Genomic DNA, 44,609 nt, shown 5'->3' on the forward strand with positions numbered 1-44,609 from the left:
AAAAGCAAGGAGAAAACTCTTGAAAGAAGAATTAAAAAGCTTCAAGCAAAGATTCTTCGCCTACAGAATGAGCAAGCTCAATCTGGGCTCAAGGTAACGGATGGCACTGATTAGTTATATAGAAGTATAATCAAAGAGTAGTATGTTCAGCAATAAGAAAAGCGAGGCCTTGTTGGCCAAGATACGTGAGGGAGCCCCGTTGATGGGCCGTGAGAAGCTGCGGCTCATCGTGGAGTTGAGTATACCTTCCATCCTGGCTCAGATCACCAGCGTGCTGATGTTCTATATCGATGCCTCCATGGTGGGCTCGTTGGGTACCGAGGCCAGTGCCGCCATCGGCTTGGTGGAGCCAGCCTCATGGCTCTTCGGCTCGCTGACGGGTGCCGCGTCGATGGGTTTTGCCGTACAAGTGGCTCACTTCATAGGGGCGAACGATTTTCGGCAGGCCCGTCGGGTGATGAAGCACGGCTATCTGTTTTGCTTTGTTTTCTCTTTGGTGCTCATGGCCGTAGCCTGTGGTGTCTCCGGTCCGCTGCCCCGGTGGTTGGGTGGCGGCAGTGACATCCAGCACGATGCTTCCGCCTATTTCTTCATCTTCTCATTGGCCGCTCCGTTCTTCATGATGGAGAATCTGTCGTCGGCCATGCTCAAGTCGAGCGGCGACATGCGTCGGCCGAGCACCATTGCCGTGTTGGCGTGTGTACTTGACGTGGTTTTCAACTTCCTGCTGATCTTCCCTTCGCGCACCGTCAGCGTGCTGGGCATGGATGTCCCGCTGTGGGGAGCCGGACTACGTGTGGAGGGTGCAGCCCTGGGCACGTCGCTGGCCTATGTGGTCACCTCGCTGATCTTGGTATGGTTTAATGTGCGTCGCAGTCCTATCTTGGCTTGGCATCTCGACCGCGAGCGTTTTGTCTGGCAGCCGGCCTATGTGATGAAAGCTCTGAAGATCAGTGCGCCGATGGCTTTGCAGTATGTGCTGATGAATGGCGCGCAGATTGTTTCTACGATGATCGTTGCCCCGTTGGGCAATGTCGCCATTGCCGCCAACTCGTTTGCCGTGACCGCCGAGAGCCTGTGCTATATGCCCGGCTATGGTATCGGCGACGCCGCCTCTACGCTTGTCGGCCAGACGTTTGGAGCCGGACGGCAAGACCTTTGTCGCAGCTTTGCCTGGCTGACCATCGGCTTGGGCATGGGTGTGATGGCCGTGATGGGTGTGGTGATGTATGTCTTCGCCCCCGAGATGATCGGCTTCCTTACCCCCGTGGCAGCCATCCGCGAGTTGGGAACGCGCGTACTGCGCATCGAGGCTTTTGCCGAGCCTTTCTTTGCGGCGAGCATCGTAGCCTTCCGCGTCTGCCTCGGTGCCGGCGATACGCTCAAACCGGCAGTGATGAACCTCGCCTCGATGTGGTGCGTGCGTCTGACGCTTGCCTATGCCTTAAGTCAGCACTATGGTCTCGTCGGAGTATGGGTGGCGATGGCACTGGAGCTCACCTTCCGCGGCTGCATCTTCCTCTTCCGCATCGCTCGCGGACGCTGGTACATGAAACCGCAGACAGAAAAGGCAGAATCATAAGAATAGAATTTTCGTTTTAAATACACACACATGAAAAAACAAATCGTATTGTTGAGTCTGGCTCTCGCCTGCACAGGCGCTTTTGCCCAGACTCCCACGTCGGGTATCGACCGCAGCAACCTCGATACCTCGGTGCGTCCCGGTGACGACTTCTATCACTACGCCGCCGGTGGTTGGCTCAAGAGCCATCCCCTGGACGCAGAGCATCCCGAGAACGGTGCTTTCGTCGACCTCGAGGAACTCAATCAGAAGCGTATCCAGGAACTCATCCTGCAGTATGCCAATCAGCCGCAAAAGCAGGGCACGCTCGGGCAGAAGATCGGATCGCTCTACAATCTGATGATGGACAGCGTGCGCCTCAACCGCGAGGGATGGGCTCCGCTGAAGCCGACACTCGACCGTATCGCCGCCATCAAGAACACACGCGAGTATCAGATCGTCACGGCTGCGCTCGACCGCAACGGCGAGGGCACGATGATGTATGGCATCGGCGTGGACGCTGACCAGCGCAATGCCGCATGGAACCTCGTTGCCATCGGGCAGGGCGGACTCGGACTCGGCACGCGCGACTACTACACATCCGACGACCCTGACAAGAAAAAGGTGCTTGAGGCCTACAAGACCTATCTGACCCATCTCTTCCAACTCGTGGGCAACGATGAGGCTACGGCCAAGAGCAAGATGCAGAAAGTGCTCGACATCGAGACCGAGATCGCCAAGGCCAGCTACGACGAGGTGAAGCTTCGTGATGTCGACGGCAACTATCATAAGATGAGTTATACCGAGCTCGTCGACCAGTTCCCCGGCATCGACTGGGGCAACGTGATGCTGGCCAGCGGCATGCCCGCCATCGACAGCATCAACGTGGCTCAGCCCGAACCGATCCATGAGGTCGAGAAGATTCTGGCCAACACGCCGCTGGAGAATCTGAAGACCTATGCCGAGGCCAAGGTCATCAGTGGTGCTGCCAGTCAGCTCAGCGATGCTTTCCGCAAGGAGGCCTTCCAGTTCGGCTCTGCGCTGAGTGGTGTCAAGCAGGACCGTCCGCGCTGGAAGCGTGCCGTAAGTCTGGTCAGCGGTACACTCGGTGAGGCCATCGGCAAGCTCTATGTCGAGAAGTACTTCCCCGAAAGCTCCAAGAAGAAGATGCTCGACCTTGTCCACAACCTGCAGACAGCTCTCGCACAGCGCATCGACGCCGCTACCTGGATGGGACCCGCCACAAAGGCACAGGCCAAGGACAAGCTTCAGAACTTCATCATCAAGATCGGATACCCCGACAAGTGGAAAGACTATAGCGGACTGCAGGTTGTCGACTCGCTGAGCCTCTACGAGAATCTCCAGCGCATCTCACGTTGGGCTACCGACAAATATATCGCTGAGAAGGTCAACAAGAAGGTGGACAAGAGCGAGTGGGGCATGACACCGCAGACCATCAACGCCTACTACAACCCGACGACCAACGAGATCTGCTTCCCCGCTGCCATCCTGCAGCCGCCATTCTTCGATCCCAACGCTGACGACGCAGTGAACTATGGTGCCATCGGCGGCGTCATCGGACACGAGATGAGCCACGGCTTCGACGACCAGGGATCGCAGTTCGACAAGAACGGCAACCAGCACGACTGGTGGACAGCACAGGACAAGAAGAACTTCAACGCACGCACAAAGGTGCTCGCCGACTATTTCTCTGGCTTTGAGGTGCTTCCCGGCGTGAAGATCAACGGCAAGCAGACCCTTGGAGAGAACATCGGCGACAACGGCGGACTCAATATTGCCTTCACTGCCCTGCAAAACAGCATGAAGCAGCATCCGCTGACCACCATCGACGGCTTCACGCCTGAGCAACGCTTCTTCCTGGCCTGGGGTCGCGTGTGGGCTTCGAATATGACACCGGAGGTGATTCGCTATCTCATCACCGTCGACGTGCACTCTCCCAATATGGCACGTGTCAATGCCGCTCTGCCACAGATCGACGCCTGGTACAAGGCCTTCGGCGTGAAGAAGGGCGACAAGCTGTTCTTGCCCAAGAACAAGCGTGCACATATCTGGTAAACAATCGCTGAAATCCTGTTTTGTTGGATAAACTGACAAGAAACGGCCTCTGAGAATCGATTCTTTGCGACGAAGTGTCCTCTCGGCCGCAATTTCGCGATTCTCGTGAGGTTTTTAGAAAGTTGCTGATTATCAGATAATTGTAAACGTCTGGCTGATTTCTACCGAAGAAATCGTTGAGATGCTTCGGTCAGAAAGGTACTTTGACCGAAAATTCTCTAGAGAATTTCTGATGAAACAACCGAGATGATCCGGTCATCACGGTAATTTCATAGCGAGAAAAGGGTGATTTGACCAAGTCAAATCACCCTTTTCTGTGTCTGACTGGGCAAAAAACATGGAAAAACGCTTGTTTTTGCCTTGCATCACTCTTTTTTGCTGATACTTCCATCTCTAGATTGAATGTTCAAGTTGACAGACTTTTGTAAAAATGCTTTCCGCCTCTTCCCCGCGATCCTTAGGCTTTGACAAAACGGCTCATGGGCTGTCGCACTTTCTATATAGCGTGTGACATTATGTCATACCTCTCCCTGTGCCACCAGCCGTTGGCACACGCTTTGTTATTTAAGGGGCGGACAATCAAGTCCAACAGTTAACATCGAATAATAAATAAAATATATACAATTATGGGAAAGATTATTGGAATCGACTTAGGTACTACCAACAGCTGTGTGGCTGTGTTTGAAGGCAATGAGCCTGTAGTAATCGCAAACTCTGAAGGCAAGCGTACGACACCGTCTGTCGTGGGCTTCGTCAAGGACGGTGAGCGCAAGATTGGTGACCCGGCAAAGCGTCAGGCTATCACCAACCCGAAGAACACTGTCTACTCCATCAAGCGTTTCATGGGTGAGACCTACGAGCAGAGCCGCAAAGAGGCTGAGCGTGTGCCTTACACAGTGATCAACGACAACGGTTATCCTAAGGTGCAGATCGAGGGTGCAGCACATCCTTACACACCGCAGGAGATCTCGGCTATGATTCTGCAGAAGATGAAGAAGACCGCTGAGGACTATCTCGGTCAGGAGGTCAACGAGGCAGTCATCACCGTACCTGCTTACTTCTCTGACTCTCAGCGTCAGGCTACCAAGGAGGCTGGTGAGATCGCTGGTCTGAAGGTGCGCCGTATCGTCAACGAGCCTACGGCTGCCGCTCTGGCTTACGGTGTCGACAAGGCCAACAAGGACATGAAGATCGCTGTCTTCGACCTTGGTGGTGGTACGTTCGATATCTCTATCCTTGAGTTCGGTGGCGGCGTGTTTGAGGTGCTCGCTACCAATGGTGATACCCATCTGGGTGGTGATGACTTCGACCAGGTGATCATCGACTGGCTCGTCAACGGCTTCAAGGCCGACGAGGGCATCGACCTGACCAAGGATCCTATGGCTATGCAGCGCTTGAAGGAGGCTGCTGAGAAGGCAAAGATCGAGTTGAGCTCTACTACTTCCACGGAGATCAACCTGCCTTATATCTCTGCTGAGGGCGGTGTGCCTAAGCACTTGGTGAAGACACTGACACGTGCTCAGTTTGAGCAACTCGCTCACGACCTGATCCAGAAGTGTCTGGTACCTTGCCAAAACGCTATCCGCGACGCTAAGCTCTCTACCAGCGACATCGACGAGGTGATCCTCGTGGGTGGTTCCAGCCGTATTCCTGCTGTACAGACGCTGGTGAAGAACTACTTCGGCAAGGAGCCCAGCAAGGGCGTTAACCCTGATGAGGTCGTCGCTGTGGGCGCTGCTATCCAGGGCGCTATCCTCAACAACGAGAAAGGTGCCGGCGATATCGTGCTGCTCGACGTCACTCCGCTGACCCTCGGTATCGAAACCATGGGTGGCGTGATGACAAAGCTGATCGACGCCAACACGACCATTCCTTGCAAGAAGAGTCAGATCTTCTCTACCGCTGTCGATAACCAGACGGCCGTGACCATCCACGTGCTGCAGGGTGAGCGCCCGATGGCTGCTCAGAACAAGAGCATCGGACAGTTCAACCTTGAGGGCATTGCACCCGCTCGCCGTGGTGTTCCACAGATCGAGGTGACCTTTGATATCGACGCCAACGGTATTCTGAACGTCAGCGCTAAGGATAAGGCTACCGGCAAGGAGCAGAAGATTCGCATCGAGGCTTCCAGCGGCTTGAGCCAGGACGAGATCGAGCGCATGAGAGCTGAGGCTAAGGCCAACGAGGATGCTGATAAGAAGGAGCGTGAGAAAGTGGACAAGCTCAATCAGGCAGACTCCATGATCTTCACCACCGAGAACTTCCTCAAGGACAATGCCGACAAGATCCCGGCTGACAAGAAGCCGGCCATCGAGGATGCTCTCAACAAGTTGAAGGATGCCCACAAGGCTGCCGACGTGGCCGCCATCGACACAGCTATGGCTGCTCTGAACACCGCTGTTCAGGCTGCTTCGGCTCAGATGTATGGTCAGGGCGGTGCTCAGGCTGGTGCCCAGGGCTTCCAGGGCGGTGCCAACGCCGGTGCCGGTTCGCAGCAGAACACGAACAACGGTTCTGACAACAAGTCGGACGACAATATTCAGGATGCCGACTTCGAGGAGGTGAAGTAATATTGACAACTATCAATAACGATAAATAATGAAATGGGTGTAGCTCAATGAGTTACACCCATTTTTATTTTGGTTAATCTTTGTATAATTACCGATTTCTTCCGATTTTTATCTTATATTTGTACCATATTTGGAACGCGACCTAATTTCTGACAAGGTGCGACTTATCCATACTTATACATACATAATCCCACTTAAAACGGTACAACATGCCATCTGCTAAGTTTGAGATTAAACGGAAGTGCCAGTATTGCGGTAATACATTCATCGCAAAGACACTTGATTCGAAGTACTGCTCTCGACGATGCTCTCAAAGGGCCTATGACCAAAGAGAGGCCGCCAAGAAGAGGATGAGCCAGCTGAATGACATCGTGGAGAATATACCCGAGGCCAGAGATTATATCTCTGTCCACGAAGCGGTAGCCATGTTTGGCATCAGTAGAGATACCATTTATCGGTTGATAAGGAAGGGAAACGTTCCTGCCATCAATATTGGGCAGCGACTTACAAGAATCAGCAAAAGTAAGTTGAGCGAAATGTTTCCGCTTCGCGCAGAACCTATTGACAGAAGTAGAGCATTGCCTAAGTCCTATCACCTTGAGCCAGAAGACTGCTACACCATTGGCGAAATCTCCAAGACTTATGGTATAGACGACAGTACGGTCTATGCCCATATTCGAAAATATTCCATACCAACAAGGCAAATAGGCAACTTCGTCTATGCGCCCAAAGAAGATATTGATCACCTTTATAAAGATGTTGTGAAGTCATGAAGAAACCACTCCCCAACACCAAGTGTACTGTAAAGCTCCGAAAGTCGGAGTATCGCGAAGAATGGTATCTCATCATTGAGAGCTACCCAGTATTTGCCTATCCTGGCGCTAAGCCGTCACGACACAAAGAGGCATTGAACCGTACCATCACGACCCCTATATGGGATAAGAGTCGACCATCACGGCCTAAAGCCGACGGCACTGTGTCGTACAAGCCCAAGCGGGACATCAACGGAGTCATTGTATGCCGATCGGATATGGATAATGAAGCGTGCCGCTATGCCGACAAGGTGAGAGCCTTGAGGCAACGTGAATACGACAATGCCGCACTCTATACGGACAACGAGGCTGAGCAGGCAGCACAAAACGAGCGGTCGATGCAAAACTTTATCCCTTACTTTAAGCAGGTATCGGAGAAGAGGCATAGAAACAGTTCCGATTCGATAATCATCAACTGGGGACGTGTCTATGAGTTGCTGAAGGTTTATGCCAATGGCGATACGATACTCTTCAGAGATATTGACCTGAGCATGATAGAGAACTTCAAGTTCTTCGTACTGTATGCTCCCAAGGGAGGCAATAAGTCGGGGACTATATCACAAAACACGGCTTCTACCTATTTTGCCATCTTCAAGGCAGGACTGAAGCAGGCTTTTGTGGACGGATACCTCACCGTGGACCTTTCCGCTAAGGTGAAGGGTATTCCCGAAGAGGAAAGTCGGCGCGAGCATCTTACCATTGGGGAGCTCAACATCCTTGCGCACACACCCTGCGCCATCCCTGTCGTCAAACGGGCTGCACTTTTTTCGGCTCTAACCGGTCTTCGCCATGTCGATATAAAACTGATGACGTGGCAGGAAGTGATAGAGGACGGCGATCACTACAGACTCGATTTCACGCAACGTAAGACGCATGGCGTGGAATACATGCCAATATCCTCTCAGGCTTATCAGCTATGTGGAGAACGGTTGGATGGCAAACGACTGGTGTTTGAGGGGTTGCCGGACCCTTCATGGATTTCTAAGCCACTGCAACGGTGGATTCAATCGGCCGGTATTACAAAGCATATAACTTTCCATTGTTTTCGCCACACCTATGCTACGCTACAGTTGGCCAGTGGTACCGACATCTATACTGTGAGCAAGATGCTTGGACATACTAACGTGAGAACGACGCAAGTTTATACCAGTGCGCCCAGATTGGTCGCTTGATAAATGCTTCAATAGCAAGAAGTTAGGATTGGGCTCGATAAATCCTATCGTCAATCAGCTTATCCAAAGAGGAAACTCAGAGGGGAGTGTAGCATGCTGATTAAAGTCCCGAGTTCACAAATAGCCATGTGACGACTGAGGGGCAAGACGAAAAGACATATATGAGGATGAAGCCTTGATTGGTTCAACGATAGTTCGGCGGTACCACATTTTGCAATGACGGAAGGCTATCATAAACGTCATTTCATAATACTCTGTCTATTTGGTGTTAGTGCAGAGCAACAAGAGCCGATTATGACGCAGCCGCAATAAGCGGAAACGAACGAAAGTCGCATCCGACAATATGTCATGCCAATAGTTATCAAGTGTAGCTAACTGGGGATTGCCTAAATCGGAAAGCCAAAAGAATGGCTATTGGGGTTGGCCCATGAATATCCGACATGGCAACGGAGTTCTCGTAGTAGTCCGAGCAGGTTAATAGCCTGCACATGGCGAAGGGGAACAGTATGTAACTTTAGTACAAACAAAGGAAAACGTGAGAGACGTATGAGAAATCCTGAGCAAGTATTAAACATTTTAGCTGAACACAGCAGTGATTCAAGCTACAAGTACGAAAGACTCTATCGTATCTTGTTCAACGAGCAGATGTTCTATGTCGCCTATCAGCGTATACACGCAAAGCCCGGCAATATGACTGCCGGAACAGATAAGAAGACAGCAGACGGCATGAGCGTTGACAAGGTAAATAAGCTGATAGACAGCCTTAAGAATGAGACCTACAGTCCCAAACCTGCAAGGAGGGTTTACATACCCAAGAAGAACGGCAAGAAACGCCCTTTGGGTATTCCCGCTTTCGCAGACAAGTTAGTGCAAGAGGTGGTAAGGATGATATTGGAATCTATCTATGAAGGTTATTTCGAATGGACCTCACATGGATTCCGACCTAATCGCAGTTGCCATACCGCACTGAAGAGTTTGCAAAACAACTTCAATGGTACTAAATGGTTCATTGAGGGAGACATAAAAGGCTTCTTCGACAACATAGACCACAACGTGCTCATTGAAATACTAAGGGAAAGGATATTAGACGAGAGATTTCTACGTCTGATACGCAAATTTCTCAATGCAGGGTATTTGGAAGAATGGCAATTCAACAAGACCTATTCGGGCACACCGCAAGGCGGCATCGTCAGTCCAATATTGGCGAATATCTACCTTGACAAGTTCGATAAGTTTATGGAAGAATATGCACAGAAATTCCGTAAGGGAACAGTGAGGCGCAGGAACAAGGACATCCGTAAGCTAAACAACCGCGTGCATTATCTTAAAAAGAGAATAAGCGAGGTTAAGGATGCAGATAAAATATCCGCAATGATAGATGAACTTCGTACTAAACAAAGGCAGATACTGACAATGCCGAGTGGAGCCGATATGGATGAAAATTTCCGTAGACTGAAATATGTGCGGTATGCTGATGACTTTCTCATTGGGGTCATTGGCACAAAGGAAGAGTGCGTCAAAATCAAGGCCGACATTACTCATTTTATGCAAGAAAAGCTGAAGTTGGAAATGTCACAAGAAAAGACTCTGATAACCAACGCACAAGACTACGCCAAATTCTTGGGCTACGAGATTTGTGTCCGTAAAGATTACACCGCACAGAAGAATGCGAGAGGAGAAATACGTAGACATCGCAATGGAAATGTGGTTCTTCATATATCACGGGAAGTGATTAAAAAGAAGCTCATTGACCTTGCGGCAATGGAAGTAGTCTCGGAAAAAGGCAAAGAGGTTTGGCGGTACAAAGGGCGAACGTACCTTATGGACTCAGAGCCCCATGAAATCGTCAGCCGCTACAATACTGAGATACGTGGCTTCTATAAGTATTACTCTATTGCAAACAATGCATCGGCACTTGGTAGCTCTTTCGGGTGCATCATGAAGTTCAGAATGTTCAAGACTCTTGCCATGAAATGGAATTGTTCCGTGAGGGCTGTGACAAACAAGTTGCGTGAAGGTGATAACTTTGTTGTTTGGTTCACGGATAAGAAGGGCGAGAGAAAGCCAAGAGTGTTCTACAATGAAGGCTTCAGGCGGTTGACCGACTTGGGGACTGCAAAGTATGACAATCTGCCTTACATGTTCATTACTCCCTCGATGAGTCTGATTGAAAGATTGTTGGCAGGGAAATGTGAACTTTGTGGTAAGGAAGCAAAGGTTGAAGTACACCACGTCAGAAAACTTTCAGAATTGAAAGGTAAGACTGAGTGGGAGCGAAGAATGCTCAAAATGCACAGAAAGACGCTTATCGTTTGTGCAGACTGCCATAGCAAGATTCATAGCGACTAAAGCTAATGCTATTACATATGGAGAGCCGTATACGCGGAGACGTGTAAGTACGGTTCGGGGGCAGACTTGTGAAAACCTACCTCCGTAAGGAGACAAGGCGTCACGGGTCGAGCCTACAGAGCGAGGAAGAGCAGAAGAGCCGTATCTCTGAAGCCATGGACAAACGTCAGATTGATCTCAGCACCATGGTAAAGGGCATGAAGGAATGCAGGCTTACCATCGGTCATGATGGGCGGGCTACGCTCTCTGCTGACAACGGCAGTACCAAGGTCACCCGTGACCTATCCAATGCGGAGATGTCTCGTTTGCAGACTATTCTTGGAGCAGACAATCTCACCGACGAGGGCAAGAAAATCCGCATAGCAGGACTCGTCAATGGCATTGTCATCTCCCAGCAGGTGTCGCAGAACTACGAAAATATCGAGCAGAGAGGACAGCAGCAGGAACAGAGTGTCAAGAGATAGTTGCTCCTTGAAGAAACCAAGACCATGGATATTACCCAAATGTGGTAATGAGTACAAGCAATAACTATTAACCCAATACTGAATTATGATTAAATGCGATGTAACCATCTGCGGTACTGTCAGCAAGGCTGCGCAGGTACGCAACAACAAGGACGGCAAGCCATTCACCACCTTTGGCGTGGCTGTTGTCATCCTCAATCCGCAAGGTATCAACAAGACCGTTGAGATCAGTGTCATAAAGGATGGAGCGGAGAATACCACGGACTATGTGGCGGGCAACCGCATCGAGATGACTGGAACACTCATGTTCCGCAAGCGTGAGGACACCCTTTACTTCAATTTTTCTGCCCAAACCGTCCACCTCACCCCGACATCTACAGAGGATGCTATCAAGGGCGAACTGACAATGAAGGGCACTTCGGGTAAGAACATTGAACAGAAGCAGACCAAGACCGGCAAGACTATGCTCATCTTCTCTGCCTACAGTGGCGAGAAAATAGATAAAGGTTTTGCTTTCACCTGGGTTCGTTTCGTTCAGTTCGGTGCCACTCGTCCCGACTGGCTCCAGCCCAAGGCTACGCTTGAGGCAAAGGGTGAGTTAGAGTTGTCGCTCTATAACGACCGTCTGAGTATCGGCTGTAAGCTGTCTGACCTTCAGCCTTGGCAGAAGCCACAGTATGTTCCCCGAGAAGCTCAGGTGAAACAGAGCAGCTCTTCTGATGACTGCCCATTCTAACCTCACTTCCCTTATCTATTCATATTAATCCCCAACAACACCTTTAATCTATGCCAAGAAAAAACTACAACACCGATGGTCCCAATGCAGAAGACCGTGCTTGGGCTGCGTTCACCGGCATGATGATTCAGCACATTAAGGAAATCCAAAAGGACTGGAAAAAGCCTTGGTTTTCCGAGACTGCCTCAAAGTGGCCGAAGAACATGTCTGGAAGAGAGTACAACGGTATGAACGCAATCATGTTGATGCTTCAATCAGAGAAGCAGGGCTACACCACTCCCGTATGGGCAACCTTTGACCGGGTAGCAGGTCTGAACTTCGTTAAAGGCAACGACGGCAAACGGCAACGCAAGTTGGATGACAACGGCCAGCCATTGCCTCTCGTCTCCATCAACAAGGGCGAGAAATCCACTCCCGTCTTCATCACGACGTTCACAGTGGTCAACAAGGAGACCAGGGAGAGGATCAAGTACGATGACTATAAGCAGATGGCACAGGAGGAGCGCGCGAAGTACAATGTCTATCCTAAGCTGCAGGTCTATAATGTCTTCAACGTGGCCGCACAGACCAATCTCCAGGAGTCGCGTCCCGAGCTCTATGCTAAGATAGTGCAGGAAAACCAGTCTCCAAGACGTGAAGCTGGCGAGACTACTACCTTCGAGCCGTTAGACAAGATGATCAGTGGTAACCTTTGGTTCTGTCCTGTTAAGGAAGTGGAGGGGGATAATTGCTACTATTCGGTGTCCAAGGATGAGATCGTCTTGCCCCCTCGTGCCACCTTTGTAGATGGGGAAAGCTTCGCTGGTAATTTCTTTCACGAGGCAACCCACAGCTTAGGCAGTGAACACCGGTTGAACCGCCTCGCAGGTGCAAAATTCGGCTCCAAGGATTACGCAGTCGAAGAGCTTATCGCCGAGATGACAGCCGCTGCCGTCTCCAGTCGTTATGGCATGACCAAGCATGTCAAGGAGGATTCTGCGGCCTATCTCAAATCTTGGCTCAAGAGCCTCAATGAGTCTCCCGAGTTCATCAAGACTGTCCTCACCGATGTGAGAAAAGCAGCCAGTGTGATGACCCAGCGCATCGACAAGATTCAAGTTGCCATCGATGAGGGTAAGGAACTCCACAAAGAGGACTTCCCTGATTTCCAGAAAGCAAACGGTCAAATTACCCAGGCAGGACAATCTATGATAGCCGCCAAGTCAGCTGACTCGCAATGTTCGAATTCTACCGTGGAAGAAGCCAAATCGCTGCAGGTGGAGCAACCTAAGGAGTCCAATGAGGAACGAATATCGAGAGGTTATCATAGATAATCAAAAAGACTTTGTCTAATATTCTATAGGAAATGACCAATGATCGGATATATTCTGTCAAATGGTCAAAATGGTCATTTCCTATTATTCCCAGATCGCAGAAGTTCCTATATGTTCCCAATACCATTTTACAGTATCTTTGAGTCCCTCTTCGAATGATTTAATAGGGCAATACTTAGGTGTCCGTTTCCACATGGAAGATGTTCACCGTGGCTTTCTCACGGGGGAAGAATTGAATAGAATCATAACAAAGAAGATAGACAGCAAGAGTCTTCAGCTCGTCCGTGATCTCTTTGTGTTCAGCTGCTTCACCGGTATATCCTATGGCGACGTGAGAGCCCTTGAGCCAAGCAACGTCGTTACAATGAGCAATATGGAGTGGATAACAGGAATACGTCTCAAGACAAAGCAACGCTACAGTGTTGTTCTCTTCGACGGCGCCAAGCTCATCATGAAGAAGTACGAGAACGCCCCTCGCTGTAAGGGCCACATTTTTCCAGTGATCTCCAACCAGAAGACCAACAAATTTCTGAAGAAGATTGCGTCCATATGCGGTATTGAAAAGAACCTTACCTTTCACATGGCCCGCCACACCTTCGCAACCCTAGCGCTTACCAAAGGAGTATCGATTGAGGTACTGTCTAAGATGCTGGGTCATGCTAACATAAAGTCAACACAAGTGTACGCCGACATCACCAACAAGAAGGTCGCAAGCGAGATGAAGAAGCTCTTTAAGGATGCTGACGTTGTCAATGTCAAGCATGAAACGGAAGACATGACTGGCATCAGTGAAGACGCAATTGAGAAGCCTAAGCCAGCTCAAATTTAATTTCGAATAAATACCGTTGTAGTCGATGAGACATATGGATACCGATGCCATAGTTAGGAGCTAGGTCTGTACTGGACCGACGCTTACGATTGATCTTGAGCTACAAAATTCTAATAGAGTTATCCCTCTAATTTCCCATAGACGCCACAAGTATTAGACAGAACTTGTGGCGTATGTCTTATAGAGAGAAGCAATAAAAACTTACCGTTGTGCTACTTTATTCTTCACAAGTGTTTTTGCCAGTTTCATAGCTTTCCGTCATGTTCTTCAGAATTTCAATCATCTCTTGGCGGAGACTATCGGGACTAATGACCGTAATCTTTCGTTCGTGCCAAAGGAGTTCTTGCAGGAAATCTCGGGACGGCCGGAGATGAAGCCGATAGTCTGTGTATTCGCCATAGTCTTCAATCTTCTCCTGACTGTCGTGCAACTTCACTTCATCGATGTAGTTGTTCTCGGGATAGAAGGCGCGGATCACGATGTCTTGGGCTGGTACGTTGTCCATGTGCATGATGCCAAAGCAGTCGCCATAGAAGTTATCGGGAGATAGCTTCTTGCGTATTGCCGCTGGCAGATTGTGTCGCTTGCAACGAACTGCCATGTTGTTGATCCTGTCGAAAGGAAGCACGCGAGGGTTGTATTCTTTTCCTTCTTCGATCTTGTTGCCAATGACATACCACCGCTGATGGAACATACGCACAAAGCAGGGCACGAGATCTATATTCTGCTCCTCACCGTATGCTGTGGTATAACTGAAGCTCAGGGAGTAATGTTTGTCGATGGCGTTGAGAATATCGTCGAGCAACTCCGTATTTTCGGGTGCATCGTCGAGCATCACCTTGTTGTGGTATTTCAGCATATCGCCAAGTGAGGCAATGCGCAGGGCTGAGAGCATCCAGTCCGTTATCTCCATGGCGGCATAGCGGTCACGTCGGATGAAGTAGCGGTAACCGTCACTCTTATCGCACTCAATCTCCAGACCGAACATCGTGTTGATCTCCTCACGATAACGGTGGAAGGTTCGTTCTGACAGTTCCTTTCCCTCCACGTTACTTGCCGCATCGGCCCATTCGTCACAGATCTCCTGAATTGTCATCTTCTGGTGCTCCAACTTTCCGATGAGCCAGCAATAGAATTTCGTTCTGTTCGTCATAGATTTAAGAATTCTTGAGGTTGAACATCTTGTTCTTCTTGGCACTCGTCCATCATCTTCCAGATCTTCTTGTAGACGAACCTGTCCATCAAGTTGTAAGGAAATAGTTTGATCGGCTTCGTGTGAAAACTTCCGCACTTCGGGCACTTCATAGGTTGCGAGAAAGCAGTTGCCTGAAACTCAATGTCGGCAGCCTTGAACTTGTTCCCGCACTTGTCGCATTTGAATGTTGTGAATCCTCTAAGCATAAATCATTCCTCCAATGTTTATTGTTTACGAGTGCAAAGATAGAGAGACGTTGCGCCAAAAGGTGGCAAGACATGAAGAATTATGAGTCAAAATTTTGATTTCTCTTATATACAATTGTTTGCACTTCAAACGACATGGGCATATGAAAGCACAAGCTAACACATGCCCAATGAAGTGGTTCTTTCTGACAAAAGCTATGCTAATTGACAGGGTTCAGCTACAAATTCAGAAAGATTGCAGGATTTCAGGAGTAGATAGGACTCTTGGTCTACGAAAGTGAAGAGATTAAACTCTTCCAAGCGGAATGCTGATGGGAAGGCTATGCCCTTATTGAAGACATATTTTTCTACAGTCATGATCTTGCCACTCTTGAAGGCTCGCATAGTTGATTTCTCTCTGTTTATAGCTTTACCTTTAAACAAAGGAGCTGCAATAGCCGTATAGCTTTCACCATCTACAGAGAACAAAGCCTTATTGACATTTAGCTTGTCGATGACACTAGCTACTTTACTAGATTTAAAGATAGGAAGAGCACCTATGAAGAAAGGACAATCAGATATCTTCGAATTGTCAGCATCTTTAGTCCAATGGAACTCGCGTCCGTTCAATTGTTTAATATCGCCTGTTGCAAGAATCTTACTCATATCAAGATCTCCGAAGTTGATAGAGGCGAAACCGTTTGGTTTGTTTGTAAGTTTATAAATTGCCATGTTATTTTATTTATTTGGTGTGTCATTTTGAAGAGGAAGATCGCCATTGTACAAATCTTCTTTAAGAGACTGGAGCACCTCCAAGGCTTCCTCACGAGAAGAAACATTTTGGAAGCGTCTGTCTACCTCCTCATAGTAAGAGTTCAAGTGGTTACCAGTATGTAAAGAACCTTTGCATTCGCTATCGTGAGATGTAGGAAGAAAAATTCCATTAGCCGGATCATTACGGTCTATACCAAATTCATCCAATTTTGCTGCAGCTACAGGGGTGTTATTGCCAACAATGTGGTGAGCAGCTGAATTCTCAGGCTGATCAGTCTCCATGACCTCACAAAGATTATTCGAAAGGACAGTACTGCTATGTTCTTTGCCGAGATCTAGTTTGCCCTGATTTTCTGGTTGATTACGCCATTCTTCGAGTTTGTCATTGTCGATCGTCTGTTCATCGAAAGATAACCTTTTAACCTCATTGACTTCGGGCTTTTGCTCGACGTTCTCAGGATTCAAAGATTTAGAGGCTTCCACTTCTGGATTGATATCCTTTACTTCTTCTCTTAGCTGAGGAATTTCTCTCATTTCTGTTGAAAGCTTTTCTGTGGCCGTAGGGGACAAGTTCGCCTCAGGGGGGTTATTGATTCCTTCTTCTATACTATTTACATCTTTGTTAAATTCGGTGACATTGTCCAATGACGTTGTAGAACGTTTTAGAGTTGGTTCTGTATAAGCATTATCCGAAACCGCCTTTTCTAGATTGATGCCCTCTGTGCCTTTGAGCAATGGTTGTTCTTGTTCAGGCAGAACTTCATTCGATCTGTTTTCCAAGGAAGATATCGACGTGTTAACGAAATCGCCCTTTGGCTTGTCTAAGTCTAACGAAGGTTCTAATTTGGGATTTACAAAATCTCCTTCTGGCTTCTTTACTTCCAATGTAGTTTCCGACGTCGGAGCAACGAAATCGCCCACAGGTCTATTTATCTCAGGTTCATCGTCAGGGAAAGGGTCAACGAAAACTTCTCCACCAAGAGGAGACTTAACTTCAGGCGCATCGCTTAGGAATGGATCTGCGAAGACTTCTCCACCAAGAGGAGACTTAACTTCAGGCGCATCGCTTGGGAATGGATCTGCGAAGACTTCTCTGCCAAGAGGGGACTTTATTTCCGACGCATCACTTGGGAATGGGTCAGCGAAGATGACTTCATCGGCATGGCTCAAATCCATATGACTATCAACACTCTTTCCAGATAAAGAAAATTCTTCGGTCCTATCTCCAATTTCAACTCCTGACTTTTTCCCAGATGTGGCTACCTCTTCCTTAGAAACATTCTTAGACGATGAAGCAAGATTTATCGTAGCTGCAATCTGGTCTTGACCCTCAGATTCAGCTACGTCTTTTGCCTTTCGCGAGATATTGATAGCTCTGCCGACATCTTTTACCTTCTTTGCAGCTTCAGCTCCTTCTTTAGCCAGTTCAGCTGCTTTTTCTGCTGTTATTAATGGTTCCATTTTGATTTATTTAAGAACGTAGCTCTCCATTCATTGTAGCGGGCGTTCATTCTGACGTAACACTGTTCTATACTGTAAATGGTTTTGATGTCCAAGTTGCTGCCGAGTCTCTTCGAGAGGGCAACATCCATTCTCACGCGAGCCTGAGCCATAGTGGTGCAGTCATGTGTGATGTTGGAGTATACTGAATCCAAATTCAAGTATTGTCTCACCACAGATGCTCTTTCAGTGAAGTTGTAGTCCTTCCAGATTTCTAGGTTTCCCTCTTCTTTGTATTGATTATACAAATCTAGGAGAGTGAACCTGATGGAATTAGGCATGACTGACTTTTGCAGCACGTCCTCAAGGTACCCCCGAGAGACTGGCTTTTGGATGGAAGGATAGAGCAGGAAGTCGATCACGATTTCATGATACTCCCTAATCTGTTTCTTCTCGGGAGCGGACATCTTATTGTAGTAGGCTTTCTCGTCGTAGACGTATCTGTCCACTTTACATTGAACAGGCTCTTCCCATGAATTCTGATAGACGATGGCCTCGCCTTGCTTCTGTCTAGCGATCTCTTCTATTTGCTCTTCACTAAGAGACATGGACAAGCCTGCAGCTTTTCGGTCTTCTGCCTCAGGTAAAGACAAAACAATCTTGGTGTTCGTATTTCTGATGGCAGCACTATCGAGAAGTGAAGGTGACTGATCCACAATGAAGAAAGACTCACCATAGGTTCTCATCTCTGCTATGCTGTTGGTGATCATCTCTACAGACTTGCCTGCTACATTAGCGGTTTCTGTGGACTGAGAGGTCGACACTTTCCTGAGAAGATTATGTGCCTCTTCAAGAACCATGACATGTCGCAAGCCTCTGTTCATACCTCCCTCTGCCATTCTGAATTCGTTCAGTTTGGTAATGAGAAAGCCCATAATGAGTGCGTTCGTCTCGGAAGAGCCTGTACGACTGAGGTCAACAATGACATTCTTGTTGAACAAATCTTCATTAGACAAACTGTCTCTGTTGAAGATTCTGTCGAATATTCCTTCGCAAAGATCTTGAAGCCTCTTTTCCAGAGCGCCTTTGTAGTCGCCTTTTGTCTCAGGAGAATAATCAGAGTGGTCGAGGTAGTCCTTCAGACAAACTACGACATCCTCCATGGAAGGGAAGATAGGCTTTCCCAGCTTGTTGGTTGAGGTGTCCATATCCCATCCGCATTTCTCATAGGCAGTTATGATGGAATGCTTCAAAATGGAAGGCATAGCTGCATAAAGAGACCAGCAAGCATTGAAAATGCTCACAATCCGCTCTATATGCTCCAGCACTTCTATGTGCTTGTATGGGAATTCGAAAGGATTTATCTTCAACACTTGGCCAACTTTATGCGTATGGCTGTAGACAGTGACGTCAGGCAAGTTGCCAAAAACGTTCTTGTATTCACCCTTTGCTGGTTCAATGACCATGAACGTTTTGCCATTGTCTCTGAGCTGGCTCAAAAGAAGATACATGGTGTTTGACTTTCCGCTACCTGTGGAACCTGTCACGAATACGTGCTTAGTGAGTTCGTCCACATCAAGTTCGACAGGTGTTGTCGATTTTAATCTCAAATGAGAAACATAGCCTAGTTGTAAAGTTTCTGAAGGCTTCTTGTTGGAAAAGACATTTCTGGCGAAAGTGGCTCTTTCTTCTACGATCACACCAGGAACGCTGGTTTGAGGGAGAGAGAGGTGTATGGCCAATTCTTTGCTGTTGACGACAGAGGCAGCAGAAATGGGCAATGTGTTATAATTGAAACGAGGGTGAATTTCGTTAGTTAAATACTTGAGTATCTTATTGGCATCACTATCATTCCAAGTGTTGATGGCGCAACTCTCCAAACTGCTGTCTTCTCCAATGATGGTTCCTCTATAGATGTTGGCCAAAACTTGAGCAGTGGTGCTGTCGTTAGCAACAAAATAAGTAGCGACAGACCACAAACCGAACGGAATGCCGTTTTGAAGACGCTCTATCTGCTTGTCGAGGATGGCCAAATAGAATTTCGCAGACCTGTTCTTGTAGGTAATTTGTTCTGACAAGCCCTTGGTAGAACTGTCACTGGTTTCGTTAGAAGTAGAATCTCCCTTAGTTGTATTTTTATTAGTTCCATGTTGATTCGCTTCTGAATTAGAGTAATTGCTTCCATAGCTCGTTGATCTGCTATTGGTTTCACTGTAACTAGTACCGTTGCTCGTTTCACCTCCAACTAAGCCATGCCAAAGAGATGTAAATAGATTTCTACTATGGTTGCTGCTTGTTCCTTTTGATATTGACGTACCTTCAGTTGTCGTTTTAGAAGTTCCCTCAGTGTGAGTAATGGTTTGTGAAAGAGATTCTCCAATAGATTCTGAGAAGTTCTGAGACAATGTTTCAGAAACGCTATGACTTTGGTTTTCATTATACGTCAACTGGATATTCTCTGCCGGAGATAAGTTAGTGTACAAGCTGTTAAAAGCACTCATCATAGAGGTTGCCTCTTCATTACTGACCTTCTCTGCAATGAAGAAAACCCTAAACCTGCCTATTCCTGCCGTTGCGTTAATCAGACGCTCCAGGCCCTGAACAAAATGTTCTTTCTTATCATCTCTTAATGACGCTACAGCCGAAACGGATGAAACAGAAGGGCGATCAAATGGTATGTTTCTGATTACATCGTCATTGACGTACTCAAAAGTCATGCCCGGAAAGTAACCTTTTATTCCCGACTCCAAAATCTTGCCAGAAATTTTTTTGTTGCCTTCCATGTCTCTGGCTCCTAAGTATAGTTCCAAGTCTTGTCCCTTTTGCTTATTTAAGACAAGGACTACGTTTCGAGCCGTCTTGTGTAGGGACATATATAGCATGGAGAGCTTATCTGTGAAATAAGTATCTTTCTCCTTGACAATCTTCGTGATGCGAAACCATCGGAAATCTGAATATTTCTTACTTTCATCCATTGGTATAACCTCGCAATTATCAAGTAATTGCAAGTAGTTACGAGTCACGACATTGTCAAAGAGCTCTTGATTGGCCGATACCAGTTTCTGAGAACTCTGGACTACATTGTCCTTCCCCTCATTTCCACTCCGGATGATGCCATTGTGATATTTTGACAAATCAGTTTTACTCATAGTGCCTTACTCTACGTTGAAAGATGCAAGAATCTTGTCAGACTGCTTTTCAGCTTGAGACAGCCATTCTTTAAGATCCGCGATAATGCCATTCGTCATCTTATCGCGAGTTTGCTTAACTTGAATCTCGTATTGCTGAAGTTTGAATTGGTAATCACGCTCTTTCTTATTGACATTTCTCTTGTAGGATGCTGCTGAAAGCCCAGCGGTTAACAATGCTGCAGCAACAGCTAACCAGCTCTTGGAGAAAATTGCCAAGGCAACAACAATGATTGCTCCAGCCCCGGCAACTACTGCCGGCTCCTTGAGATTCCCTTCTGAATCCATTGTGGGCTTGACAGGAATCTCTGACAGTCTTGATTGCTGGATGACTATCTTATTTTGGGCAATCCATTGCTTCATTTGGGCGCGGTAGCCGTCGTGAAAATCCATGAAATCATTGAATTTTCCTTCGTCTTGAATCTTAAATTCACCTTTAGTATAGAAATTATCTACGCTAAAGTAGTATTCCTCAAGTACCGCCATGGCAACTTGTTTCGTCCTTACGGCAAACTTTTTGAGACTGTCTTCATTGACTTCGTCCAGGTACTCTTTCTCTAGTTTTCTAACGTCCTTTTCCAGACGAAAGAGATTCATTTGGAATTTATTGATATTTGAATCCATATTCATCTGCAGTTTTAAGTAACTTCTTTGCAGCTCGATGGGAGCATTCTATCTTTTCATCAGTATCCTTATTAAAGGCCTCTGTATGATCTCTTTGCTCTATTAAAGATTGATAATGAGCCTTCTGATCTTTCAATTTAGAGTCTAGGTCATCTGTTATTTCCTTGCGAAAATTGGTGACCTTCTCTTCAAGTTGAGTCTTGAACAAATCTTTCTGAGCTCTTGCTCTTTTTAGAGCTAAAGCCTTAAAGTTTCTCAGTTTCTGTTCCTTGTTAATTCTTGTTCCATATTTGGCGGGAATTCTTTCATCTGGATCGCATGTATGAGTTATAGTCCTTCCCGGTTCTATTATATACTTCTCCTTACTGTATTGTTCAGCTTGACGCTCTAGGTAATCATAATCTATTTGCGAAAAGACATATGAAGAGGATCCCTGAAATGAATCAGACATTCCTTTAAACTGCTCCTTGAGGTCGTCGAAAATTGATCTTTCTATTTTTTGAACTTCATCAAATAAGTTCGTGATAGCAGTCCTTATCAGAACCTCAGAACTTAATCTTTCAATAGATTCGAAGCAGTCCTCAATGAAGTCAAATTTTTTATTTATAGAATCCATTCTTATTTTCTCGTCAACATCTTGAATGATCTGATTTAATTTCGTTCGAGCAGAGGTAATTTCGGCAAGAGCCTTTTCGATGGAAGAAAATTTTCCATTGACTTTATCCTTATCATCGTTTAATTGGCATACTATACCATCATAATCTCCGGCAATGAGTAGCACTAAGTCATGAAAGACTTTTGTCTTCTCTTCGCGAGCAAATTGGTTGATTTCCTTCTTCAAATCATCAAAGTGCGCTATCTCGTTCAAGCGGCGGAGCAAAGTTTCCTGGTTTACGCTCTCACCTTTATCTTCGAGGTCGTAACGAGCATCATCAATGATAAGCTTTATGGCACGCCATTCTTCTCTTGTCCAGCTTACAGGTTTAGGCTCTTTTGAAATGTATTCCAGGTCGACATCATTGCCGAATTCACTTAGGAACAAATAAAGGAGACTGTCAGCGTAGGTGACCAAGTGAATTTTATCACCGTAGTTGCTGGTTATAGTATTTAATTTTTCGTCCTTATGACTTTTGAATTTATCATCAGCACTATGTGTAAGGACAAAGAACAATCTTTCTCTATCAGAAATAGTGAACGACTCCAGTTGACGATTAACGAAAGCACGGTCTTCTGTGTAGTCCAATGTTTGTTCACCATCTTGCAAGAAGATGATGGCATCTACCTTTCTTGAACCATCTTCCTGCTCCTCCGCAAGAAGTTGTTTGGTCTTTTCTTCGATGCCGCCTATAGCACCGATGCCCGGAGTGTCTATCACTCTCCATCCTTTCAATTCATCATTGAACGGATATTTAATTTCTACCTTGACGGCTATGTCCTTTTTGCCTCTTCCTTGAACATAAGCCTTCAGAAGCTTCTCCTGAATTCTTGTATTTGTTTCTTCTTCCAGTTGCTTACGAGCAGCCCAGATCTTGGCAAAGTCAAAACCTCCCAATATCATATCATCGATATTGTTTATAGGAAGTTCATGATATTCGTCTGGTATAGAAACATATTTTTTTACCTGGCCGACGATATCGTCACCTTTGATAATCTGTTTGTGATGGTCGCCAAACTCGATAGTTGCCTCAGGTGTATCACCATACTCTATGTAGGTGATGCCGGAAGTCGTTTGGTCATGACCTGTAGGCAACAGGTCTTTGCAGCCCAAAAGGGCATTGATGAAAGTAGATTTGCCAGAGCTTACTTTGCCTACAACAGCCAAAGTAAAATATCCTTGGAGGAACGGCTTTGCTTTCCTTTCGATTGTTTTGCTGTGCCACCCAGTCTTAGGAATCCCACAGAACTTCATGACGTCTCTGTAGTCCTCCACTAGAGTTTTCACAGTGCTACTTAATTTCGCGAATTCATTATCCATAATAAATCTTGATGTGAAAATATTTTGAGGTAGTTCTATTTAAGATATTCTTTACTCAGTTAATCCTCTTTATCTCCTATACCAGCCACGCCTTTGTTGTTCGAGTAGTAGAGTCCCATGCTGGTGTTGGCTAGAAGGTAGCGGCCATCGGACTGCAGGTTGAGGAAATCGCCATAGAAACTGTTAGTGCATCGGGAAGACCAACTGCGGCCCCAGTTATTTGAGACATAGATGCCTTTGGAAGTGGCGGCAATGATCTCGCGGTCTACCTCAAGAAGGTCGCGGAACTTGCCATAGCTCGTGGCATTGGTGCAACGGGGAGCCCAGGAGGTGCCCCCGTTTTCGGAACTCTCTATGTAGTTCTTCTGAGTGTTGATGCGGAGAAACTCACCATGTGAGAACGGCCCTCCGCTGGTCTTGATCATCTGTGGCATAGGCCAAGTTTTTTAGTTCATCCTGTTAAATCAGGTTCTTCTGGTTGAATCAGGTTGTTAGTTTAAAGCAAAACGGTGTGAACTCTGCCGTCCACAATCCTGTAAGTTAGGCTCTGGTAAAACCCGTAGAAATAGGAATATGAAAGGGGAATCCACACCGTATACGCGGAATGAACCCGTCCAGACATTTCCGTTCCATCTCTACAAGTTTCCATTTACCAGATTTCAACTCACAGAACAGTACGACTGTACGCATTCACATGTTTTTTGCCTCATGATTACCCGATCTTTCAATCAGGTAATGCAAATTTAGAAAAAATCTTTTTGCTTCCAAACAATCTGGCAGAAAATGTGGGTTCCCCGTTAAAGTTTTTTAGCTTATCAGCCACTGTTATCGGACACAGCCGGAAACATGATGTATTTGTCCTTGTTCATAGTCACTCATCTTTAGTCTTCTGGCCGCAAAGGTAATAGATTGATTTGCCAAAAGTTGACATAGAGTTGGTTTATTTTGGTTCACGGAGTGGAATTTATATAGGTCGACCATTATTTAGGGCCGGCACAAGACCGGCCCCTGCATTGGCAGACCTCCTTCACCTGTACGATATCAATCCCACGTGAACGTTATTTCTTCCTCTTTTTCGTCCTTGGGATAAGTGTCGTATTCCATTTTCAGATGTATCTCCACATTGAAGTCGCGGACCCAAAGGAGATCGAAGATGGTGAAATCCATGTCAGTGAAGAGGAAATGGAAAGAATGGATGAGTTGCATGTCATCAGTCTTCTCTCGGTCCAGAAATTCATTCCAGTTGTCTGGTTCTTCACCAAGATAGAGCATCATGTTCTCAGAATCCGGTTCTTCGGTGCTGTCATAATCGAAGCCGCCACAGATCACTCCATCGTCGTACAAATCGAGGTAGTTGTCAAGTGATCCGTTGAGAATGGCCCATATCTTCTTGGCCCTCATGGTCTGAATGGGATGAATCTTGGAGTAGCGGTAACCAAGGAAGCACTTGCCGATGACTTCGAAATCTCTCTTGAAGCAGGCAGTCTTGAAGTTCTCCCCTACCTTGATAGTCTCTAGGCGCAATTTGATGAGCTGCTGCTTCATGGCCTCGTTAAAGTCAGCGAGCAGTTGCTTGTAATGCTCGTCCATCACAAACATCTTACAGCCCCCTGTGCAGTGCGAGGGGCACTATAGATAGGCCCCTGGCACTGCACAGGGGCTGTAACTTGCAGTTTGCTAAAAGATTGTTGCTCAAATATTTGGTGGATAGTTCTTTTTTTTGCTAAATTTGAACCCGAATTAAGAGATCTTTGGCTGCCTACTCTAAACGTACTCTTTACGTACTCTGAATAATTTACAATGTTATTACAGGATATGAGTTGTTGAGCGGCGAAACAGTTGATATATAGAGAGTTATGGAATTTATTTTCGAGTTCCTCTCTCACTCAATATATGAGTGAAACACGTTTATTTCGAACTTTTTATCATCACCCTTGTATGGCGGTTACGCTGTACAGGGGTGAACTTATTGATACCTCCTTTTGCCGTGCAATGGATGGCATCATTGGAAACGCCTTGCTCACGAAGTAGTCGTGCTATGTAACTGGCACGCTGCTCACTAAGTTTATCATTGATAGGTCTTGTTCCGGTGGCAGCATCTGCCGCACCGTCAACAAATACGTCAAGATTAAAGGCTTTCGCCACCTTTGCAAGGTTAATTAGGTTTTGTAGCTGAGACTCATCCGTCAGTGTGCAGGTGTTGATGCGGAAGAAGAAGTAGAACGGCACTCCAATGAGTTTATGATCCTCAGATGTTTGTCCGGCTATTGAGTCCTTGCCGTTCCAGTCCTTGTGCGCCAACCTTGCACGAAGGGAGGCAAGACCACTATACTCGCCATGTTTGGTATTGGTATTGTCGAAGGAGTCTGACGGAAGTCCACGCTGATGCAGCAAGTCATTGATAGTTTCCATGAGATACTCATTCTGCTGCCGGTATGGGTTGGCATCCACTGTTCTTTTCCATCCGACTTTACCGATGTTGACCGTTAGTCCGGCACTCAAAGTGAAGAGCTGGTCACCAAACCTCTTTGAGTTGCCTTGCCCATCGAAGTCTTGAAAGGTGTTTAGTCCAGCCAATTCCATATTCACGGACAAGCGGCGGCCAAGACGATATGCTGCCATTACTCCATAGTTGACTGTGAAGGGATGCTTGCCGTTGCCCTCATGCTTGATGATACCGCCACCGAGATATGGAGCTACTGTCCAGCGGTGGAGCCCCAGCTCGTCACTCGGATTCACTCCTACCACATTCCACAACAGCTCTGCATGAGCTGCATGATACCTTTGCTTTGCGATGTTGGCATCAATGAACTTCAAGCCGAAGCCCTGATAAGAAGCACGTACCCCGATAGATGGTGTGAACCACTTTCCGGCAGACACCTGCAGGGCTGGCTGCATACGTCCAAAGATGTCCTCGCATCCCAAGGGTGATCCTGCAAATACTGATGTTCCGGCAGAGATGCTGGCAAACCAGTTGCGTGACCATGGTGAGCCAATGACCGGTTCTTTGAGGTACGTTGGTTCCAAGGTGCTCAGCAATTCGTCGGTTTGATAGTGTTGTACGATCTTTGCCGAGTCTCTGGTTATGCCAGCAGCTGATGCTGGAAATTGCCCAGCCACAATGAAGGCGACTGCGAGCAATGCTTTCATTTTCCTCATAAGTCTTTTATCTTTCATGTCTATTTGCGTATTTAACTGATTTGTTTAACATGTCCGGGCAGCAGCTATCGTTTTCGCCCATGACCCGATGGACGCATCATTCTGTTGGCCATGGCAACACAACGGCGGGCCCACTGACGGTCATCCTCGTTGTCATCGCGTCCCCATTTCAGGTCGCTGCCGCCACTTCCACCACCGTGTCCCTCTGCGAAGGTTGTCGCATCGTTCACAAGCTGGGCGAAGAGCAGCACTCCACAATGTAGCATCTCGTTGCCCCTGTCTGCCAGGTACGCCAGATAGGAATCGTTGAATGCTGCCAGCTGTTCCGGTGGCAGGGACTCTCGGATTTGCTTGAACTCACCAATGACCATGTTGAGCATCTGCTCCTTGACCAATGTGCCACTCGATGAATAAACTGCCTTGGAGAGTTTCGACACTTCCTGTTGCAGGACGGTCTGTGAGTGCTGAACATCTTCTTTAGCCACCCGTGCCTCCTCCAGCTGCTCTTTAGCCTTCTCCAGTTTGGCGTTCTTATCTGCCAGCGAGGCTTCGACCTCAGCGATGGCCGCCAGTTTCTCGTCTATCTGCTTCTGTAGCGCGTCACGGTCTCCTGCTGTGACATTCATCTTACGCCGGAGCTCTGCCAGATCTTTCTCAAGATAGGATTTCCTCTCTTCAAGATGAGCGATCATGGAAGTCAGACCCTTTATGCGTGTCTCTGCCACTTTCAGGTTATGTGATGCTGCGGACAGTTGCTCTTCTGCTTCCGCCAGGTCAGCCTCTTTCTGCCGGGAGTCATGCTCCAGCTGACGTCGATAGTCAAACGTCTGTCTGCCACGTGACTCACGGTTGGTGAGCGATGTGCCCCGTTGCAGTCCCCACGGCTTGTTAACCTCGGATAGCTCATCGTGAAGTGCAGAGATGTGCTTCGAGTACTCCATTTTGTCCTTCCCTACGAAAACGCCCTTGAAGTCAATCTTTCCGTTCCTCACTGGTACTACGGCTGCATGCGCGTGCGGTGTCGTCTCGTCAAGGTGTACATAGAAAGAGATAACGTTCTCCTTGCCATATTTGCCACAGACGAAGTTGTAGATGTCCATCGCCCATTGTTCAATCTCCGGCTCCCGGTGGATGGCTTGGTTCTCTTTGTTGTCACCAGGTTTGATGACCACAGGCTGCTTACCAAAGGCCAGCTCTGTCATACGGTCATGCGACCCCGAGAACACGAAGTCACCTATGGTGCGGTAGCGAGGTTCAGCGAGGTTGGCATTAGGGTCTTTGATGCCTCTTCCTGCCAGGTTCTCTGCCAGCCGTTGTCCGATGGACTTGCTCTTGTCAATGGGTTGTATCTTGCCACCGACAATCTCAAAGTTAAGATGCTCCCGTGAGCGGTCAAAGTTACCTTTGGCGAGTGCCATGTTCCAGGCTTTCTCGCTCCATGCCCGCTGATGCTCACGGCTCTGTCCTGCGGACATACCCTTGCGTCCCTTGAAGTTGAGGGACTGATATTGTATTGCCATATTCGTTGTTTGTTAAATTGAGGGAAAAGGAAAGGCGTGATATGGATGTCTTTCCATGCGTGTCCGACATGGTTTTGCTGCTTGGATGCTCCAGAAACTATTCTGTCAACCTCCACATCACGCACGACCTATTCCCCTTAGTTCAGCCGACACACGTGACCTCCCATGACGATACGGCTTTTTATCATTGTTAGAAGAGGGGGATGCTTTAGCCCATGCGAAGCTCTGTTCACCCAAGCCGATGTCACCCAGCTTGCTGCCCTGATTGGTGGACATCAGACCAAGGAACGTTAGTGACGCGGGTAATGTGTTACCCCTCTTCAAAAACGGTGGCACTGGGCAAGCCCCTTCGAAGTGTCCCAAGGCCATCCGTTTTTACCGCTCTGCCACCGGGCGAAGTCCTGGTGGCGTTTCCATGAGAGACACAACATGTCGTCTTGAACGATTCTGTTGCATTATAATGAGAATATCCCAGAGGCTATAAATGACCTTCTGCGTCTGCGTCAGCTGCCTTGGCTATAAAGCCGATAGAGTCGGAAGCGTCAGCCTTAAAACCGTTCTCAGAAGAGGTTTCATCCTGCCCGTCGGCATCAGCCTGTTCGGGATTGTTCAAAGGTCCAGAAAGATCATCTGAGGGGAGAGCAGCGGGGAGAGGAACCGAAACGTCGTTGCTGTCGGCATGCCCGGCTTGAGAAGCACTTCTACGACCAGCCGCCTTTTCTGCCAACTCTCTGAAGATGTCACCCCGTTCTTCACTATCCAAGTGCATGGACTCCACGAGCTGGTCGAGTGCCACCTCTGTTTTATTGAACAGGAGGGCGAGAAACGCCTTCCAGTTGCCATCAAGGTAGCCATCGAAAAAATCCACTGCACGTTTGTCAATGAGGGAAAAGTCACAACCAATTTTCTTAGATGCCCGGAGCTCTCCCGGGTAACTGGCTATGATGGACTCGATGGCATAATGTACAGCTAACCTTGTGATGTCCTCCAATTGCTTCTTAGTATAGCCGGAGACCATGCTGCCAGCAAGCATCTCCTTGGTCCCACGCTCAATCTGTCCAATGAGACGGATGATCTGTGAGGATGAAAGCTTGCCATCAGCCCAGCTGTACATCGCATACTTAACCATGGCCTCGAAGCTGCTGCTTATTGCGACGCTGGGATTGACGGTCACCACCAGCCTTGTCATCGTACAAAGAATCCCTTTGAGATGCTCTTCGATGACGATGCAACCGAACTCAGTGAGCTTTGCGAGGAAGTCGCGGACTGTGGCCCGATGCCAGTGCCAGTCAGCAGCGAGCTCTGTCTTCGTGATGAAGAACTGTCCATCGCCAATGGCAGGAATCCACTTGGCGTCGATGTTCTGTGGACGATAGTTCGTGCACGCCTTGTCCAGCATGTAGAGGTAAGCCTCGAAACGTGAGAACCGATCTCGTGAATGCTCTTGCAGGTAGCGGAAGAAGTCCATGCTGCCATGGACTATGGCAAGATTGGTCTTTACCGATGAGTTATCATTGTTATTTCCTTTACGCATATTATTTAGTCTGAAATGTAAATGGAAGAAATTCGGAATGGTGAGGATATGAGGAAAAGACAGTCTTCCATGCCAGGGCCAGTGACATGGGAGACAGGTCATCTGTCGAAATACATCTCAACCAATTTGTCCGGGCATTGGTTGTAGAAATGAATATTTGTCAGAGTCTGGAACTTTCCTATTGCCTCATGCGACGGATAGAAGATTGCTGCCACCCAAAAAAGATAGAGACTCGCAGCAAACGAGAGCATGTGTGGGGTGAACAGTGCGGATAGTGAAAGTACCATGAAGAAGAACTGTTGCTGTCGGCTGCCACGGATGGCCGTTAGCAAGGGTTGTCTAATTCGATGGATAAGTAATGGAATGGAGACTGCCAGTGTCAATACGCCATAGGACAAATTTTGCGTCAGTCTTATGTAAATCATGTTGACCGTTGCGATGCCAAGGGCGAATAGGACACCATAGAGCATCCTGAACACCTGATGTCCGCACATGGCATAACAGAATCGCTGGCAGATGCTCCATTTGCGTCTGTAGAACACGCTGGCAAGGAATGGCAGCAAAAGTATATAAGCTGCCAGTTGCATGATACGGGCAGTAGCGCTGATGATTCTTTTGATGTTTGTCATTGTGGATGGTTTGTTGATGGGTTTGTTCTGTTGTTCCTGGTATGACATGAAAAGGCAGGCGGCGTATAGTCATCGTCCACCATGTCAAGTCTGATGATGCCGTAGCTTGCACGGTTAACAAGGATTTCCACATCTTCCTTTGTCAGCGTACCCTCATGGCACCGACGATGCAGACTTGGATCTTCTCTGAGCATGATGGACAATACTTGGTCAAGGTCAGCCTCACTTACATGCCACTTGTGCCCCAGATAATATAGTCCGCGGGACCGCGTCACTTCCAGTGTAAGATGACGGCATGTGGTCATCATCAGGTGTCCATCACGGACAAAGGCATAAGCATGGTGCTGAGTTATGTCAGTCACCCTTATCCAATAGCAATGTGCTGTGATGATTTGTGCCATCACTTCGAGTAGTTCTGTTCTCATGTTAGGTGTCAGTAGAATAGTTTGATAAGTTCGGCTTCGCCCATTTCGTATCGCATGCCACCGGCCTTGTGGTGCATCTGCAGTTCAAGACGCAGCGTACCACGCATGACCTCAATGCTCTCGAAGACGCATACCGTAATGGTGTCGACAATGCCGTCGTCGCCTGCTGTGGCGTTGAATTTGTACATCCGGCCGTTGTTTGGTTTGCTGAACGCACAGCAGCACTGCCACCCACGAAGGCCTTCACTGACCACCCGATGATAGAGCAGTGTCAGGTTAGCCTGCTCCTCCAGCTGGTCGGCCACCTCTGCAATAGTAAGTTGTTTCGATGGGTGAAAGGTTAGTTGGGCATAGTCGTCATAGACGACGGGATCCTCCATGGTCTTCCTCGGCAGGAGGTCAGGCAACTGTGTTGGCATGATGGAGAGAAACTCACTCATAAATCGTAGTAACATCATTTTCGGTTTAGGTTAATAATGGGGTAATGGGGATTTAACTCTATGGGATTACAAGGATGAAATGTATATCTTCACTATTAGTCCGGGCAGAGCTTCTACATGTTCACGCTCCTGCTTCGAAGAGCTGGCGAGACGTGGCAGCATTGATGACGCATCCTTGGCTATTTGGACGAAGACTATTTTTTGCTCTTCTGTAAGCACAGCCATGCCGAAGTCATTGATGACAGAGAAAGGCTGTATGACCATCCATAGATATGCCTGCCGCTGGTCAGCGGTCTTCACCTTGGAAGCCTTGATGTCCATGAGGCATCCTTGTGCACAGGCAAGCAACCGCCGGTTGGTTCGCATGGTGAGGAAAAGAAAGAGCTCGTTTGAGGAGATTGTTCCCCCGGCTTTTTCACGGGACACCCTGGCATAGATATGCTCCGTTGATTTTGTGATGTCCGTGACAGACTTGCCATCCATCTCCGAAATATGCGTGACGAACGAGCGGTACAGCCGGTCTTCCTCTCTGAGGAAAGAAAGGAACTGCTCCTTGTTGTGTATGCCACGCTTCTCGACAGCAAATAGATAACGCTGGTACCGGTCAGTCAGCTGTCTGCTGTCTTCGTGATATATGCTTACACTGTCCAGTGAAAGAAAAAATGGCGTGACGGTTTTCATTGCCTCCTTGATCTTCAGCTCACGGGTAAGGCGATTGGCTTCTGTCTTAAGAATCAATACATCCTGCAAGTTACGTGGCCTGGCAATGGCGCGATTGAGAAACTCATCCCGTACTGAGGCATGCAGGTTGTGTACAGTTTCATTGGAAAAGAGGTGGGGATTCCGTGCGGCTGCCGTGTCGCGGAGGATCACCACCATCACAGAGTCCTCAAGCTCCTGCCATGTGGCGATGTCCTTAGCAATGGCCGTCATCTTATCATCACTTGCATTGCGCATTTCCTTGTAGAACTCACGGTAGCAGTTGATACCTTCCTGGGCAGTACTGAAATGGTATCGCTGCTTGTCTGCACCACAGGAGGTCAGTGTAAGACTAATGGAGCCCATGAGCATGATGACAAAAACGGCCAGACAGCCATGTGAAACGCCTCTCCCCTTACCTTTATAATATAAGTAGGGAGACGCACTTCCACATTTCTGCCCGGCCCTGACGGTTTTGAAAGGTTGTTTTACAGATTGAAAGGTTCATAGAATATCATTTTATACTTTGTCAGCGTACTGGATTTGTTCCTTTTGCCACCATAAAGGTAATGTGATTTGTTTGTAATTTAGCAAGCGAAAATCCGGCATTAATATTTCTTTCGATTCTGAAAACATAACAAAACATAAAACCACACAATATGACAAAAAGACAACGGTAAGGTCTTGTTATTTCGTAAATAATTTGTTGATTATCATTGTTTTCAGAAGAAATATCAGTATCTTTGTAGAGTATCAAAACACATCAACAAATAAGACTATGGCAAAGATCGGTTACCTGTACCGTGCGGAAGAGGACAACACTTTCGATGAAGTGAAAGAATGGATGGATGAATATGGCTGCGTCCGGGTGATGATAGAGGAGCCCTCGGACGAGAAACTGCGCCCAAGGTGGAAACAACTTTTGGAACTTCTTGAGCGGGGTGACGAACTTGTCGTAGGCAAGTTCAGTAATGCCGTGCGCTCTACTATTGACCTGTCTAATCTGATTGAATACTGTCGTGTAAAGGTTGTGAGACTTATCTCCATTGGAGACCGCATCGACTCTGAGGGAACATTGTTCCCACAAACCAGTGCAGCACATGTGCTGAATGTCCTGGGAGCACTACCGGAAGAGACGGCAGCGCTCAGACAGCAGAAAGCGCATATCATCCGTCTTCAAAATGCAGCCAAAGCCCGGGTACTCAATGTGTCTTCCAAATCACACCGTGAGCAGACTGTCGTCAACATGTACCACCAAGGCCATGCCATCGACGACATCTGGAAGGCGAGCGGCTATTCAAGCAGGGCTTCGGTCTTCCGCGTTCTCAACCGGCATGGCGTGACGCTGAACAGAGGCAAGTTCAGTGGACCGTTGGGGCCGAGAAAGAAGAAGGATTGATTTTGTCTACAAAAAGGGGGGTAGTACAAAGCTACTGCAAACATTTTGGTATTTTCTAATGTTTCCGAGATTTGAATTTTGGTATTTTCTGATAATTTGGCAATTTAAATTTTGGTATTTTCTGATATTTTCGGCAAAGACATTTGCGTAACTCAAGGAAACATGCTAAATTTGCGTCCAAAAGCAATAGGTTTTAAATAAGATGGAACGGATATTCAAACGAAAGCTTTACGACCGTCTTTTGGAATGGAAGCGGTCGCAAAATGGCAAGACGGCCATCTTGGTGGAAGGGGCGCGTCGTGTGGGTAAGTCCACTCTCGTCAAACAGTTTGCCAAGAACGAGTATGAGTCGTATATTCTCATTGACTTCAACGAGGCTTCCAAAGAGGTGAAGGCCTTGTTTGATGATTTGATGGACATGGATTTCATTTTCTTGCAGCTCCAGTCCATCTATCATGTGGTTCTTAAGGAGCGTAAGTCTGTGATCGTGTTTGACGAGGTGCAGAACTGTCCTCTTGCACGTCAGGCCATCAAATATCTGGTGAAGGACGGCCGGTATGACTACATAGAGACAGGCTCACTTATCAGCATTAAAAAGAATACCAAGAGCATTACAATACCCAGTGAGGAAGAACGGGTCACACTATATCCAATGGACTACGAAGAGTTCCGCTGGGCAATGGGTGACACTGCGACGATGCCGCTGCTTCACACTTTCTTCGAAAAGCGATTGCCGTTGGCCGCTGCCCACCGGCAGAAAATGCGCGAGTTCCGGCTTTACATGCTTGTCGGCGGCATGCCTCAGGCTGTGGACACCTACATAGAGACAAACAATCTCAGTATGGTGGACACGATGAAGCGCAATATCATCCGGATCTATCAGGACGATTTCCAAAAGCTTGATCCCACGGGACGGCTTGAAACTCTTTATATGGAGATTCCGTCCCAACTGAGTCAAAATAGCAATCGCTACAAGCCCTACACTGTTCTTGGCACGGTAGGTGAGGAAAAGTTGTTGGAGTTGTTGAAAGATTTGGAGGACAGCAAGACCGTTCTTTTCTCCTTCCACTCCAATGACCCCAATGTAGGCATGTCACTTACGAAGGATATTTCGAAATACAAAATATTCTGTGCTGACACGGGACTCTTCATTACATTGGCATTTTGGGATAAGGAACACACGGAGAATATCATTTATCAGAAGCTGCTGAGTGACAAACTCAGTGCTAATCTTGGCTATGTCTATGAGAACGTAGTAGCACAGATGCTGGCAACAGCAGGCAATAAGCTGTTCTACTACACATGGCCGAAAGACGCCACACACAACTATGAGATTGATTTCCTGCTATCCCGCGGGACAAAGCTTCATCCCATAGAGGTTAAATCTTCAGGTTACAATACCCATAAGTCACTTGATGAATTTTGCAAGAAGTTCTCGCAATTGATAGATAAACGATACCTTATCTACACAAAGGATCTTCAGAAGGACAAGGAGACGTTGTTGCTTCCAGTCTACATGACATCATTTGTCTGATGATGTCATGTAAATATTCAGATAAGAAATAATATGGGCCAGTCCGTTCTTGGACTGGCTTTCTTGTTCTATATAGAATACATAAGATAAAGAACTTGCAAGCTAATAAATAACTTTTATCTATCTATCATTTTTATATAAAATAATAGTGTTGCTTTATAGTTTTATTAACGTGATAAATTTGTGTATGTAAATGATTTGTAGTAAATTTGCGTTGACAAAAAGATTATTCTAATTGGACGACAAATGCAAAACAAAATCATCCTTTTCAGCAACATAAAGGGAGGTGTAGGTAAGACCACTCTGTGCTCGCTCTTTGCCAGCTATTTGGCAGAGAATGGCATCCCTGTGATCGCCATTGACGCAGACCTTCAGGCTTCACTGTTCCGTCATCGCCAGCGTGAGACCGATGCGGATCCTGACGTGCAGGCTCCTTGGAACGTGGAACTGCTCAATACGAGTGACGGCAACAACGTGGCTTCCGTCTTGGAGAAACTCAGAGAGGTACCAGGTGTTGTGTTGATTGACTGCCCCGGCAACTTGAATGACCGTAATCTGGAGATTATCTACAAAGCCGCGGATGGTGCCGTTATCCCCATGTCATTTGATGCTGACACCGTGGATGCGACAGGTATCTTCATCAAAGCCTTCAAGACAATTTCCAAAGCACAGTTGGTATTCATTCCCAACCGTATCAACCCGGCAGAGAAACGTGCCGACGAACTGCATCAACGCGCCAGTACTATAGAGTTCCTTGGTCTGGTCGGCACCGTTGTGCCACAGGTGAAACAGTGTGTAGCCGTGAAGCGATACACCACCCTCTATTCCATGGACTCCAAGCAGCGTGATGCAGTGGAGAATGCGTTTAACAAAATAATGGAAACCTTAGACATCAAGAAATAATGGCAAAGAACAACAAACCGCAGACCGCCAATCCCCTGGCAGGAATGGGACTCGACGAAATCGTCCGCTCCATGACAAACGATAGCCCCTCAGCTCAGGACGAGCAGACTGTCGAGGCTTTGGAAGAAAATAAAGTATCTGAAACCGGTGACGTGAAGGCAACGCCCAAGCGTCGTCGTGGAAGCATCAAGACATTGGAGGAGAATATCTCCAAGTACAAGGGACTCAATGAGCAGGGCTTCGCGATATGGTTGCCCAAGGAAGTGAAGAAGAAACTGGAGATCATTCGCCTTAATGCGGAGCGCACCATTCCTCTTCGTGCACTGGCATCAGCCATCATCATGACCTACATCCAGGAAAACGAGGAGAAACTCAACCAATTGTAGACGTTAAACCTGTCACATTGTCTTGTCACATCAAACAACATGAGGCATCAATGCAAAATAACTGTTCTCGAAACCAAGGTGTTTCCAGAACTCCAGGAGAAGTATCTCGCCGACCCCAAGTCGGGACTATGTCCGTGTTTCAAGCCTGGCGACACGTTCGTGCTTGACCGTACGCCGGAGAAGGACGACTTCTACCATCTGATGAACGGCAAGTTCTGCGGAGATGCATGGGATGCCGTAAGCCGCTATGTCTATACCGCCCTGCAGGGCGGCAGCATCATGCACGGCTGGGCCAACGATGAGCGTATGATGATAGCCTGCTGCAACGACGGCACACGCCCTGTCATCTTCAAGATAGAGCGCATCGACATACCCGAGAACGAGGATGAGAAGGAGTGGCTTGAAAAGCAGAACTTCAAGAACAGCGCAGAGGATGCCTATACCGGATGAACCGCCCTGCATCCTCTATGAAAATAAGTTTCCAACCTTATTGATTATTAACATCAAACAGTTGCGTAATTCGTTGGAATTTAGTAACTTTGAATATATCCTAACCCGTAAACAGATAAGAATATGGAAGAGTTAGCAGCAATATTCGAAGCGATAGTCGCAGTCTATGTCATTGGTGCAGTCCTCAAGTTCATCCTTAGGTTCTTTTTCCCTAAGAATGGCGGAGGATGGCATCCTGACAAGTAACAGCGATACACAGGCATGACAAGAAAGCCTGCTTGTCATACTGTCGTTTTTTCATTAAGAAGCGACATAAGGGGCTCTCGCTTACTTCCCCTTAGTTTGCTTTTTATCCTATAAGGGCGAGAATATTTATAATGAGAAGAATGGGCTGGGGCAGGTTCTGACAGCCTGTCAACCAGTGATGCGATAAACAGACGGAGAGCATGGCTAAAGGCGGAGGTTTGTGAAGCGAAGCCTCACACCCTGGAGACGGCAGCCATCCACTCGGTCTGTAGCAGCACCTTTGCCGATGTGACTCTTCATGGTAGCCAGCGAAGTCGGTAGCCATGCAGAGCCTTATCAGCAAATTGACAGTGCGGTCAGGGCCTTGGCGTGGGTGCAAGTACATGAGGCAAATCCATCGGAGTAGAAGAAGTGATAGCCTTAAAAAGAGAAGAAAGGGATTGGGCAGGTTCTAACTGTCTGTCAACCAGTGGTGCGAAGAACAGACGGTGTGCATGGCTAAAGGCGAAGGGCTGTGAAGCGCAGCCTCACTTCCTGGAGACGACAGCCATCCACTCGGTCTGTAGCAGCACCTTTGCCGATGTGGCTCTTCATGGTAGCCAGCGAAGTCGGTAGCCATGCAGAGCCTTATCAGCAAATTGACAGTGCGGTCAGGGCCTTGGAGTGGGTGCAAGTACATGAGGCATATCCATCGGAGTAGAAGAAGTGATAGCCTTAAAAAGAGAAGAAAGGGATTGGGCAGGTTCTGACTGCCTGTCAACCAGTGGTGCGAAGAACAGACGGAGTGCATGGCTAAAGGCGGAGGGTTGTGAAGCGTAGCCTCACTCCCTGGAGACGTCAGCCATCCACTCTGCCTGTAGCAGCACCTTTGCCGATGTGGCTCTTCATGGTAGCCAGCGAAGTCGGTAGCCATGCAGAGCCTTATCAGCAAATTGACAGTGCGGTCAGGACCTTGGCGTGGGTGCAAGTACATGAGGCAAATCTATCGGAGTAGATGAAGGGATAGCCTTAAAAAGAGAAAGAAGGGATAGGGCAGGTTCTGACTGCCTGTCAACTAGTGATGCGAAGAACAGACGGAGTGCATGGCTAAAGGCGAAGGGTAGTGAAGCGTAGCCTCACACCCCGGAGACGACAGCCATCCACTCGGTCTGTAGCAGCACCTTTGCCGAGGTGGCTCTTCATGGTAGCCAGCGAAGTCGGTAGCCATGCAGAGCCTTATCAGCAAATTGACAGTGCGGTCAGGGCCTTGGCGTGGGTGCAAATAATTTGTGGTGGACGAATGTTAGAATGAAAGTGATATTTCATAACAAAGAAGATTGGTCATCAAGGCTAAAGCAAAAGGTACTGTAATAAGTATTAGGGAAAGCGGCAAAGGGAAGGGCCCCGTTGCCGCCGATGTACCTATCAAGGCATCGAATTGGATTTCTAATAGATGTTCTCTACCATCACGCCCTGCCTCTTCGCTTCATTGACGGTGTAGAATGTTCCTCCCTTGGGTATGCCGTTAAAGTAAGCTATCAGACGAGAGGCATGCTCCACCATGTATCTGTCACGCCGCAAAAAGCAGTCTGGCCTATAGTCTGGAGACAAGACTATCTGCTCATCAGCTTTATGGAGCAGCTCCCAATACTTCAACTGGCTTGCTTTGCGCCATCGCTCACATTGACCTCTGTATGGGATGGCTGCCATCAGTGTGATGTCGGGGCGCTCTGACTTTAGTTCCACCACACACTCAGCTGCCATGAGGTCGAAACCACAAGCCATGCCACTAATGAACACCCTATAGCCGTCCTCGTATGCTCTGAGAATCGCTTCCATAAGCCGATCCTTCACTCTTGGTCTGTCTGCACTGCTGATAAGGCGATGGCCCGTGAAGGCCACCGTCTGTGCTCTGCTTGTATCTTTGTTGTCCATCATTGAATAGCTTTATTTGTTGTATCTGTAACTTGTCCGGCCAAGGAAGACACCTTGCAGAACGTTGCCGCCCATCTCCTCCAACTTATTGGCGAAGGTGGAGTAGCTGATGCCGGTGGTCACGCAATCGTCCCAACACACAATCTTCTTTCCCTTGAAGAAGTCACCATCAAACTCCAACACTGCAGCCGTGCTGATGCGCTTGCTCCTGCGCTGCTCGTGTACTGCGAGTCGGTCTTCCGCCACCTTGATGTGGTCGTAGCCGTTGGCGATGCCCGTCAGCTCGCTCACGCGGTTGCAGAAGCTCTTGTAGCGAGTCTCGTTCTTGGCTTGCGTGCTTGCAGGGATAGTCACCAGGAGAATGTCTGTCACGCTTTCTCCAAACTCCTCCTTGAGGTAGTCGGCGGTCATCTGTGCCACTTGCTCTGTAGCTTCTCCCTTTCCGTCCTTGAAGTCCCACATGAGCTGCCGATTGAGGATGGCATCCTCGCCTACATTTCTGATGCGTACGGGGAAGTACTTGATGAAGTGTGTCATCTTCTTCTCCAACTGCCTTTTGATGTTCTCGTCCAAATTCTTTCTCATAGCCGTAAATTTTTATTTCCCTCATTTTGGCAGCCGCTTCAGCGTGCCGGAGGGATATTTTACGCTGGTGAAAAGCGTTGGCCGTCAAGAGACAAGTGAGGGTGGCGAAAATACGCTCGGCACGAGGAAGATTTTCGGCAAGTGGCAAGGCCATGTCCCGGCTTGGTGATTGAGCAAGGCAAGACGCTACCTTTGCGTAAAATATCCTCCAAGGCAAAGCTGACGGCAAAGGAGAATAATCTCCTGCTACAACATAGGTAGAGCGAAAGCTTACAAGAACGGAACCCCTCATCAGGCTGTTAAGGGTAGAAGTCAATATTTCTTGGAAAGTACATGTAGAAGCGAGAGGAGACTATAGGTTTCATAACGGGATAGTATGAGCCTAAAAAAAGAAAGATAAAAATGAAGAACGGGTACATACAAGAGTAAGGGCGGGAACAGCGCAACAGCCAACTGCCGGTCGAACGACGAAGCAGACTCTGTACGCAGTGTCTGCAGCGAGACCTTTGACGAAGGTACCGAACAACAATATCCTTTCAAAACTGCCAAGAAGGTTCCTTCGGCAAACAGTTGGCTATTGTGCGGCGTGGGTGCATGTAAAAGAGAAAATGTAAGTACAATAAATTGGAGTAGCCTGTCAAAAGGCTTACAAGGTGCACATGGATGAGGGTCAAGGCAGAGTTTTTACCTTAAAAAGAGAAGGAAGCCGAAGCAACCTTCTCCTTAGAAACCGTAGAGGCGGTAGCCGCTACTCACCCTCGGTCTTCTTGCCCTCCAACTGGACAGGCGTGAATTTGTTGACCACGAAGATGATGCGGTGGCGGCGAGTGCCGGTCTTGTCGATGAACTCCTCAGGGCGAATCCAGCCGGAAATCTCTATAAGGGTGCCCTTGGTGAGCTGGGCGAAGGACTCCGTGGTACCGTTCTTGCGCCATACCTCGCAGGGCTGATAGGCAACTGGGCGGACTGTCTCCTCACCGCGCTTCTCCGTACGACTGATGGCAAGAGCGAAGGTGGCTTTCGTTGAGTTGGCGAACTGACGGATCTCTGCGTCCTGGGCCAGACGGCCTGATACGATGACTTGATTTGAAGTTTTCATAATCGATGAATTTAAAAGTGAAACGAAATTTTTTACATGCAATCAAAACGGCAAAGGGTCACTGTGGACAAGCCATGAAAATCAGCCGGAATACTCTTTTTGTTTGCGCAGAAAAGAAAAAGGAAGATTCCCGCTTATTTTATTGGCAGAGTGAAACGACCACACAAGCGGACTGTAGTCCAGCGCAGCTTCGCCGTAAATTTGCATAGGAAAAAACGAGTGGCTTTGGCAGTTCATCGAGAAAACGGAAGGTCAGGTCGAGTAGGCCATCATGGCTAAGGCGTGGTGAGCTGTCAGCCAACTCAAGAACTGCCACCAGCCCATCAATCGTGGAGAAGCTCCAAAGAAATAGAGACAGTCAGGGTGCCGAAAGGCATGTGAGGAGCAAAGACGATGTGTCACGCTGTCAACGGGGAAGCCTCCAAGGGAGTAGAGACCGCTGGACGCAATAAGAGGAGCGACAAGACCGCAGCCGTCACTGCATTTGTAGGTTCAACAAAGCCTGTACGTTGGAAGGGCAATGACTGAGGTGAATGGTAGCCTAACAGATGAAAAAGGAGAAGGTGCTTTGGCTTCCGGCTTCATTTCAGAAGAAGGGTAAAAACGAGCCAGTTGACGCTGTGCACTCCTGCTATAAGGGTACATCACTTCACTCACTCTCCTCGTATATATATACTGAAGTGACTGAACTCATTTGAGAGTGAACCCTTGGCTTCTTCTTTTTTTAAGGCGAGACAACTGCAAATACTAAGAATTACAAATAAGCATCAAATGAAGCACAAAGACTACTGCAAAAAATAAGCAAATAAGCATCAATGAAGTACTAAGGCAACTGCAAAAACACGTGCAATTGCAACTAAAATTGCAGTTAAAAGATTCAAAAGCCTTGCTTATACAAGATATTTATCTTACCTTTGTACTGCAAAAACAGGTGCAATTACCCCTAAATTTGCAGTTGACATAAATCGACAAAAGTTTTAAGGTATGGTTATCAATAGAAGTCATTATATAGATTTGCTCATGCATAAGCGGTGGAACGGCAAGGTGAAAATCATCACTGGCATCCGGCGTTGCGGCAAATCCTTCTTGCTCAATACACTATATAAGCAGGCTCTGATAGATGAGGGTGTCCCAAAGGATTCCTTCGTAGAGATAGCGTTGGACCGAAAATCTGACTTGAAGTTCAGAAATCCCAATGTACTCTATGACTACATTAAAGAGCTTACCAAGGATCCGAACAAGAAATATTATGTGATGATTGATGAGATTCAACTGTCATTGAAGGTTAAGAACAAAGAATTGGATGAGTCGATGGTTGCAGAGGAGGATCGTGACTTGCTTTACACCACATTCTATGACGTGCTCAATGACTTGATGGCCTGCAGGAATCTCGATGTATATGTTACCGGGTCCAACTCTAAGATGCTCTCAAAGGACATTGTGACCAATTTCCGCGACCGCGGGTCAGAGATAAGGGTTGCGCCATTGTCTTTCGATGAGTTTCTGTCCTATTCGAAGTTGGACAAAGCCGATGCTTTGGAACAATATCTGACATATGGAGGAATGCCTTTGGCCGTTCTTGAGACGGATGAGAAAGAGAAGCAGAAATACCTCCAGGATTTGTTCACCAACGTGTACATGAAGGACATTGTTGAACGGTACCATCTGAAGAATGATGCTGTAATGAACGCATTGATAGATGCTCTTTGCTCTTCTGTCGGTTCTTTGACTAATCCGCATAAACTTGCAAACACGGCAGCTACACTTCTTGACAAAAACACCTCAGACCACACCATCAAGTCATATCTGGATTATTTGGAGGATTCATTCCTGTTCAGTGCCGCCAAGCGATACGACGTCAAGGGCAGAAAATACTTTGATTCTCTTCAAAAATATTATGCTGTTGATCTTGGCTTGAGGAACGCGCGTTTGAATTTCCGCCAGCAGGAGCGCTCTCATCTTATGGAAAACATGCTGTACAACGAGCTTATCCACCGGGGGTATCGCGTAGATGTCGGTGTTGTAGAGGTTCAGCGGATGAACAATGGCATACGAAACAAAGGACAATATGATATTGATTTTGTAGTCAACCTTGGCAATGAGAAGGTTTATATACAGTCTGCATTGAATGTCAGTTCTCCAGAAAAGAAAGCGCAAGAGACTTTCTCCCTTCACAACACAGGTGACTTCTTCCGCAAGATTGTTGTCCTCGATGGTAATCAAAAGTTGTGGACAGATGAAGATGGAGTTATCTATGTTGGTGTGATTCCATTTCTCCTGAATGACTACATTGCATACATTGAGGGCAGCAACCTTTAGGAAACCTCTTTTTTGTTTATCAATTACTCTGAGATTCTCTTGGAAGTTTGATTTAAAATGCGTAACTTTGCCACGTTCCGTTATCAAAGGATCTGATAGGGTCAAAACTTGATTAACACGGGCGGGACGACGACATTCAGTATGTAGTTGATTTACAGATACCGTTTGATTTTGAGGAGGTGAAATAATGCCGCCAGGAAAAACGATAATAAACAACATGCAAATGCGTGCAGCTCAATGAGTTGCACGCATTTTGCGTTTATAGGGTTCTTGGTTCTTATGCCTTTGATATGTGTTTGTTTATGGCTTATTTGCAACATATTTGCGACACAACAAAAAAGTAGATAATGTGGGACTTATTCCCACCAATACATACTAATACATACTTAAAAGTAGATATTATGCCCGCAATCGGATTTGAGATTAAACGCAAGTGCAAGGTCTGTGGCGAGGTGTTTATTGCCAAGACTCTTGACAGTCTCTATTGTTCGCCCAAATGCAGCAAAGTGGCTTGGAAGCGCAAAAGAGACGCGCAAAGGAAGGAAGAGAAGCTCACGCAACTGGCACTACATATTCCCGACATAAGGGAGTATCTGTCGGTGCGGGAGGCCGTGGCGATGTTTGGTGTGGAGCGGACTACGCTCTACCGGCTCATAAAGAATGGTACTGTACCAGCTATCAATGTAGGGAAAAGGCTGACCAGAATCAAGCGCTCGGCCTTGGAAGCAATGTTCCTCACCAGAACGGAAAGTAATGCTGAGAAAACGAGACCGGTTCCAAAGAAATACAGCATGGAGCCGGGAGATTGCTACACCATCGGTGAGATATGTAACCGGTATCATGTTGACGACAGTACAGTATGGTCGCACATCCGGAAATATTCCATTCCTTCACGGCAGATAGGCAACTTCGTCTACGTACCTAAGGAAGAAATTGATAACCTCTATAAATCAGAAGTGAAATGAGAAAAGCATTAGTCAACACCAAGGTAACCGTCAAACTTAGGAAATCGGTTCACCATGCTGATGAGTGGTATCTCTTCATTGAGTCCTATCCCGTATATAAACGTGGCGAGGCCAAGGCAAAGAGAGTGATCGAAGCCCTCAATCGCACCATCTCGACTCCCGTATGGGATGTCTCGTCCGTTGCGCGCATCCTGCCTGACGGTTCGTTCAATTACAAGCCCAAGCGCGACATGAATGGCATCATTCAATGCAAGTCACGTTTGGACCAAGAGGCTTGTATCTATGCTGACAATGTCAGAAAGATGCGTCAGCATGAATATGACAGCATGGCGCTGTATTCTGACCGAGAATTGGAAATCATGGAGCAGAAGGAACGAAGCGCACAAGACTTCATCAAGTATTTCAATGACATCATCTACAAACGGCATCCAAACAGTTCTGATGCCATCATCGTGAACTGGTGTAGAGTTGGTGAGTTGCTCAGAATCTATTCGGAAGGTAAGCCGCTTCCTTTCAAGAACATCTCTGTGAGAGTATTGGAAGACATTAAAATGTTCCTCCTGCGTGCCCCGCTCGGTGGCAGGAAGAAGGGCACTATCTCCCGGAATACAGCATCCACCTATTTTTCCATTGTCAAGGCCGGACTTAAACAAGCCTTCATTGATGAGTTCCTTACCATCGATATGAGTGCAAAGGTGAAGGGTATCCCCACTGAGGATAAGGTACGCGCTACACTCTCACTCGAGGAGGTGAAGCGGTTGGCTGAGACACCTTGTGAGAATGAGGTGCTGAGACGTGCCTCGTTCTTTTCTATTCTTACAGGACTACGGCATATAGACATCAGTAAACTCAAATGGAAATATTTCTCTCAAACGAGCAATGGCGGCTGGCGTATCGACTTGTCGCAGATAAAGACGAAGAAAGATGCTTATTTGCCTATCTCCGATCAGGCTTTGTCCTTGTGTGGCGAGCATCCTGAAGATGAGGAACAACTCGTATTTGCCGGATTGCAAAGTAAGCGTATCGGTATTCACGTATTGCCACAAAAAAACTGATCAAGAGAGGAGGCTTGCCCAGTTTTGTTAGTCTTTTGTGGAAGGTTGCCAACGGTCTGGCAATAGGTTTCTATAATTCTCCAAT

The 44,609-nt window shown here is 47.3% G+C and carries 39 protein-coding genes; 21 read left to right on the forward strand and 18 right to left on the reverse strand.

The features are described 5' to 3' along the window. The first annotated feature begins 142 nt into the window (after positions 1–142). The 10 genes from FYJ73_RS11210 to FYJ73_RS11255 all read left to right on the forward strand — a co-directional run bounded on the left by FYJ73_RS11210 (position 143) and on the right by FYJ73_RS11255 (position 13,882). A complete protein-coding gene (locus tag FYJ73_RS11210) occupies positions 143–1,582 on the forward strand; it encodes an MATE family efflux transporter (RefSeq protein WP_154534811.1) in 1,440 nt (479 codons plus the stop codon). Positions 1,583–1,612: 30 nt separating this feature from the next. Next, positions 1,613–3,637 carry a M13 family metallopeptidase gene (locus FYJ73_RS11215; RefSeq protein WP_154534812.1) on the forward strand — a complete coding sequence of 675 codons (2,025 nt, stop codon included), beginning with the start codon at positions 1,613–1,615 and terminating at the stop codon, positions 3,635–3,637. Positions 3,638–4,263: 626 nt separating this feature from the next. Continuing rightward, positions 4,264–6,207, forward strand: a complete 1,944-nt coding sequence (dnaK, locus tag FYJ73_RS11220) for a molecular chaperone DnaK (RefSeq protein WP_154534813.1) — start codon at positions 4,264–4,266, stop codon at positions 6,205–6,207. Positions 6,208–6,416: 209 nt separating this feature from the next. Further along, positions 6,417–6,980 carry a helix-turn-helix domain-containing protein gene (locus FYJ73_RS11225; protein WP_154534814.1) on the forward strand — a complete coding sequence of 188 codons (564 nt, stop codon included), beginning with the start codon at positions 6,417–6,419 and terminating at the stop codon, positions 6,978–6,980. Beyond that, positions 6,977–8,191, forward strand: coding sequence for a site-specific integrase (locus tag FYJ73_RS11230; RefSeq protein ID WP_154534815.1), 1,215 nt, complete (start codon positions 6,977–6,979; stop codon positions 8,189–8,191). Before FYJ73_RS11225 ends, FYJ73_RS11230 begins: the two co-directional genes overlap by 4 nt. Positions 8,192–8,737: 546 nt before the next feature. Further along, entirely contained in the window at positions 8,738–10,540 is a 1,803-nt protein-coding gene (locus FYJ73_RS11235; RefSeq protein ID WP_154534816.1) for a reverse transcriptase domain-containing protein, read from the forward strand. A 68-nt stretch (positions 10,541–10,608) separates the two neighbouring features. Beyond that, on the forward strand, positions 10,609–11,004 hold the full coding sequence (locus tag FYJ73_RS11240) for a hypothetical protein (RefSeq protein WP_154534817.1): 396 nt from the start codon (positions 10,609–10,611) through the stop codon (positions 11,002–11,004). Positions 11,005–11,089: 85 nt separating this feature from the next. Then, the gene (locus FYJ73_RS11245) at positions 11,090–11,740 is read left to right on the forward strand and encodes a hypothetical protein (protein WP_154534818.1); all 651 of its coding nucleotides are present in this window, start codon (positions 11,090–11,092) and stop codon (positions 11,738–11,740) included. Positions 11,741–11,790: 50 nt separating this feature from the next. Further along, positions 11,791–13,053 carry a zincin-like metallopeptidase domain-containing protein gene (locus tag FYJ73_RS11250; RefSeq protein ID WP_154534819.1) on the forward strand — a complete coding sequence of 421 codons (1,263 nt, stop codon included), beginning with the start codon at positions 11,791–11,793 and terminating at the stop codon, positions 13,051–13,053. Positions 13,054–13,246: 193 nt separating this feature from the next. Beyond that, positions 13,247–13,882: a site-specific integrase gene (locus FYJ73_RS11255; RefSeq protein ID WP_206081765.1), complete on the forward strand. Its 636-nt coding sequence runs from the start codon at positions 13,247–13,249 to the stop codon at positions 13,880–13,882. A gap of 217 nt (positions 13,883–14,099) precedes the next feature. On the opposite strand, the gene FYJ73_RS11260 is transcribed toward FYJ73_RS11255, so the two are convergent. The 15 genes from FYJ73_RS11260 to FYJ73_RS11330 all read right to left on the reverse strand — a co-directional run bounded on the left by FYJ73_RS11260 (position 14,100) and on the right by FYJ73_RS11330 (position 32,035). Next, a complete protein-coding gene (locus FYJ73_RS11260) occupies positions 14,100–15,035 on the reverse strand; it encodes a helix-turn-helix transcriptional regulator (RefSeq protein WP_154534821.1) in 936 nt (311 codons plus the stop codon). 443 nt (positions 15,036–15,478) lie between these two features. After that, entirely contained in the window at positions 15,479–15,994 is a 516-nt protein-coding gene (locus tag FYJ73_RS11265; protein ID WP_154534822.1) for a hypothetical protein, read from the reverse strand. A gap of 6 nt (positions 15,995–16,000) precedes the next feature. Continuing rightward, the gene (locus tag FYJ73_RS11270; RefSeq protein ID WP_154534823.1) at positions 16,001–17,497 is read right to left on the reverse strand and encodes an AHH domain-containing protein; all 1,497 of its coding nucleotides are present in this window, start codon (positions 17,495–17,497) and stop codon (positions 16,001–16,003) included. Continuing rightward, a complete protein-coding gene (locus tag FYJ73_RS11275; protein WP_154534824.1) occupies positions 17,485–20,625 on the reverse strand; it encodes an ATP-binding protein in 3,141 nt (1,046 codons plus the stop codon). The genes FYJ73_RS11270 and FYJ73_RS11275 overlap by 13 nt, the downstream gene beginning before the upstream one ends. Before the next feature lie 6 nt (positions 20,626–20,631). Beyond that, complete coding sequence (locus tag FYJ73_RS11280; RefSeq protein WP_154534825.1) at positions 20,632–21,288, reverse strand: hypothetical protein; 657 nt, start codon at positions 21,286–21,288, stop codon at positions 20,632–20,634. After that, positions 21,269–23,263, reverse strand: coding sequence for a dynamin family protein (locus tag FYJ73_RS11285; RefSeq protein ID WP_154534826.1), 1,995 nt, complete (start codon positions 23,261–23,263; stop codon positions 21,269–21,271). Before FYJ73_RS11285 ends, FYJ73_RS11280 begins: the two co-directional genes overlap by 20 nt. 59 nt (positions 23,264–23,322) lie before the next feature. Then, positions 23,323–23,697 (reverse strand): beta propeller repeat protein, encoded by a 375-nt coding sequence (locus FYJ73_RS11290; RefSeq protein WP_206081766.1) that lies wholly within the window; start codon positions 23,695–23,697, stop codon positions 23,323–23,325. A 607-nt stretch (positions 23,698–24,304) separates the two neighbouring features. Further along, the gene (locus tag FYJ73_RS11295) at positions 24,305–24,853 is read right to left on the reverse strand and encodes a hypothetical protein (RefSeq protein WP_154534827.1); all 549 of its coding nucleotides are present in this window, start codon (positions 24,851–24,853) and stop codon (positions 24,305–24,307) included. Positions 24,854–25,171: 318 nt separating this feature from the next. Next, positions 25,172–26,422 (reverse strand): OmpA family protein, encoded by a 1,251-nt coding sequence (locus FYJ73_RS11300; protein ID WP_206081767.1) that lies wholly within the window; start codon positions 26,420–26,422, stop codon positions 25,172–25,174. Positions 26,423–26,487: 65 nt separating this feature from the next. Beyond that, positions 26,488–27,942 (reverse strand): MobV family relaxase, encoded by a 1,455-nt coding sequence (gene mobV / locus FYJ73_RS11305; RefSeq protein WP_154534829.1) that lies wholly within the window; start codon positions 27,940–27,942, stop codon positions 26,488–26,490. A 478-nt stretch (positions 27,943–28,420) separates the two neighbouring features. After that, positions 28,421–29,476, reverse strand: coding sequence for a hypothetical protein (locus FYJ73_RS11310; RefSeq protein ID WP_154534830.1), 1,056 nt, complete (start codon positions 29,474–29,476; stop codon positions 28,421–28,423). Between the two features lie 98 nt (positions 29,477–29,574). Next, positions 29,575–30,105 carry a hypothetical protein gene (locus FYJ73_RS11315; RefSeq protein ID WP_154534831.1) on the reverse strand — a complete coding sequence of 177 codons (531 nt, stop codon included), beginning with the start codon at positions 30,103–30,105 and terminating at the stop codon, positions 29,575–29,577. Continuing rightward, entirely contained in the window at positions 30,102–30,530 is a 429-nt protein-coding gene (locus tag FYJ73_RS11320; RefSeq protein ID WP_154534832.1) for a hypothetical protein, read from the reverse strand. Before FYJ73_RS11320 ends, FYJ73_RS11315 begins: the two co-directional genes overlap by 4 nt. An 8-nt stretch (positions 30,531–30,538) precedes the next feature. Further along, positions 30,539–30,970 (reverse strand): hypothetical protein, encoded by a 432-nt coding sequence (locus FYJ73_RS11325; RefSeq protein ID WP_154534833.1) that lies wholly within the window; start codon positions 30,968–30,970, stop codon positions 30,539–30,541. A 66-nt stretch (positions 30,971–31,036) separates the two neighbouring features. Beyond that, a complete protein-coding gene (locus FYJ73_RS11330) occupies positions 31,037–32,035 on the reverse strand; it encodes a hypothetical protein (protein ID WP_154534834.1) in 999 nt (332 codons plus the stop codon). A 412-nt stretch (positions 32,036–32,447) separates the two neighbouring features. Between FYJ73_RS11330 and FYJ73_RS11335 the strand changes: the two genes are divergently transcribed. The 8 genes from FYJ73_RS11335 to FYJ73_RS11365 all read left to right on the forward strand — a co-directional run bounded on the left by FYJ73_RS11335 (position 32,448) and on the right by FYJ73_RS11365 (position 37,581). Next, positions 32,448–33,068 (forward strand): recombinase family protein, encoded by a 621-nt coding sequence (locus FYJ73_RS11335; RefSeq protein ID WP_154534835.1) that lies wholly within the window; start codon positions 32,448–32,450, stop codon positions 33,066–33,068. A 202-nt stretch (positions 33,069–33,270) separates the two neighbouring features. Continuing rightward, on the forward strand, positions 33,271–34,602 hold the full coding sequence (locus FYJ73_RS11340; RefSeq protein WP_154534836.1) for an ATP-binding protein: 1,332 nt from the start codon (positions 33,271–33,273) through the stop codon (positions 34,600–34,602). A gap of 246 nt (positions 34,603–34,848) precedes the next feature. Continuing rightward, entirely contained in the window at positions 34,849–35,505 is a 657-nt protein-coding gene (locus FYJ73_RS11345) for a ParA family protein (protein WP_154534837.1), read from the forward strand. After that, the gene (locus FYJ73_RS11350; RefSeq protein WP_154534838.1) at positions 35,505–35,891 is read left to right on the forward strand and encodes a hypothetical protein; all 387 of its coding nucleotides are present in this window, start codon (positions 35,505–35,507) and stop codon (positions 35,889–35,891) included. The genes FYJ73_RS11345 and FYJ73_RS11350 overlap by 1 nt, the downstream gene beginning before the upstream one ends. A gap of 39 nt (positions 35,892–35,930) precedes the next feature. Beyond that, on the forward strand, positions 35,931–36,341 hold the full coding sequence (locus FYJ73_RS11355) for a TIGR04076 family protein (RefSeq protein WP_154534839.1): 411 nt from the start codon (positions 35,931–35,933) through the stop codon (positions 36,339–36,341). A 123-nt stretch (positions 36,342–36,464) separates the two neighbouring features. Then, positions 36,465–36,587 (forward strand): hypothetical protein, encoded by a 123-nt coding sequence (locus FYJ73_RS16160; protein ID WP_262885124.1) that lies wholly within the window; start codon positions 36,465–36,467, stop codon positions 36,585–36,587. A 514-nt stretch (positions 36,588–37,101) separates the two neighbouring features. Further along, on the forward strand, positions 37,102–37,287 hold the full coding sequence (locus FYJ73_RS11360; protein ID WP_154534840.1) for a hypothetical protein: 186 nt from the start codon (positions 37,102–37,104) through the stop codon (positions 37,285–37,287). A gap of 108 nt (positions 37,288–37,395) precedes the next feature. After that, positions 37,396–37,581 carry a hypothetical protein gene (locus FYJ73_RS11365; protein ID WP_154534841.1) on the forward strand — a complete coding sequence of 62 codons (186 nt, stop codon included), beginning with the start codon at positions 37,396–37,398 and terminating at the stop codon, positions 37,579–37,581. Between the two features lie 431 nt (positions 37,582–38,012). On the opposite strand, the gene FYJ73_RS11370 is transcribed toward FYJ73_RS11365, so the two are convergent. The 3 genes from FYJ73_RS11370 to FYJ73_RS11380 all read right to left on the reverse strand — a co-directional run bounded on the left by FYJ73_RS11370 (position 38,013) and on the right by FYJ73_RS11380 (position 40,185). Next, the gene (locus FYJ73_RS11370; RefSeq protein WP_235899336.1) at positions 38,013–38,504 is read right to left on the reverse strand and encodes an SLOG family protein; all 492 of its coding nucleotides are present in this window, start codon (positions 38,502–38,504) and stop codon (positions 38,013–38,015) included. 9 nt (positions 38,505–38,513) lie between these two features. After that, the gene (locus FYJ73_RS11375; RefSeq protein ID WP_154534843.1) at positions 38,514–39,086 is read right to left on the reverse strand and encodes a ribonucleotide-diphosphate reductase subunit alpha; all 573 of its coding nucleotides are present in this window, start codon (positions 39,084–39,086) and stop codon (positions 38,514–38,516) included. A 748-nt stretch (positions 39,087–39,834) separates the two neighbouring features. Beyond that, positions 39,835–40,185: a single-stranded DNA-binding protein gene (locus FYJ73_RS11380; RefSeq protein ID WP_154534844.1), complete on the reverse strand. Its 351-nt coding sequence runs from the start codon at positions 40,183–40,185 to the stop codon at positions 39,835–39,837. Positions 40,186–41,169: 984 nt separating this feature from the next. Here FYJ73_RS11380 and FYJ73_RS11385 point away from each other — a divergent pair. The 3 genes from FYJ73_RS11385 (at position 41,170) to FYJ73_RS11395 (ending at position 44,524) form a co-directional block, all read left to right on the forward strand. Further along, positions 41,170–42,504, forward strand: a complete 1,335-nt coding sequence (locus FYJ73_RS11385) for an ATP-binding protein (protein WP_154534845.1) — start codon at positions 41,170–41,172, stop codon at positions 42,502–42,504. A 401-nt stretch (positions 42,505–42,905) separates the two neighbouring features. Continuing rightward, entirely contained in the window at positions 42,906–43,469 is a 564-nt protein-coding gene (locus FYJ73_RS11390; RefSeq protein WP_154534846.1) for a helix-turn-helix domain-containing protein, read from the forward strand. Beyond that, the gene (locus FYJ73_RS11395) at positions 43,466–44,524 is read left to right on the forward strand and encodes a site-specific integrase (RefSeq protein WP_154534847.1); all 1,059 of its coding nucleotides are present in this window, start codon (positions 43,466–43,468) and stop codon (positions 44,522–44,524) included. Before FYJ73_RS11390 ends, FYJ73_RS11395 begins: the two co-directional genes overlap by 4 nt. The last annotated feature ends 85 nt before the right edge of the window (positions 44,525–44,609 follow it).

Source organism: Hallella mizrahii, from assembly GCF_009695775.1.
GTDB lineage: Bacteria > Bacteroidota > Bacteroidia > Bacteroidales > Bacteroidaceae > Prevotella > Prevotella mizrahii.

What these genes read in the sequence shown, in the direction of transcription:
- FYJ73_RS11210 (WP_154534811.1), top strand. Translation starts at nt 143, where the DNA reads ATGTTCAGCAATAAGAAAAGCGAGGCCTTGTTGGCCAAGATACGTGAG.
- FYJ73_RS11215 (WP_154534812.1), top strand. Translation starts at nt 1,613, where the DNA reads ATGAAAAAACAAATCGTATTGTTGAGTCTGGCTCTCGCCTGCACAGGC.
- dnaK (WP_154534813.1), top strand. Translation starts at nt 4,264, where the DNA reads ATGGGAAAGATTATTGGAATCGACTTAGGTACTACCAACAGCTGTGTG.
- FYJ73_RS11225 (WP_154534814.1), top strand. Translation starts at nt 6,417, where the DNA reads ATGCCATCTGCTAAGTTTGAGATTAAACGGAAGTGCCAGTATTGCGGT.
- FYJ73_RS11230 (WP_154534815.1), top strand. Translation starts at nt 6,977, where the DNA reads ATGAAGAAACCACTCCCCAACACCAAGTGTACTGTAAAGCTCCGAAAG.
- FYJ73_RS11235 (WP_154534816.1), top strand. Translation starts at nt 8,738, where the DNA reads ATGAGAAATCCTGAGCAAGTATTAAACATTTTAGCTGAACACAGCAGT.
- FYJ73_RS11245 (WP_154534818.1), top strand. Translation starts at nt 11,090, where the DNA reads ATGATTAAATGCGATGTAACCATCTGCGGTACTGTCAGCAAGGCTGCG.
- FYJ73_RS11250 (WP_154534819.1), top strand. Translation starts at nt 11,791, where the DNA reads ATGCCAAGAAAAAACTACAACACCGATGGTCCCAATGCAGAAGACCGT.
- FYJ73_RS11255 (WP_206081765.1), top strand. Translation starts at nt 13,247, where the DNA reads ATGGAAGATGTTCACCGTGGCTTTCTCACGGGGGAAGAATTGAATAGA.
- FYJ73_RS11260 (WP_154534821.1), bottom strand. Translation starts at nt 15,035, where the DNA reads ATGACGAACAGAACGAAATTCTATTGCTGGCTCATCGGAAAGTTGGAG.
- FYJ73_RS11265 (WP_154534822.1), bottom strand. Translation starts at nt 15,994, where the DNA reads ATGGCAATTTATAAACTTACAAACAAACCAAACGGTTTCGCCTCTATC.
- FYJ73_RS11270 (WP_154534823.1), bottom strand. Translation starts at nt 17,497, where the DNA reads ATGGAACCATTAATAACAGCAGAAAAAGCAGCTGAACTGGCTAAAGAA.
- FYJ73_RS11275 (WP_154534824.1), bottom strand. Translation starts at nt 20,625, where the DNA reads ATGAGTAAAACTGATTTGTCAAAATATCACAATGGCATCATCCGGAGT.
- FYJ73_RS11280 (WP_154534825.1), bottom strand. Translation starts at nt 21,288, where the DNA reads ATGGATTCAAATATCAATAAATTCCAAATGAATCTCTTTCGTCTGGAA.
- FYJ73_RS11285 (WP_154534826.1), bottom strand. Translation starts at nt 23,263, where the DNA reads ATGGATAATGAATTCGCGAAATTAAGTAGCACTGTGAAAACTCTAGTG.
- FYJ73_RS11290 (WP_206081766.1), bottom strand. Translation starts at nt 23,697, where the DNA reads ATGCCACAGATGATCAAGACCAGCGGAGGGCCGTTCTCACATGGTGAG.
- FYJ73_RS11295 (WP_154534827.1), bottom strand. Translation starts at nt 24,853, where the DNA reads ATGGACGAGCATTACAAGCAACTGCTCGCTGACTTTAACGAGGCCATG.
- FYJ73_RS11300 (WP_206081767.1), bottom strand. Translation starts at nt 26,422, where the DNA reads ATGAGGAAAATGAAAGCATTGCTCGCAGTCGCCTTCATTGTGGCTGGG.
- mobV (WP_154534829.1), bottom strand. Translation starts at nt 27,942, where the DNA reads ATGGCAATACAATATCAGTCCCTCAACTTCAAGGGACGCAAGGGTATG.
- FYJ73_RS11310 (WP_154534830.1), bottom strand. Translation starts at nt 29,476, where the DNA reads ATGCGTAAAGGAAATAACAATGATAACTCATCGGTAAAGACCAATCTT.
- FYJ73_RS11315 (WP_154534831.1), bottom strand. Translation starts at nt 30,105, where the DNA reads ATGACAAACATCAAAAGAATCATCAGCGCTACTGCCCGTATCATGCAA.
- FYJ73_RS11320 (WP_154534832.1), bottom strand. Translation starts at nt 30,530, where the DNA reads ATGAGAACAGAACTACTCGAAGTGATGGCACAAATCATCACAGCACAT.
- FYJ73_RS11325 (WP_154534833.1), bottom strand. Translation starts at nt 30,970, where the DNA reads ATGAGTGAGTTTCTCTCCATCATGCCAACACAGTTGCCTGACCTCCTG.
- FYJ73_RS11330 (WP_154534834.1), bottom strand. Translation starts at nt 32,035, where the DNA reads ATGGGCTCCATTAGTCTTACACTGACCTCCTGTGGTGCAGACAAGCAG.
- FYJ73_RS11335 (WP_154534835.1), top strand. Translation starts at nt 32,448, where the DNA reads ATGGCAAAGATCGGTTACCTGTACCGTGCGGAAGAGGACAACACTTTC.
- FYJ73_RS11340 (WP_154534836.1), top strand. Translation starts at nt 33,271, where the DNA reads ATGGAACGGATATTCAAACGAAAGCTTTACGACCGTCTTTTGGAATGG.
- FYJ73_RS11345 (WP_154534837.1), top strand. Translation starts at nt 34,849, where the DNA reads ATGCAAAACAAAATCATCCTTTTCAGCAACATAAAGGGAGGTGTAGGT.
- FYJ73_RS11350 (WP_154534838.1), top strand. Translation starts at nt 35,505, where the DNA reads ATGGCAAAGAACAACAAACCGCAGACCGCCAATCCCCTGGCAGGAATG.
- FYJ73_RS11355 (WP_154534839.1), top strand. Translation starts at nt 35,931, where the DNA reads ATGAGGCATCAATGCAAAATAACTGTTCTCGAAACCAAGGTGTTTCCA.
- FYJ73_RS16160 (WP_262885124.1), top strand. Translation starts at nt 36,465, where the DNA reads ATGGAAGAGTTAGCAGCAATATTCGAAGCGATAGTCGCAGTCTATGTC.
- FYJ73_RS11370 (WP_235899336.1), bottom strand. Translation starts at nt 38,504, where the DNA reads ATGATGGACAACAAAGATACAAGCAGAGCACAGACGGTGGCCTTCACG.
- FYJ73_RS11375 (WP_154534843.1), bottom strand. Translation starts at nt 39,086, where the DNA reads ATGAGAAAGAATTTGGACGAGAACATCAAAAGGCAGTTGGAGAAGAAG.
- FYJ73_RS11380 (WP_154534844.1), bottom strand. Translation starts at nt 40,185, where the DNA reads ATGAAAACTTCAAATCAAGTCATCGTATCAGGCCGTCTGGCCCAGGAC.
- FYJ73_RS11385 (WP_154534845.1), top strand. Translation starts at nt 41,170, where the DNA reads ATGGTTATCAATAGAAGTCATTATATAGATTTGCTCATGCATAAGCGG.
- FYJ73_RS11390 (WP_154534846.1), top strand. Translation starts at nt 42,906, where the DNA reads ATGCCCGCAATCGGATTTGAGATTAAACGCAAGTGCAAGGTCTGTGGC.
- FYJ73_RS11395 (WP_154534847.1), top strand. Translation starts at nt 43,466, where the DNA reads ATGAGAAAAGCATTAGTCAACACCAAGGTAACCGTCAAACTTAGGAAA.